Annotated in this window: 51 protein-coding genes and 1 riboswitch (1 of these 52 cut by a window edge); of the genes, 37 read left to right on the top strand and 14 right to left on the bottom strand. The window is 55.3% G+C overall.

Annotated elements, in window-relative coordinates; translation table 11 throughout:
* The 4 genes from HRQ60_RS09495 to mqnC form a co-directional block, all read left to right on the top strand.
* Positions 1-750 carry the 3' portion of a PLP-dependent transferase gene (locus tag HRQ60_RS09495; protein ID WP_172195567.1) on the top strand. The gene continues 435 nt to the left of window position 1, outside the view, so 750 of the gene's 1,185 nt are visible here — the last part of the coding sequence; its start codon lies beyond the left edge, outside the window; the stop codon is at positions 748-750.
* Position 751: 1 nt separating this feature from the next.
* A complete protein-coding gene (locus HRQ60_RS09490; protein ID WP_246281246.1) occupies positions 752-2,044 on the top strand; it encodes a trans-sulfuration enzyme family protein in 1,293 nt (430 codons plus the stop codon).
* 84 nt (positions 2,045-2,128) lie between these two features.
* The gene (locus tag HRQ60_RS09485) at positions 2,129-2,491 is read left to right on the top strand and encodes a DUF1304 domain-containing protein (RefSeq protein WP_172195566.1); all 363 of its coding nucleotides are present in this window, start codon (positions 2,129-2,131) and stop codon (positions 2,489-2,491) included.
* A 234-nt stretch (positions 2,492-2,725) separates the two neighbouring features.
* On the top strand, positions 2,726-3,862 hold the full coding sequence (mqnC, locus tag HRQ60_RS09480; protein WP_172195565.1) for a cyclic dehypoxanthinyl futalosine synthase: 1,137 nt from the start codon (positions 2,726-2,728) through the stop codon (positions 3,860-3,862).
* Between the two features lie 104 nt (positions 3,863-3,966).
* Here mqnC and HRQ60_RS09475 read toward each other — a convergent pair whose 3' ends face one another.
* From HRQ60_RS09475 to HRQ60_RS09460, 4 genes are all read right to left on the bottom strand, one after another.
* Positions 3,967-4,992 (bottom strand): FecCD family ABC transporter permease, encoded by a 1,026-nt coding sequence (locus tag HRQ60_RS09475; RefSeq protein WP_172195564.1) that lies wholly within the window; start codon positions 4,990-4,992, stop codon positions 3,967-3,969.
* Positions 4,989-5,996 (bottom strand): FecCD family ABC transporter permease, encoded by a 1,008-nt coding sequence (locus HRQ60_RS09470; RefSeq protein WP_172195563.1) that lies wholly within the window; start codon positions 5,994-5,996, stop codon positions 4,989-4,991. Before HRQ60_RS09470 ends, HRQ60_RS09475 begins: the two co-directional genes overlap by 4 nt.
* Before the next feature lie 9 nt (positions 5,997-6,005).
* Positions 6,006-6,950, bottom strand: coding sequence for an iron-hydroxamate ABC transporter substrate-binding protein (locus tag HRQ60_RS09465; protein ID WP_172195562.1), 945 nt, complete (start codon positions 6,948-6,950; stop codon positions 6,006-6,008).
* 264 nt (positions 6,951-7,214) lie between these two features.
* A complete protein-coding gene (locus HRQ60_RS09460) occupies positions 7,215-9,032 on the bottom strand; it encodes a S9 family peptidase (RefSeq protein ID WP_172195561.1) in 1,818 nt (605 codons plus the stop codon).
* 235 nt (positions 9,033-9,267) lie between these two features.
* On the opposite strand from HRQ60_RS09460, the gene HRQ60_RS09455 reads away from it, so the two are divergent.
* From HRQ60_RS09455 to HRQ60_RS09405, 11 genes are all read left to right on the top strand, one after another.
* Complete coding sequence (locus HRQ60_RS09455; protein WP_172195560.1) at positions 9,268-9,966, top strand: HAD family hydrolase; 699 nt, start codon at positions 9,268-9,270, stop codon at positions 9,964-9,966.
* 467 nt (positions 9,967-10,433) lie between these two features.
* Positions 10,434-12,371, top strand: coding sequence for a threonine--tRNA ligase (gene thrS, locus HRQ60_RS09450; RefSeq protein ID WP_172195559.1), 1,938 nt, complete (start codon positions 10,434-10,436; stop codon positions 12,369-12,371).
* Positions 12,372-12,605: 234 nt separating this feature from the next.
* Positions 12,606-12,824, top strand: coding sequence for a hypothetical protein (locus HRQ60_RS09445; RefSeq protein ID WP_172195558.1), 219 nt, complete (start codon positions 12,606-12,608; stop codon positions 12,822-12,824).
* Positions 12,825-12,997: 173 nt separating this feature from the next.
* On the top strand, positions 12,998-14,266 hold the full coding sequence (gene liaF / locus HRQ60_RS09440; RefSeq protein WP_246281245.1) for a cell wall-active antibiotics response protein LiaF: 1,269 nt from the start codon (positions 12,998-13,000) through the stop codon (positions 14,264-14,266).
* A 30-nt stretch (positions 14,267-14,296) separates the two neighbouring features.
* Positions 14,297-15,421 (top strand): sensor histidine kinase, encoded by a 1,125-nt coding sequence (locus tag HRQ60_RS09435; RefSeq protein WP_172195557.1) that lies wholly within the window; start codon positions 14,297-14,299, stop codon positions 15,419-15,421.
* Positions 15,333-15,992 (top strand): response regulator, encoded by a 660-nt coding sequence (locus HRQ60_RS09430; RefSeq protein WP_172195556.1) that lies wholly within the window; start codon positions 15,333-15,335, stop codon positions 15,990-15,992. Before HRQ60_RS09435 ends, HRQ60_RS09430 begins: the two co-directional genes overlap by 89 nt.
* Positions 15,989-16,693 carry a class I SAM-dependent methyltransferase gene (locus tag HRQ60_RS09425; RefSeq protein ID WP_172195555.1) on the top strand — a complete coding sequence of 235 codons (705 nt, stop codon included), beginning with the start codon at positions 15,989-15,991 and terminating at the stop codon, positions 16,691-16,693. The genes HRQ60_RS09430 and HRQ60_RS09425 overlap by 4 nt, the downstream gene beginning before the upstream one ends.
* A 257-nt stretch (positions 16,694-16,950) precedes the next feature.
* Positions 16,951-18,600 (top strand): S1C family serine protease, encoded by a 1,650-nt coding sequence (locus tag HRQ60_RS09420; protein WP_172195554.1) that lies wholly within the window; start codon positions 16,951-16,953, stop codon positions 18,598-18,600.
* Between the two features lie 170 nt (positions 18,601-18,770).
* Positions 18,771-19,463, top strand: a complete 693-nt coding sequence (locus HRQ60_RS09415; RefSeq protein ID WP_172195553.1) for a response regulator transcription factor — start codon at positions 18,771-18,773, stop codon at positions 19,461-19,463.
* Positions 19,464-19,482: 19 nt separating this feature from the next.
* On the top strand, positions 19,483-21,009 hold the full coding sequence (locus HRQ60_RS09410) for a sensor histidine kinase (protein WP_172195552.1): 1,527 nt from the start codon (positions 19,483-19,485) through the stop codon (positions 21,007-21,009).
* A gap of 146 nt (positions 21,010-21,155) precedes the next feature.
* Positions 21,156-22,118, top strand: a complete 963-nt coding sequence (locus HRQ60_RS09405) for a 4-hydroxy-3-methylbut-2-enyl diphosphate reductase (protein ID WP_172195551.1) — start codon at positions 21,156-21,158, stop codon at positions 22,116-22,118.
* A gap of 97 nt (positions 22,119-22,215) precedes the next feature.
* On the opposite strand, the gene HRQ60_RS09400 is transcribed toward HRQ60_RS09405, so the two are convergent.
* Genes HRQ60_RS09400 through HRQ60_RS09390 form a run of 3 tightly spaced genes read right to left on the bottom strand, consistent with a single transcriptional unit; the run spans position 22,216 to position 25,066 of the window.
* Entirely contained in the window at positions 22,216-22,899 is a 684-nt protein-coding gene (locus HRQ60_RS09400) for a LutC/YkgG family protein (protein ID WP_172195550.1), read from the bottom strand.
* Positions 22,896-24,323 carry a LutB/LldF family L-lactate oxidation iron-sulfur protein gene (locus HRQ60_RS09395; protein WP_172195549.1) on the bottom strand — a complete coding sequence of 476 codons (1,428 nt, stop codon included), beginning with the start codon at positions 24,321-24,323 and terminating at the stop codon, positions 22,896-22,898. Before HRQ60_RS09395 ends, HRQ60_RS09400 begins: the two co-directional genes overlap by 4 nt.
* Entirely contained in the window at positions 24,320-25,066 is a 747-nt protein-coding gene (locus HRQ60_RS09390; RefSeq protein WP_172195548.1) for a (Fe-S)-binding protein, read from the bottom strand. The genes HRQ60_RS09395 and HRQ60_RS09390 overlap by 4 nt, the downstream gene beginning before the upstream one ends.
* 208 nt (positions 25,067-25,274) lie before the next feature.
* On the opposite strand from HRQ60_RS09390, the gene aldA reads away from it, so the two are divergent.
* The 8 genes from aldA to HRQ60_RS09350 all read left to right on the top strand — a co-directional run bounded on the left by aldA (position 25,275) and on the right by HRQ60_RS09350 (position 33,717).
* Complete coding sequence (aldA, locus tag HRQ60_RS09385) at positions 25,275-26,705, top strand: aldehyde dehydrogenase (RefSeq protein WP_172195595.1); 1,431 nt, start codon at positions 25,275-25,277, stop codon at positions 26,703-26,705.
* Positions 26,706-26,927: 222 nt separating this feature from the next.
* On the top strand, positions 26,928-27,251 hold the full coding sequence (locus HRQ60_RS09380) for a PadR family transcriptional regulator (RefSeq protein WP_172195547.1): 324 nt from the start codon (positions 26,928-26,930) through the stop codon (positions 27,249-27,251).
* An 8-nt stretch (positions 27,252-27,259) separates the two neighbouring features.
* On the top strand, positions 27,260-28,234 hold the full coding sequence (locus HRQ60_RS09375; RefSeq protein ID WP_172195546.1) for a permease prefix domain 1-containing protein: 975 nt from the start codon (positions 27,260-27,262) through the stop codon (positions 28,232-28,234).
* A gap of 221 nt (positions 28,235-28,455) precedes the next feature.
* Positions 28,456-29,520 carry a 3-deoxy-7-phosphoheptulonate synthase gene (aroF, locus tag HRQ60_RS09370; protein WP_172195545.1) on the top strand — a complete coding sequence of 355 codons (1,065 nt, stop codon included), beginning with the start codon at positions 28,456-28,458 and terminating at the stop codon, positions 29,518-29,520.
* 281 nt (positions 29,521-29,801) lie between these two features.
* On the top strand, positions 29,802-31,226 hold the full coding sequence (gene glnA / locus HRQ60_RS09365) for a type I glutamate--ammonia ligase (RefSeq protein WP_172195544.1): 1,425 nt from the start codon (positions 29,802-29,804) through the stop codon (positions 31,224-31,226).
* 255 nt (positions 31,227-31,481) lie between these two features.
* Complete coding sequence (gene serC / locus HRQ60_RS09360; protein WP_172195543.1) at positions 31,482-32,570, top strand: 3-phosphoserine/phosphohydroxythreonine transaminase; 1,089 nt, start codon at positions 31,482-31,484, stop codon at positions 32,568-32,570.
* Positions 32,571-32,794: 224 nt separating this feature from the next.
* Complete coding sequence (trmL, locus tag HRQ60_RS09355; RefSeq protein ID WP_172195542.1) at positions 32,795-33,262, top strand: tRNA (uridine(34)/cytosine(34)/5-carboxymethylaminomethyluridine(34)-2'-O)-methyltransferase TrmL; 468 nt, start codon at positions 32,795-32,797, stop codon at positions 33,260-33,262.
* Positions 33,263-33,462: 200 nt separating this feature from the next.
* On the top strand, positions 33,463-33,717 hold the full coding sequence (locus HRQ60_RS09350) for an AbrB/MazE/SpoVT family DNA-binding domain-containing protein (protein ID WP_172195541.1): 255 nt from the start codon (positions 33,463-33,465) through the stop codon (positions 33,715-33,717).
* An 83-nt stretch (positions 33,718-33,800) separates the two neighbouring features.
* On the opposite strand, the gene HRQ60_RS09345 is transcribed toward HRQ60_RS09350, so the two are convergent.
* The 3 genes from HRQ60_RS09345 to HRQ60_RS09335 form a co-directional block, all read right to left on the bottom strand.
* A complete protein-coding gene (locus tag HRQ60_RS09345; RefSeq protein WP_172195540.1) occupies positions 33,801-34,865 on the bottom strand; it encodes a phosphodiester glycosidase family protein in 1,065 nt (354 codons plus the stop codon).
* Complete coding sequence (locus HRQ60_RS09340; RefSeq protein ID WP_172195539.1) at positions 34,862-35,266, bottom strand: hypothetical protein; 405 nt, start codon at positions 35,264-35,266, stop codon at positions 34,862-34,864. Before HRQ60_RS09340 ends, HRQ60_RS09345 begins: the two co-directional genes overlap by 4 nt.
* Before the next feature lie 137 nt (positions 35,267-35,403).
* The gene (locus tag HRQ60_RS09335) at positions 35,404-36,123 is read right to left on the bottom strand and encodes a DUF2161 domain-containing phosphodiesterase (protein ID WP_172195538.1); all 720 of its coding nucleotides are present in this window, start codon (positions 36,121-36,123) and stop codon (positions 35,404-35,406) included.
* Between the two features lie 182 nt (positions 36,124-36,305).
* Between HRQ60_RS09335 and HRQ60_RS09330 the strand changes: the two genes are divergently transcribed.
* The 5 genes from HRQ60_RS09330 to HRQ60_RS09310 all read left to right on the top strand — a co-directional run bounded on the left by HRQ60_RS09330 (position 36,306) and on the right by HRQ60_RS09310 (position 43,483).
* Entirely contained in the window at positions 36,306-37,319 is a 1,014-nt protein-coding gene (locus HRQ60_RS09330; protein WP_172195537.1) for a LacI family DNA-binding transcriptional regulator, read from the top strand.
* Positions 37,320-37,565: 246 nt separating this feature from the next.
* Positions 37,566-40,112, top strand: coding sequence for a beta-mannosidase (locus HRQ60_RS09325; RefSeq protein WP_172195536.1), 2,547 nt, complete (start codon positions 37,566-37,568; stop codon positions 40,110-40,112).
* A 216-nt stretch (positions 40,113-40,328) separates the two neighbouring features.
* The gene (locus HRQ60_RS09320) at positions 40,329-40,853 is read left to right on the top strand and encodes an acyl-CoA thioesterase (RefSeq protein ID WP_172195535.1); all 525 of its coding nucleotides are present in this window, start codon (positions 40,329-40,331) and stop codon (positions 40,851-40,853) included.
* 244 nt (positions 40,854-41,097) lie between these two features.
* Positions 41,098-41,254, top strand: a riboswitch (FMN riboswitch).
* 185 nt (positions 41,255-41,439) lie between these two features.
* Entirely contained in the window at positions 41,440-42,444 is a 1,005-nt protein-coding gene (locus HRQ60_RS09315) for a DMT family transporter (protein WP_172195534.1), read from the top strand.
* A 199-nt stretch (positions 42,445-42,643) separates the two neighbouring features.
* Positions 42,644-43,483: an alpha/beta hydrolase gene (locus tag HRQ60_RS09310; protein ID WP_172195533.1), complete on the top strand. Its 840-nt coding sequence runs from the start codon at positions 42,644-42,646 to the stop codon at positions 43,481-43,483.
* Positions 43,484-43,610: 127 nt separating this feature from the next.
* Here the strand turns inward: HRQ60_RS09310 and HRQ60_RS09305 are convergent, their stop codons facing one another.
* Positions 43,611-45,119, bottom strand: a complete 1,509-nt coding sequence (locus tag HRQ60_RS09305; RefSeq protein ID WP_425501644.1) for a phospholipase D family protein — start codon at positions 45,117-45,119, stop codon at positions 43,611-43,613.
* 252 nt (positions 45,120-45,371) lie between these two features.
* On the opposite strand from HRQ60_RS09305, the gene HRQ60_RS09300 reads away from it, so the two are divergent.
* Positions 45,372-47,282, top strand: a complete 1,911-nt coding sequence (locus tag HRQ60_RS09300; protein ID WP_172195531.1) for a PAS domain-containing protein — start codon at positions 45,372-45,374, stop codon at positions 47,280-47,282.
* A 112-nt stretch (positions 47,283-47,394) separates the two neighbouring features.
* On the opposite strand, the gene HRQ60_RS09295 is transcribed toward HRQ60_RS09300, so the two are convergent.
* Together HRQ60_RS09295 and HRQ60_RS09290 are read right to left on the bottom strand one after the other, a co-directional pair.
* Positions 47,395-48,243: a DegV family protein gene (locus HRQ60_RS09295; protein WP_172195530.1), complete on the bottom strand. Its 849-nt coding sequence runs from the start codon at positions 48,241-48,243 to the stop codon at positions 47,395-47,397.
* A 197-nt stretch (positions 48,244-48,440) separates the two neighbouring features.
* On the bottom strand, positions 48,441-49,022 hold the full coding sequence (locus tag HRQ60_RS09290) for a hypothetical protein (protein ID WP_172195529.1): 582 nt from the start codon (positions 49,020-49,022) through the stop codon (positions 48,441-48,443).
* Positions 49,023-49,308: 286 nt separating this feature from the next.
* Between HRQ60_RS09290 and HRQ60_RS09285 the strand changes: the two genes are divergently transcribed.
* Entirely contained in the window at positions 49,309-49,692 is a 384-nt protein-coding gene (locus HRQ60_RS09285; RefSeq protein ID WP_172195528.1) for a DUF423 domain-containing protein, read from the top strand.
* A gap of 172 nt (positions 49,693-49,864) precedes the next feature.
* On the opposite strand, the gene HRQ60_RS09280 is transcribed toward HRQ60_RS09285, so the two are convergent.
* The gene (locus HRQ60_RS09280) at positions 49,865-50,395 is read right to left on the bottom strand and encodes a hypothetical protein (RefSeq protein WP_172195527.1); all 531 of its coding nucleotides are present in this window, start codon (positions 50,393-50,395) and stop codon (positions 49,865-49,867) included.
* A gap of 365 nt (positions 50,396-50,760) precedes the next feature.
* Here HRQ60_RS09280 and HRQ60_RS09275 point away from each other — a divergent pair, with 365 nt between their 5' ends.
* From HRQ60_RS09275 to HRQ60_RS09245, 7 genes are all read left to right on the top strand, one after another.
* A complete protein-coding gene (locus HRQ60_RS09275) occupies positions 50,761-51,225 on the top strand; it encodes a Dps family protein (protein WP_172195526.1) in 465 nt (154 codons plus the stop codon).
* Positions 51,226-51,534: 309 nt separating this feature from the next.
* Positions 51,535-52,323, top strand: coding sequence for a Fe-S cluster assembly ATPase SufC (gene sufC, locus HRQ60_RS09270; RefSeq protein ID WP_172195525.1), 789 nt, complete (start codon positions 51,535-51,537; stop codon positions 52,321-52,323).
* Positions 52,324-52,355: 32 nt separating this feature from the next.
* The gene (gene sufD / locus HRQ60_RS09265; protein WP_172195524.1) at positions 52,356-53,657 is read left to right on the top strand and encodes a Fe-S cluster assembly protein SufD; all 1,302 of its coding nucleotides are present in this window, start codon (positions 52,356-52,358) and stop codon (positions 53,655-53,657) included.
* Entirely contained in the window at positions 53,657-54,877 is a 1,221-nt protein-coding gene (locus HRQ60_RS09260; RefSeq protein WP_172195523.1) for a cysteine desulfurase, read from the top strand. The genes sufD and HRQ60_RS09260 overlap by 1 nt, the downstream gene beginning before the upstream one ends.
* Entirely contained in the window at positions 54,867-55,292 is a 426-nt protein-coding gene (gene sufU / locus HRQ60_RS09255) for a Fe-S cluster assembly sulfur transfer protein SufU (protein ID WP_172195522.1), read from the top strand. The genes HRQ60_RS09260 and sufU overlap by 11 nt, the downstream gene beginning before the upstream one ends.
* 18 nt (positions 55,293-55,310) lie before the next feature.
* Positions 55,311-56,708 (top strand): Fe-S cluster assembly protein SufB, encoded by a 1,398-nt coding sequence (gene sufB, locus HRQ60_RS09250; protein WP_172195521.1) that lies wholly within the window; start codon positions 55,311-55,313, stop codon positions 56,706-56,708.
* A 358-nt stretch (positions 56,709-57,066) separates the two neighbouring features.
* Entirely contained in the window at positions 57,067-57,636 is a 570-nt protein-coding gene (locus HRQ60_RS09245) for a hypothetical protein (RefSeq protein WP_172195520.1), read from the top strand.
* Positions 57,637-57,671 lie beyond the last annotated feature (35 nt).

Here is a 57,671-nt window from a genome sequence, read left to right as displayed (position 1 = left end):
ATCGAGACCCCGACCAACCCGCTGATGATGGTTACCGATATCCAAGCGGTCACCGGCTGGGCGAAACCGCACGGGATTCTGACGATTGTCGACAACACGCTGCTGACTCCGTTTTTCCAGCGTCCGATCGAACTCGGTGCCGATATTGTCGTGCACAGCGCGACCAAATATCTGGGCGGACACAATGATGTACTCGCCGGCTTGATCGTCACGAAGGGCCAAGAGCTGTCCGAAGAAATGTTTTTCCTGCACAACTCGATCGGAGCGGTGCTGAGTCCTTCCGATTCCTATCAATTGATGCGCGGAATGAAGACGCTGGCGCTGCGGATGGAGCGGCATGAGAGCAATGCGCTGACGCTGGCGCGCTTCCTGCAGCAGCATCCGCAGATCGAAGCCGTCTATCATCCGGGCCTGCCGGAGCATCCGGGACACGATGTGCAGAACCGGCAGTCGAGCGGCAATACGGGGATCTTCTCGTTCAAAGTCAAAGACGCCCGCTGGATCGATCCGATTCTGCGCCATATCCGGCTGATCGCGTTCGCGGAAAGCCTGGGCGGCGTCGAGTCGCTGATGACGTATCCGGCGATTCAGACGCATGCGGACATTCCGCAGGAGATTCGCGACGCGATCGGCGTCGACGACAAACTGCTGCGCTTCTCGGTCGGCATCGAGCATATCGACGACCTGATCGCGGACCTCGGCGGAGCCCTGCAGGCGGCATTCAGCGAGACGGAAGGAGCGGAAGCTTAATATGACGAACGCCCATAACGAAAATAACGAGCACGGCGGCGGCGACACTCTGGAGACCGGTACGGAAAAAACGGCCCAACCGCAGGGACGCGCGCCGGAGCAGACAGCGCCCCGGCAGCTGCAGACTCCCGAAGAAGCGGCCCAAGCGCTCAAGAATCGCCATTTCGATACCAAGCTGATCCATTTCGGCGCGGAGATCGATCCGGCGACCGGCGCATCAAGCGTACCGATCTACCAGGCGTCGACCTTCCACCATTTCGATATTTACAACCCGCCGCAGTACGATTACAGCCGTTCCGGCAGTCCGACCCGGCAGGCGCTTGAAGATTACATCTCGCTGCTCGAAGGCGGAGCCGGCGGTTATGCGTTCGCATCCGGTATGGCGGCGATCTCGGCGGCGCTGATGATGTTCTCGGCCGGCGATCACCTGATCGTCACGGAAGACGTCTACGGCGGAACCTACCGGCTGCTGACGACGATCTTGAGCCGGATGAACATCGAGACGACGTTCGTCGATATGACCGATCTCGCGCAGATCAAAGCGGCGCTGCGTCCGAATACCAAAGGCGTCTATATGGAGACGCCGTCTAATCCGACCCTCAAGATTACCGATATGGGCGCGGTAGCGGAGTGGGCGCAAGCGCACAATCTGCTGACGCTGGTCGACAATACATTCATGACGCCGTATTATCAGCGCCCGATCGAGCAGGGAGTCGATATCGTGCTGCACAGCGCAACCAAGTTCCTCGGCGGGCACAGCGACGTGCTGGCGGGGCTTGCGGTAGCGCGCACGCCGGAGCTGGCCGCAGAGCTCAAGAAGCTGCAAAACGGGCTTGGCACCGTGCTTGGCCCGCAGGACAGCTGGCTGCTGATCCGCGGCATGAAGACGCTTGGAGCGCGTATGGAGCGCAGCGAAACGAGTGCCCGCAGATTGGCGCAGTGGCTGTCGGAACGCGAAGACATCGCGGCTGTGTATTATCCGGGGCTGCCCGAGCATCCGGGACGCGAAATCCAGGAAAAGCAGTCTACGGGCTACGGCGCGGTGGTCTCGTTTGATGCCGGTTCCGAAGAGCGGGCCAAACGTCTGCTGAGCCGGGTAAAGCTGCCGCTTGTGGCGGTCAGCCTGGGAGCGGTGGAGAGCATCTTGTCGTATCCGCCGATGATGTCGCATGCGGCGATGCCGCGCGAAGTTCGGCTGGAACGGGGAATTGCCGACGGTCTGCTGCGCTTCTCGGTGGGTCTCGAGAATATCGACGACCTGATCGCCGATCTGCAGCAGGCTTTGGCCGATTAACTTTCTTCCGGTAAAGGGAGCACTCTCTTTTTTCTGATACAATGGGATGGCAGGTACATGCCTTGAAGGAAAAGGGGAAACAAGATGGAATGGGTGGCCAATATTCTGGTAGCACTGATCGCGCTGCTGCATGTGTACATTCTGGTACTGGAAATGTTCATGTGGAACAAACCGAGAGGAATGAAAGCCTTCGGTTTGGAGCAGAAGTTCGCCGACGCGACGGTGTCGCTGGCGGGCAATCAAGGATTGTATAACGGATTTCTGGCGGCGGGTCTGGTCTTCGGCCTTCTCTATCCGAACGCCGAAGCGGCTGCGCATATCCAGATCTTCTTCTTGGTCTGTGTGATGATCGCCGGTATTTACGGAGCGGCGACAGCCAAGTTCAAGATTCTGTTTATCCAGACGATTCCGGCTTTGATCGCGTTGATTGCCGTACTGATCGCCTGACCGATACCCAGATGCGGTGCCAGAAGACCGATTCGCTTTGGCGGATCGGTTTTTTTGCGGTTTGAAGGCGGCAGTTCGCGACAAACATTTTCTTCTCATTTAAAATATGATAGGATAAACTGTATTGCAGTGCTTGTTACAATTTTAAATTTTAAAAATAGAGATTTAAAGCCGAAACCGACCGGGTACGACTATCTTCATTTGAACCTATTTTCACAAAGGAGGCTGCATGAAATGAGTGCGGTTGACAAAATACTGGATAAAGCTTTAAACGGAGGACGTCTCGATGTCGAAGACACGATCGCCCTATACGAGTCGAACGAAATCGAGAAAATGGGTCACGCCGCCAACGAGCTGATGATTCGCAAAAATCCCGATCCGATCACGACGTTCGTGATTGGGCGCAACGTAAACTATACGAACGTGTGCGACGTTTTTTGCCGTTTCTGCGCGTTCTACCGCCGTCCGGGTTCGCCCGAAGGTTACGTGCTTCCCGATGAAGTGATCCTGCAAAAAATTCAGGAAACCGAAGATGTGGGCGGTACGGAAATCTTGATGCAGGGCGGGGTCAACCCGGATCTGCCGTTCGAATATTATCTGAACATCCTGCGCAAGATCAAGGAGCATTTCCCGAATGTGACGATGCACTCGTTCTCTCCCGCAGAGATCATGAAGATGCAGAAACTGTCGGGGATGTCGATGGAAGACACGATCCGCGCCATCCACGAAGCGGGACTCGACTCCCTGCCGGGCGGAGGCGGCGAGATTCTCGATGACCGGACCCGACGCAAGATCAGCCGTCTCAAAGGCTCGTGGCGCGACTGGATGGATGTCATGCAGACGGCGCACAAAGTCGGCATGAACACGACCGCGACGATGGTAATCGGTTTCGGCGAATCGTACGAAGAACGCGCCCTGCATATGATGAGAGTCCGTGAAGCCCAGGACGAGTGCGTGCGCAACGGATACGATTCCGAAGGATTCCTGGCCTATATCTCGTGGACGTTCCAGCCGGACAACACGAACATGAAAGTCGAGAAGCAGACGCCGGAGCAGTATCTGCAGAACGTGGCGATCAGCCGCATCGTACTCGACAACATCAAACATTTCCAATCGTCGTGGGTTACCATGGGACCGGAAGTGGGCAAGATGTCGCTGAGTTACGGCTGTGACGACTTCGGCAGTACCATGATGGAAGAAAACGTGGTATCGGCTGCGGGCACGACCCACAAAGTCAATATCGAACAGACTCTGGATATTATCCGCGCCGCGGGCAAGATTCCGGCCCAGCGCGATACCAAATATAATCTGCTCAAAGTGTTCGACGACGAAAGCTACAAGATCCAGCGCGACTTTATCATGCAGAACTAAACGTCCGGCGAGATTCCGGCTTGAGCGCTTCAAATCAAACGCCCCTCCGTTCGACGGCTCCCCGAAAAGGGACCGAAGAATAGAGGGGCGTTTTTGCCGTTTTTTTAATTCGTTTTTTTGAGCAGCAGATACAGAAAGTAAGGGGCACCGATAAACGCGACCACGATACCGGCCGCAATCCCGTTCGGATCGTTCAGATTACGGCCGATCGTATCGGCGAGCAGCAGCAGCCAGGCTCCGATCAGTACGGAGACCGGGACGAAGCGCTGATGGGCCGATCCGACCAGCGCACGTGCGATATGCGGTGCCATCAGCCCGATAAAAGAAATGCCTCCCGTGACGGATACGGCCGAAGCGGCCAAAGCGACAGCGGCCAGCAGCAGCAGAACGCGGTCTTTCTGCACCGGTACCCCGGCTCCGACAGCCGAAGCTTCGCCCAGGGACATCAGATTGAGGGTGCGGGTCTTGATCAGTGCGAAAGGGATCAGGAGAAGCAGCCAGGGCAGCAGCGCCAGAACGAACGGCCAGTCGGTTCCCCAGATATTGCCTGCCAGCCATTTGGAGATAAAGTCGACTTTGACCCGATCGACGGAAGAGATCAGCACGATCATCATGCCCGAGAGGGCAGTCGAGAAGCCGACCCCGATCAGAATCAGCCGGATCGGCTGAACGCCTTCTCCCGGGCTGTACGCCAGCAGATAGATCAGCGCCGCGGTCAGCAGGGCCCCTCCAAAAGCAGCGGCAGGCAGCAGGTAAGCGAACGAACCTACTTCGATCGGTGCGAACAGGAAGAAGACCGTGACGCCCAATCCGGCACCGGCATTGATTCCGATGATACCCGGATCGGCCAATTCGTTGCGGGTAATCCCCTGCAGGATCGCTCCGGAGAGAGCAAGCGCCATACCGGCCAGCAGCGTAATCAAAATACGCGGCAGCCGGATCGAAAACAGTACGAACTCGTCTTTGAACGCGCCTTGTCCGAGCAGAGTCGGCAGGACCCGGTCAAAAGAAACCGAAGACGAACCCAAGCCCAGACTGACAAAAAAGGTTGCGACAATCAGCAGCAACAGCAGAGTAAACGCCAATTGAGGCCGGTGCGGCAGACGCAAACGCCGTAAGATCCGGTTCATGAGAGGGATCGGCCTCCTTTGCGTACGATGAACAAGAAGAAAGGCAGACCCAGCACCGCGACGATCGCCACGATCGGGGTTTCCATCGGAGCGTTCAACATCCGTCCGAGCGTATCGGCCAGCACCATAAAGATGGCTCCGCAGATAGCGGACAAGGGAAGGATCGCCCGATAATCGGTACCGGCAAAGATCCGAACGACATGCGGAATCATCAATCCGACAAAAGCGAGGTTGCCGACCAGGGAAACGGCCGCGCCCGCAAGCAGCGTAATGACGATGTAGAGCGCCAGCTTGACCCAGCGGGTGTTCAAACCGAGGCCGACGGCAGTCGACTCGTTGAGGCTGAGCAGAGTCAGCTGCCGCGACAGCAGCAGGGACACGGCAATACCGATCGCAATCACCGGTGAAATCGCCAGCAGTTGGCTCCAGCTCGTCCCGATCAGACCGCCGGAAGTCCACATGGAGACGCTTTTGGAAATTTTGAATTCCAGACTGATCGCTTCCGCGGCGGCCGATAGCAGCGCGGATACCGCCGCGCCGGCCAGCACCATACGCATGGGAGAAATACTTTTGCCGCGCAGGGCCAGAACGCCGAAGACGAACAGGACGCCAACGGCCGCACCGGCGAAGCAGGCCAGCATTACACCGAAATAGCCGGCTGCCGGAGTAAAAGCAAACACGACAGCCAAAGCCGCATTGGCGCCGGCCGTGACGCCGAGCAGTCCGGGATCGGCCAACGGATTGCGGGTCAGCCCCTGCATGATGGCTCCGGATACGGCCAGCGCGGAACCGACCAGCACGCCGCCGAGTTCCCGGGGCAGCCGCAGTTCGCGGATGATGGAAATATCGGCGTTCGAGCGGCCGGGATCGGTCAGCGCGATCCAGATGTCCGGCAGCGAGACGTTTTTGGCACCGACAAGAATCGCTCCGACAACGACCAGCAGCAGAAGACACAGACTCAGCAGCAGCTTAAACGCAAGAGAGCGCGCAGCGGTCTTTTTCATCGGGAAAATTTACTCGCCCAGGAACGATTTTTTGAAGAAATCGAGCTGGTAGTCAAGCGAATAGGCGTCGTTGAAGTAGAAACCCGTCGCATCGACTTCGTAGACATGGCCGTTTTGGACAGCCGGAATATTGCGGTACGTATCGGTTTCCTGGAACGAGTTGTCTCCGGTCATCGTCTTGCTGAAGATCACGTAATCTCCCAGGTATTCGGGCAGCACCTCGAGCGAGAGATCGTAGTACCCCTGTTTCGACGTCATTTCTTTGACTTTCTCCGGCATCTTCAGCCCCATGGCCTGATACAGGATCTCCGTTCCGCGTCCCCAGGCATCGCCGAAGACGTACATCGCTTTGGCATCGCCTTCCATAACGGTTACGGTTTTGTCGGCGCCGATCTTCGCTTTGATTTCTTCGCCGGCTTTTTGCGCGCGGGTCTTGAAGTCCGCGATCCAGGCGGCGCCTTCTTTGCCTTTGTTGACCGCTTTGGCGACTTCTTCGATCTGGGTGAGATAGTCGACTTTGTTGTATGTATACGTGACGAGCGGGGCGATCTGCTTGAGTTTGTCTGCGTTCTTCACGTCGCTTGAAGCGATGATCAGATCGGGCTGCAGCTCGATAATCTTCTCCACATCGTCGGCGGAGACTTCGGCCACGTCGGCCAGCTGTTCCTTGAAGTTCGGATTGTTCTTGGTCCAGGTATCGACACCGACAACCGGCACGCCGAACTGGATCAGTGTGCCCGTATAGCTGGACAGGTCAACGACACGCTGCGGATTGGCCGGCAGTTTGATAGGGCCGTTCTCGGACTCGTACGTCACCGTTCCGGTCTCGGCCGGTGCGGCTTCGGCCGCGGCGGTTCCGCCTGTGTCGGGATTTGCGGCGGTCGGGGCAGTGCTGCCGCAGGCGCTAAGCGCCAAGACGAGAAGCAGCAGCAGAGGTAACAAAGATCTCTTCATGATTGGATAATCTCCCTTTTGAATAAGATTGCCTAATGAAAACGATAATCGTTATCACTGGACGCAGTATCCACACATTAAAGCCGACGCGAAAGTTTGTCAATACCGACGAGAAGGTTAATGTTGAAGATTTTTGCGTACCTATGTCCGTGTCAGGGAGACGTCCTGCAGTCGGGCCGGGCCAAAAAGACCCGGACGGAGGCGAATGAACTCGCCCCGATCCGGGTCTTGATTGGAAGTAAGGTATATCGAAAAAAAGAAGAATCAGCCTTTTACAGAGGCCGGCTGCTCTTTGATGGCTTTTTCCAGGAATTCCAGTACGGCGCGGTATACCCGCATTTCATTTTCTTTTTTCGAGAAACCGTGACCTTCGTCTTCCAGCACGATATATTCCACATTCGCGCCTTTTTCCTGAAGAGCCCGCACGATCTGGTCGGACTCGGCCTGCACGACGCGAGGATCGTTGGCACCCTGGATCACCAGCATTGGCTTGGTCATCCCGTCCAGATACGTGATCGGCGAATAAGCGATCAGCTTTTCTTTGTCCGCGACCGGATCGCCGACCCATTTGTTCATGATCGGCTTCCAGTGTTCGGGAACCGATTCGATAAACGAGAACAGGTCGCTCGGACCGAAGATATCGACGACGGCTTTGAAATAATCGGCGTGTCGTCCGTGCAGGAGCAGCGCCATATAACCGCCAAAGCTTCCGCCCATCAACAGCAGCTTGTCCCGATCGGCGTAGCCGTTCTCCACGATCCAGTCCAGCCCGGCAATGTTGTCCAGTCTTGGTCCGTCTCCCCAATCGCCTTCGACGAGCTTGCAGAAGGACAGGCCGTAGCCGGTGGAACCTCGGAAGTTCGGAGCGAAGATGTTGAAGCCCCGGCTGACGAGGAACTGGAACAGCGAGCGGAAAGCGAGCCGTTCCGATGCCTGCGGTCCGCCGTGCGGCCACAAGATCGTATGTCCGTTGGCAGATTCCGCCGAAGCCCGGAAGAAGAGGGATTCGATCTTCAGTCCGTCGAACGACGGATAAGTGAGAACTTCCGGACGCACGAGCTGTTCTTCGGAGATGCCGGGTACGCCGTAATTCGTGCAGCGTGTCCACTCTTCGGACAAACGTTCTTTTTTGAAAATATTCGTCGGACTGACGGCGCTGCGGCCGAGCACATACAGATTGCCGCTGTCGGACACTTTGACCGAAGAGATGGCGTCCACCGGAAGCGGAACGCCGCCGAGAGCCCCGCTTTCGAGATCGTAGGTGTACAAATAGTCGGATACGCCTTTGCTTGCGGTCAGATAAAGCTGTCCGCGTTCTTTATCGTGGATAACGGAAGTGAAATCGACACCTTCGAGTTCAAGCAGCTTGGTCTTCGTCTCGCTTTCGACATCGTACCGGGCCAAATAAGAAAAATCGCCGCCCGCATTCGTCAGGAAATGCAGTTCGTGCTTGCCCGTAAATACGGAATCGGACACCGTATACTCGCCTTCGGCTTCCGGATCAAGCGAGACATGCTTATCGCCGAAGCAGAGGAAAGCGGGCGCATACGTATTGGCAAAATGTTTGACGTAAACGAGATATTCTTCTTTGGGACTGACGTCGATCAGGAAGATCGAGGCATCGCCGGAACCTTGAAGCACCGAAACTTCCTGGCCTGTCTTCAGGTCGCAGCACAAGGCGCTGAGATAGGTCGGATCTTCTTTGGTCGACGTATAATAGAGGCGTTTGCCGTCCTCCGAGAGGATCGGATTCATATGCCGGTGGCCTTCTTTGACGCACAGCGGAAGAAGTTCGCCTCCGTGCGGCTGCAGAGCGTAAAGCTGCGAATTTTCGTCGCCGTCATGATCGAATCCGGCAACGAGGAAGCGTCCGCGTTTGTCATATTGGATAGAATCGCAGCTCTGTCCGTTAAAAGTAAGCGGATACGGAAAAGTATTCGGAAGATCCATTGCCCAGAGATCGAACTTGCCGCTGAGATTGGTGCTGAACACAACCTGTCCTTCATCCGGACTGACCGCGAAATCCTGAATCGCGAACGTACGGAAGAACTGCTCGACATCGGGTTTTTTGAACGTTAGCATGGAATCCTCCTTGTGTCGGCTTGCAGCCGGTTAGTGGGATGGTGCAGGACGTACACTACATAAGATTCGCCGCAGCCAATGAAACTCCTGCCCAAATCGTATGAAAAACCGCCAATTCCAAATTGAGGAAACGGTCGATCCCGACCGAGAAGGAAGAGAAATGCGCGGAATGGGGTAATAAGAAATCATGGACATAACAAAATGAACATAATCCTATAGAGAAGGAGAGAACCCCATGAACCCATCCCCTACTTTTAACGCCGCCGGCATTGAGGTGATCGCCTTCGATCTGGACGGGACGCTGATCGACACGTCGGAAGCGATGTACGACGTCAACCACCGGGTATTCGAAGAGGCGATCCGAAACGGGGACGCCGCACACCAACCTTCCAAAGAAACGATTCGCTCGGCATTTGGCATGACGGGCCCAGAAGCATGGAAAGTGGTAGCAGCCGAGATGGACGAAGAGAAACAGGACCGTTACAAACAGCGTCACGACGAGCGGCTCGGAGAAGCCATGCGGGAGCGTTCCTACGCGCTTGACGGAGTTCCGCAGCTGCTTCGGCGGCTGTCGGGGAAGTATGAACTGGCAACAGCCAGCAACTGCGGCCAAGACTATCTGGACCGCGTATTGGACATCGACGATCTGGCCGGGCTAATTCGCTATCCGCTGTGTGCGGGAAACGTAGGAGCCAAGCGAAAAAGCGAGGTGCTGCAGGAACTGCTCCGGCGCAGCGGACGGGGAGCGGACCGCGTGCTGATGGTAGGGGACCGCAAATCCGATATCGAAGCGGCCAAAGAAGCGGGTGTAGCGGTGATCGGCGTTCGCTCGGAATTTGCCGAAGCCGGGGAACTCGACGGGGCGGACGCGGTGATCGACAGCATCGGTGAATTGGAGTCTCTGCTCCAAAGCTCCGCCGACCGTTCGGCCTGACCGCACAGCCGGCGAGAGACCGTATCCGTGCGGGAAGACGCGCCGGGCCAAGCCTTGACGCTTGCTGCGGTACCGCTTATAATGAACAGCAGCAAAAGCAACGACGAAGACAACAATGCCAGGTGCCCGGTACCGTCCCAGAGAGAGGAAACGATGGCTGAAATTTCCTCCGGATCGACCTGCATTTACCCCTTCCGAGCTGCGTTTTCGAACCCCTGACGTACGGCCGGCGGAGTCCTCCGCAAGCTTGAAGCATACGGGCAGTAGAGAACGCCGGACCGCACTTCCGTTATTGATGTGCTCAATGAGGGCTTATCGCCTGCCTTCGGTCCGAGAAGACCGGGTGGCGGACCTACGGCCGAATCAGGGTGGAACCACGGGTATAACGCTCGTCCCTTCGCGGGACGGGCGTTTTTTGCGCGCGTTTCGCGGCCCATTTTCCCAAATTTGAAGGAGGAATTTTAATCATGGCCATCTCTATCAGCCTGCCGGACGGCTCTGTCCGAGAATACGCGGACGGCAGCACCATCGAAGACGTCGCCGCGTCGATCAGCAGCAGCCTGCGCAAAAATGCGCTCGCCGGCAAACAAAACGGAATCGTGGTCGATCTCAGCACCAAGCTCGAGAACGGCGCGCAGATCGAAATCGTGATGCCCGGTTCGCCGGAAGGGCTTGAAGTGGTTCGCCACAGTACGGCCCACCTGACGGCCCAAGCGGTCCGCCGCTTGTTCGGTACGAAAGAAGTAAAACTCGGTATCGGTCCCGTGATCGAAGAAGGGTTCTACTATGATATGGATCTCGAGCACGGTCTGAATCCGGAAGATCTCCAGAAGATCGAAAAGGAAATGGAGCGGATCGTCGGCGAGAACCTGCCGATTACCCGCCGCGAAGTCAGCCGCGAAGAAGCATTGAAAATCTTCGGCGAGCTGGGTGACCCGTACAAGATCGAACTGATCGAAGCGCTGCCGGAAGAAGCTGCGATCACGATCTACGATCAAGGCGAATTCTTCGATCTGTGCCGCGGACCGCACGTACCGTCGACCGGCAAGCTCAAAATCTTCAAGCTGCTCAGCGTAGCCGGCGCTTACTGGCGCGGCGACAGCAAGAACAAGATGCTGCAGCGGATCTACGGCACGGCTTTCTTCAAAAAGGCCGAACTGGACGAGCATCTGCACTTCCTCGAAGAAGCCAAAAAGCGCGACCACCGGAAACTGGGCAAAGACCTCAAGATGTTCACGTTCAGCAATCTGGTCGGACAGGGTCTGCCGATCTGGCTGCCAAACGGTGCCAAGCTGCGCCGGACGCTGGAGCGCTATATCGTCGATCTGGAAGAAAGCCTCGGCTACCAGCACGTGTATACGCCGGTTATGGGCAACGTGGAACTGTACAAAACATCCGGTCACTGGGAACATTACCAGGAAGACATGTTCCCGCCGATGGAGCTCGACAACGAATCGCTCGTCCTGCGTCCGATGAACTGTCCGCACCATATGATGGTCTACAAAAACGATATGCACAGCTACCGCGAACTGCCGATCCGGATCGCCGAACTCGGTCTGATGCACCGGTACGAAATGTCCGGCGCGCTGACCGGCTTCCACCGCGTGCGCGCGATGACGCTGAACGACGCGCATATCTTCTGCCGTCCGGACCAGATCAAGGAAGAGTTCGGCCGCGTCGTGAAGCTGATCGCCAAAGTGTACGAAGATTTCGGCATCGACAGCTACCGTTTCCGTCTGTCTTACCGCGATCCGCAGGATACCGAGAAGTATTTCCAGAACGACGAGATGTGGGAAATGTCCCAGCGCATGCTGCGCGAAGTCGTCGAAGAACTCGACCTGCCGTTCTACGAAGCGGAAGGCGAAGCGGCGTTCTACGGACCGAAGCTCGACGTACAGATCAAAACGGCGCTCGGCAAAGAAGAGACGCTGTCGACCGCACAGCTCGACTTCCTGCTGCCTGAACGTTTCGAACTCGAATACGTAGGCGATGACGGCCAGAAGCATCGTCCGGTCGTTATCCACCGCGGCATCATCAGCACCATGGAACGCTTCACGGCATTCCTGCTGGAGAACTTCGCCGGCAATCTGCCGCTGTGGCTGTCGCCGATGCAGGCGAAGATCATTCCGGTATCGGGCAACTACAGCGAGTACGCCGAGCAGGTAGCGGAGAAACTTAGAGAATCCGGCATTCGCGTCGAGACGGATGTGCGCAACGAGAAGCTCGGCTACAAGATCCGCGAAGCCCAGCTGGAAAAAGCGCCGTACATGTTCGTCGTCGGCGAGAACGAGAAAGAAGCGGGCGGCGTGTCCGTACGCAAACGCGGCGAGGGCGACCTGGGCGCCAAGCCGCTGGACGAAGTGATTGCCATGCTGCAGGAAGAGATCCGTACCCGCAAAATTTAACGGTCGACGCGAGTTCTTCTTGGGTTTCGAGGTTGGGCCGCTCCTTTCGGGGAGCGGCTTTTTGCTGTGCCTGCGGCTGCGCAGCCGGAACGTGCTCCGCCTTGCGACCGGGACAGCTCAGACTGCAGGCGGCCGTAAAGTTCACTCTCCGGCCGGATCGGAAGATCGTTCGCGCGCCGCTTCGTACCGCCGCCTTTTGGCCGCATACTGAAAAAAACGAAGGAGGCGCGGACAATGGGAACCTATGCACGCAGAAGAACGAGAAGAAACAAGCTGCTGAGCCAAGCTTACGGCTGGCTGTTCGGAAAGCGGGAGAATCGGGAGAACAGCGGTATGCGTACGGCGGAGGGTACTGCTTTTGATACGGGTGAGAGCACTCTGAGACGGGTGTTCGACTATACGCGGGAATTGAACCGGGAATTGACGATCGGCCTGCTGCGCAGCCGGTTCTGACCCGAACCTCGCTTACGGCCCGACTGCAGCGTCTCGGTCTTGAGACCGAGGCGACTTTCATTCCCGCGCCGCTTCCGCAAGAAGAAGCATTCCGGTAAAGTAAAAGCATAACCACGAAGTTCCCGGAACATGAACGAATGTTTCCGGCCCTTATACAAGAGGAGGAGAATATAATGAAGAAGAGCGGAGCGTTGTGGCTGATCGCAATCGGCGGTATTTTCCTGGCGTACCAGCTCGGATATATCAGTTTCAGTATCGGGGATTTGATTCGGACCTTCTGGCCGATGATTCTGATCCTGGTCGGACTGCAGCACTTGATCAGCAAAAAGAAGCACAGTTCGAGCCGGGCAGGCAATGTGATCCTGATTGCGATCGGCGGGTATTTCCAGGCCCGCAATCTGGAACTTACCGTACTCAGCCCGGGCGAATTTTTCAAATTCCTGATTCCGGCAGCGCTGATTGCAACCGGCATTTATGTCCTGTTGAAACCGAAAAGCTCGCCGGAATATCCGGTTCATCACTCCAACCAAGAAGAATTTCACGGCGGTATGCCGGGTACGCCGCCTGTCCCTCCAATGCCAATCGAGCCGCTCGAATCGCCGCTTGACCGCATGTTCGTGAATTTGGACAAAGAGGACCATGCTCCCGGCAGCGAATCTCGCAAACGGTACGACTGGCAGCCCGAAGAGGAAGAACACCGGGACTTCGGCGAACAAAGCCGCGAACGCTCCGGCAGTGCCGGAGAATTCCACAAAATCGGCGATATGGCCCGCGATTTGGGCAAACAGACCGCCGAGCAGATGCGCAGAATCGACTTTTCGCGTATCGCGGACGAAGTGAAGCAGGAAGTGGACAGCGCGATGAAAGATTTGAAAAAATCGATGCACAAGGATGGCGGCAAAAAAACGCATGCCGGCATCTCACTCGAAAAAGAGCCGTTCCCGGATTATTTCTCGGAAGACGACCGGTTCTACGACGACTGCCGGGAAGACGGCAGAGGCCGGGAGTACGATCGCTCGCAGATGAAGCAGGCACGCGAGAAAGCGGATAAAGGCAAAAAAGAGAAAATGGTGAACGAGTCGAGCTTCGTCGGCGATTACTATATCGGCAAAGATTATTTCCGGCTCAAACCGCTGAATATCTCCCACTTTATCGGCGACACGGTGATCGATCTGACCAAAGCGCAGATCCCTTACGGCACGACGAAGATCAATATCTCCTGCTTTATCGGCGATGTGGTCGTCTATGTCCCGAACGATCCCGAACTCGGCGTCCGCGCCAACAGCAGTTCTTTCCTGGGCGACCATAACGTACTGGGAAGCACAAGATCGGGGATTGTTAGCGGCGTGGACGAGACCCAGAATTACGACGAATGCGCCAAACGGATCAAAATTTCGGTAAGCTCTTTTATAGGGGATGTGCATGTGACAAGGGTCGGTTAATTCGATCAAGACGAGGTGAAGGGTGTCCTTATGGGGAACTTATTGAAAAACACCAAATGGGAACTGATTTTGTACTTCCTGCTCAGCGGCGGAATTCTCGCCGCTTTGTTGTATTGGTTCAGCCTGTACGGATTCGTACAGGTTTTTCCGCGAAAAATCTGGGTCTTTTATCTGCTGGCCGCCGTGCTTGTCGCGGTCATTACCGGTTATGTGGCGGGGCAGCGTATTCAGCGCCGGATCGATGTGCTGCATTACAGTATGCTTCAGGTGTCGCAGGGCAATCTGGGTCTGCGTCTGGGCGATACGGAAGACCAGTCGTTCACGCGCGTATACCGCGAATTTAATGCCATGATGAATTCGATCGAGACCAAGACCAAACTGCTGCAAAAGCTTGGGGAAAGCGACGCTGTCGGCAAAGAACAGCTGGTCGAGAGCGCCGTGCGCGAAGAACGCCGCCGGATGGCACGCGATCTGCACGACTCGGTCAGCCAGCAGATTTTTGCGATTCATATGTCTGCCGCTTCGCTGCCCAAAGTGCTGGAGCGAAATCCGGATGCGGCGGATGCGGTCATGCGGCAGCTGATCCAGATGTCCAATCTGGCCCAGCGGCAGATGCGTGCGCTTATTGCGCAGCTGCGGCCGGTCGAGCTGGAAGGGATCGCGCTGCCGGCGGCACTCGATCGCTGGTTCCCCGATTACTGTATCCAGAACGGGCTGAAAGGGGTCAAAGACGTCGAGCTCTGCAACGAGCTGTCCGAGGCGATCGAGCAGCAGCTGTTTCTGATCGTGCAGGAAGCGATGGCCAACATCGTCAAGCATGCCCAGGCCAATATCGTCAGCTTGTCGCTGCGCGAAAACGAGCGGCAGGTGCTGCTGTCGATCAGCGATGACGGACGGGGCTTCTCGGGCGGCGCCGCGCAGAAGCAGGGTTCCTACGGCCTGCTGACGATGCGGGAACGAGCAGAGAAGTTGGGCGGACGCGCAGAAATTTTGTCAAAACCGGGGGCGGGAACGACCATTCGGGTACATATTCCAAAATTCACAGAAGGAAAGGCAGTGGAGGAGCATGGAGAAGATCAAGATCCTGCTGGCGGACGATCACGACATGGTAAGAATGGGACTGAAGACTTACCTGATGCTGGAGCCGGGGTTTGAAGTTATCGGAGAAGCGGCAAACGGACGCGAAGTACTGGAACAGCTGCGGGCCTTATCCGCCGAGCAGGGCGTAATGCCCGATATGGTCCTGATGGATCTGATGATGCCGGAGATGAACGGTACCGAAGCGACCCGCCTGGTCGTGTCCGAATTTCCGTCTGTGCGCGTCGTGATGCTGACCAGTTTTCTCGAAGACAAGCTGGTGATGGAAGCGATCGAAGCGGGGGCGGTCAGCTATGTGCTGAAGACCGTTACGGCGGAAGAATTGATCTATGCGCTCAAAGGCGCTTATCGCGGTATGCCGGTGATGACGGGTGACGTCTCCCAGGCGCTTACGCGGGGGATTCGTCAGCGGACCGTGGAAGCCGATTCGTCGCCGCTGACCGAACGGGAAAAAGAAGTGCTGCTGCTGATCGCCGAAGGCATGGGCAACAAAGAGATCGGCGAAGAACTGCATATCAGTATCAAAACGGTCAAAACCCATGTCAGCAATCTGCTGATGAAGTGCGAACTGGAAGACCGGACACAGCTGGCGATCTATGCGCACCGTCAGGGGATGGTCCGGTTATGAGTCTAATGAAGGAAGCTTCTTCGGAAATCCAGAGGTTCCCGGAAGCGAACGGCGCGGTCGGCGACAACGGCAAATACCGCAAAATGTACGATCGTATCGCCCCTTTTTACAATGTATCGAACAAACTCTATTTCCGGTTGAAGTTCGGCGGAGAAGCGGCTTACCGGCGGCAGTTTCTGGATGAACTTGAGATCCCGCCCGGAGGACGCGTGCTTGAAGTTTCGTGCGGAACGGGAGACAACTTTCCTTACTTGCCCGAAAATATCGATCTGCACGGCCTGGATCTGTCGCTGGGGATGCTGAACGTCTGCCGCCGGCATCTGCGCAGGTGGAAACGATCCGCCTCGCTTTATCAGGCTTTGGCCGAATCGCTGCCGTTTGAAGACGATTCTTTCGATACGGTGTGCCATGTCGGAGGAATCAACTTTTTCAACGACGGGGCGCAGGAGGTCCGCGAAATGGTGCGTGTCGCCAAGCCGGGAACCAAGATCGTGATCGTCGACGAAACCGAACGGCTGGCTTCCGGAACCTACGAGAAGATTCCGTTTGTGGGCAGCCATTTCAAGAACCGGGCCGATATCCGAATTCCTCTCGAACTCGTTCCCGAAGGCATGCTTGAGGTGCAGGTACGTGAAATTTCCGGCGGATTGATGTACTGCCTGACTTTTCGACTGCCCGGCACAGCACCCCAATACGTTTAAAAAAAGACTTTCATGCAGCTTCTGTTCCTTTCGATTCGGGAGGGAAGAGGCTTTTTTGAATTATTTTGCGATTTACCGGCTTTCTTATCTATCTTTATACCTCTTTTAATGTGCAATTAAGGTTGTTGGGAGAAAATAAGGACAGAAGCAAACAGCGGCGCCGAACTTTTCGAAAACCGCTTCCTTACCCGGCTATCCCAAAAGCAGTTCACATTTACGTTATTCGGCATAGGCCGATACGCGAGGAGGAAATAGAGATGGACGAAAAGAAATACGGAAATTCTTTTGAAGACAACAATGCGGAAGGCCGTGCCCAGAGCGGCGGTCACAGCGAGAATCCCGGCAGAGGTTCCTCCGAGCAGAAAGGCACCAACCCGGATGGATCTTCTTATTACTATTCTTACGGGCCATTCCAGTCGGTCGGTTCCTCCGATCCGGAAGCGCCCAAAGTCCAGGAGGTCGAAGTGACGCCTCCGAGCGCCGTACGGGGATACGATTCCTACGGAACGCCAACCGGTTCGAACGGTTCCGCTCCGGGCGGAAAATCGGGCGGCAACTGGAATTACAATCAGAAGCCGAAGTCTTCGTTCAGAAATGCCCTGACTTCGTTCGCGGCGGGAGCGCTCGGCGCTATCGTCATTACCGGATCGGTCTTCACGGCGGGACACGCCGGCTGGTTCTCGGGCGAAGAAGCGGCGGCTACTCCGGCTGCAGCTGCGGCGACCGCACCGGCGAATCCGAGCGGCGTGTCCACCGCAGCCTATACGATCGCTTCGTCCAAGGATATCTCGGACGTCGTGAATCAGGCCAGCCCTTCGGTCGTCAAGATCGAAACGCTGTCGAAAGGCGGATCTTCAAGCACGCAGGGCAACTATAACGATCCGTTCTTCCGGTACTTCTACGGCGATTCCCAAGGCAGCGAAAATAACGGCGGCTCCGGCACAAACTCCGAGTCTTCGCCGGATCAGCTGACTCCGCTGGGACTCGGAACAGGTTTCATTTTCGATAAAGAAGGCTATATCCTGACGAACAATCACGTGGTTGAAGGCGGAGACGTGATCCAGGTTACGCTGGACGGTACGACCAAGCCTTACGAAGCGAAATTGCTCGGTCATAGCGCCGATCTTGACCTGGCGGTTCTGAAAATCACCAGCACCGACGGCAGCGACTTCCCGTATATCTCGCTGGGCGATTCCGATGCCACGGCAATCGGCAACTGGGTAGTGGCGATCGGCAATCCGGAAGGTTTCGAACATACGGTAACGGCCGGTGTCCTGAGCGCCAAAGAACGTCAAATTTCCATTGCCGACGAAACGACAGGCAAAGCGACCGAATACAAGCATCTGCTGCAGACCGACGCGTCGATCAATCCGGGCAACTCCGGCGGTCCGCTGCTTAATCTGAACGGCGAAGTGATCGGCATGAACACGGCCGTCAGCACCGAAGCGCAGGGAATCGGTTTCGCGATTTCTTCCAACACGATCAAGGGTGTCGTCGAACAGCTCAAGAACAACGAAGAAATTCCGAAAGAAGCCGTTCCGTTCATCGGTGCGAGCCTGACCACCATGTCCGACAGTATCGCGAAGCAGATGGGCGTCGCTACCAAGGAAGGTTCGCTGGTCAGCCAAGTGCTGTACGGATCTCCGGCTTACAAAGCCGATCTGCGCAGCTACGATATCATCACGGGTGTGAACGGTACGCCGTATGCGACCAGCCAGGATCTGATTACGGCGATCCAGAAGCTCAAAGTCGGAACGGAAGTTACGCTGAACGTCGTACGCAACGACAAAAAGGTGGATCTGAAAGTGACGGTAGGCGATCGGAACCAATACGACGAATCGGCTGCGGCCCAACAGAACAACAACAGCCAAAGCGACAACGGATTAACCAATCCGTTCGGCAGATAATCGTTTTGTCCGCTGCTGCGGCAGGACGCTCAATACGGCGGGAGGGGGATACCCCTCCCGCTTTTGATGCACGCTTTTGATGCCGGTTTTCGCGCCAAATCCGAAACGGGGTGCGCAAGTGCAGGAACGTTGTTACAATAATAGAAAAGAACGTAGAGGGGAACAAAAATATGCGATCCAATATTCTCGTTGTCGACGACGACGAAAAAATCATTTCCATGCTTCGAAGAGGGTTGGCTTTTGAAGGCTATGAAGTTCATACGGCACCCAATGGGGCGGAAGGTCTCAAAATGATGCGGACGACCGAACCCGACCTGCTTGTGCTTGACGTGATGATGCCGGAGGTGGACGGCTTCGAGGTGGTGCGCAGGCTGCGGGAAGCGGGCAGTGCCGTACCGGTGCTGATGCTGACGGCCAAAGACGAACTGGAGAACCGGGTCAAAGGGCTCGATCTGGGAGCCGACGATTATCTGGTCAAGCCGTTTGCGCTCGAAGAACTGTTGGCACGGGTTCGTGCGCTGCTGCGCCGCAAGACCGATACGGTGCGCGAAGACGACGGGGAACGTTTGAGTTTCGAAGATCTGGTCATGAATGTGGACTCGCGCGAAGTGACCCGGGGAGAGCGCAAAGTCGAACTCACCGCCAAAGAATTCGAGCTGCTTCACCTGTTCATGCTTAACCCGAGACGGGTTCTGTCGCGCGATTTGATCATGGACAAGATTTGGGGCTACGATTACAGCGGCGAATCCAACGTGCTTGAAGTCTATATCGCGATGCTGCGCCAGAAGACCGAAGATTCAAGCTCCAAGCGCCTGATCCAGACGATCCGGGGCGCCGGTTACATCTTAAGAAGCGATTCCTAAAAGGGGGCAGCCCTCTGTCATGTCTATCCGTTTACGTCTGACGGCTTGGTATTCGGGCATTCTCGCGCTGACGCTGTTGATGTTCAGTGCGATCATTTATACTTTCGTTTATTACAACACCTATCAAAATACGTACGATACTTGGCAGAGCCGTATTCGGGAACAGATTCGGCAGAGCATTGTCACCGATAATCAGGGCGTGGTCACTTCCGGGATCAATATCGACAATATTCTCAAAACGATCGACAGCCGTCTGTACGTGCAAATCTATTATTACAACGACGGCCTTCTGCAGCAGTCGGACAATATGACGTTTGGCAGCGGCGCTTTCAAGTTCGAGGTACCGCCGCTTGATGCCGTCAAGCAGGACTTCAGCCGGATCCGTTCCGAAGGACGGCCCTACCTGATGTACCAGCAGCTGCTGTTTCCCGCCAACGGTATCAAAACGCCGGTTCTGCTTCAGATTGCGGCCAGCACCGAAGAAGCGGAGAATATGCTGTCCGACCTGCGCTTCATTCTGCTGCTCGGTTCGGTATCCACGCTGATCCTCGCGGCCACACTCGGCATGTTCATGGCCCGCAAATCGATGGCACCGATCGGCAAAGTGATCGAAGCGGCGAACGCGGTCCAGACCAGCAGCGATCTGAGCGTCCGGATCGATTACGCCGGTCCGCAGGATGAAGTCGGTCAGCTCATCAGCACCGTCAACCGGATGCTGGCGCGTACCGAATTGTTCTACAAAGATCTGGAGGAATCCTACCGGGCCCAGCGCCGATTCGTTTCGGATGCTTCCCATGAGCTTCGTACGCCGCTGACCACGGTTCGGGGAAATACGGATCTGCTCAAAAAAATCTGGACGCTCGACAGCATGCCTTCCAATCTGAGCGAAGAAGATCTGCGCCAGATGTCGGTCGAAGCGATCGGCGATATCGCCGACGAATCCGAGCGAATGAGCCGGCTGATCGGGGATATGCTGTCGCTTGCCCGGGCGGACGCCGGACAAACGATGCAAAAAGAACTGCTGAAGCTGGGGCCTCTTGTTGAAGATGTGGTGCGCAGGGCGCAGTTCCTCCCTCACCGGGCAGAATGGGCTCCCGGCGATTTGAGCGCGCTGGACGGCATCGCGGTGATCGGCAACAAAGACTATCTACAGCAGATGCTGTTCATTTTTATCGAGAACGCGTTCAAATACACGGAGGAAGGCCAAGTGCTGCTGGATGTCGTCGTCTATCGGCAGCAGGTCGGCATCCGGGTCAAAGATACCGGTATGGGCATGGACAAAGATGAAGTTCCGCATATTTTCGAGCGCTTCTACCGGGCCGACGAATCCCGGGGCAAGACGCCGGGAACGGGTCTCGGGCTCTCCATCGCCAAATGGATCATCGACGAACATCAGGGCTCGGTCGAAGTGGTTACGGTCAAAGGGGAAGGAACGACCTTCATCATCTGGCTGCCGGCGCTGTTCCCCGAAATCCAGGCTGCGGCGGAAGTTGTCGAGGTAGAGAATCTCGAGGATGTGCAGATCGAAGAGGAAGACGGCAAATAGCTGGAAGCGGCGGAAGCACGGGGCGGTTTGCGCACAGCCGAGAGCTGCGCCGTGAACCGCCTTTCTTCGCGTCGTTCGATGCGGTATAATCGGGATATGCGCGAAGCTGCGCTTAAGCCATGAATCCGAAAGCAGGTGCAAAATAGATGGAAGTTCTACGTATTGCCCCGCGGGGCTATTGCTACGGCGTAGTCGACGCAATGGTACTCGCCAGACAAGCGGCCAAAAACCTCGATCTGCCCCGACCGATTTATATACTCGGGATGATCGTGCACAATGCGCATGTGACCCAGTCGTTCGAGGATGAAGGAATCGTGACGCTCGACGGACCGAACCGCCTCGAGATTCTGGAGAAGGTGGACAAAGGGACCGTTATTTTCACTGCGCACGGCGTTTCGCCGGAAGTGCGCAAGCGTGCCCGCGAACGCGGCCTGACGACGGTCGATGCGACCTGTCCGGACGTGACGAAGACACATGACCTGATCCGCGAGAAAGCGGGCGAAGGATACGAGATTATTTATATCGGCAAAAAGAACCACCCGGAACCGGAAGGCGCGATCGGCGTAGCTCCGGACCAGGTGCATCTGATCGAGAAGGAAGAAGAAATCGAAGCGCTGAACATTCCGCCGGGCAAAATCATCATCACGAATCAGACGACGATGAGCCAATGGGATATCAAGGCGATCATGAAAAAGCTGCTGGAGCGCTATCCGGGAGCCGAGGTGCACAACGAGATCTGCCTGGCGACCCAGGTACGTCAGGAAGCCGTAGCCGAGCAGGCCGGACAGGCAGACCTGGTTATCGTGGTCGGCGATCCGCGCAGCAACAACTCCAATCGTCTGGCGCAGGTATCCGAAGAAATCGCGGGCACGACCGCTTACCGGGTGTCCGACGTGAGCGAGATCAAACAGGAATGGCTGATGGGCATTTCCAAAGTAGCGGTGACCGCGGGAGCTTCGACGCCGACGCCAATCACCAAAGAAGTAATTCTATACCTGGAGCAGTTTGAAGAAAGCGATCCGTCCACTTGGGAGATCAAGCGTACGGTCGATATGAAAAAGCTGCTGCCGCCGGTGCGCGAGAAAACCAAAGCCAAAGCGGCCGAATAAAGCAGGGCAAGCTCTGCTTTTTGCAAAGCGGAGAAAAACGTAAGCCGGTTCTCGGAAGAGAACCGGCTTTTTGGTCTGCCAATGGATAGACAACGGGTCAGATCAGCACATACGTTGCTCTCAGCGGACCGTGCACGCCGACAACGAGCTGCATCTCGATATCGGCGGAGTTCGAGGGGCCGGAGATCAGATTGATGCAGGAGCCCAGAGAGCCGCCGGCTTCGTGGCGGCGGTTCATCTCTGCCATCGCCTGCGTCGAACGCGGAACAATCCGCTCCCATTCGATCACGGCGATATAATGCGAAGGCAGGAAATGCAGGGCGCGCCCCTGATCGGGCCGGCTTTCGAGCACAACCGTTCCGGATTCCGCCAGCGCGTAATCGGCGAATACCAATGCGATATTGGCGGCTTCCGCAAGCCGGATATTTTCTGCGCGGCCGGCCTGCGCCGACCAGACGGAATCGCCCAGGAAAGAGAGTCCGTACCGCATAAAGCGGGGATCGCCGGAGCGTATAACCGGGCCTCCGCCATAGCCGGCAATCAGATCGTCGAGCGTCCGCTGCAGCAGATCCGGCGTCGATTCGATCACCTGGGTATGGATGAAAAAACATTGTTCTTTCAAAATCTCGACCAGCTGCTCCGGTGTCCGGTCGGCCAACTGTTCCAGATGGACATTGTGCTTCCAGGCGGGACGCTGTACACCGTCCGTCCGCCGGGGACGTCCCAGGCTGTCGGCGACGCGGTCTAGAAACGCGCTTCGGTTCGAAGGTTGAGCATTCATGAATGGCCGCCTCCTTCGCGATGAGGATACCAGTCCCGGAAGCCGTCCCGCTTCTTCACCGGCTGCGGCAGATCGCGGCTGCCGATCCAGCCGGAGAGCGGCGCGGGACCGCGTACGATCCGGCCGTGCTTGCTCAGCAGCGTGCTCATCGGATTCGCAAGCCGCAGCGTTCCGGCGAACAAGGCGGGCGAAGACAGCACTTTTCCGACCGCTTTCATCTGAATCCGATCGACGCTTCCTGTCCTTCCCTGGGAGACGATATTCTGTCTGTGCAGGACCAACTGCTGATGCAGCGGGATCTTCACGGGACAGACATCCGTGCAGGCGCCGCACAGACTTGAAGCGTACGGCAGTTCCTTGTAGTCGTCGTAACCGCCAAGCAGGGGAGTGATGACCGCGCCGATCGGGCCCGGATAGATCGAACCGTAGGCATGGCCGCCGATATGCCGGTAGACCGGGCAGACGTTCAGACAGGCGCCGCAGCGGATACACTGCAGCGCTTCATGGAATTCGCTCGCCAGAATGTCCGAGCGTCCGTTGTCGACGATCACCAGATGGAACTCTTCGGGACCGTCGGTATCCCCTTCTTCACGGGGGCCCATAACGGTGATGTAGCTGGTCAGCTTCTGCCCTACCGCGCTGCGGCAGAGCAGGTTGTCGAGCACTTCCATCTCTTCGAGTGTCGGCACGATCCGCTCCATGCCCATGACCGCGATATGCGTCGGCGGCAGGGCGGCGGTCAGATCTCCGTTGCCTTCGTTGGTCACGAGATTGATCGCGCCCAGATTGGCGACCGCAAAGTTGCAGCCGGTAATGCCGATCTCGGCTTCGAGAAATTTCTCGCGCAGCACGGTCCGGGCGAACCGGGCCAGGTGCTCGGGGGTTTCGTCGCCTTCATAGTTCAGTTTGGCGGCGAACACGTCGCGAATCTGTTCCCGATTCTTGTGCAGGGCGGGTGCCACGATATGCGAAGGCGGATCCCAATCGTCTTCCTGCAAAATATACTCGCCGAGATCGCTCTCGATCACTTCGCATCCGGCTTCCAGCAGAACGCGGTTCATCTCGATTTCTTCGGTGACCATCGATTTGGATTTGACGATTTTGCGCGCTTGTTTGCTTTTCACTACACCGAGAATATATCCGCTCGCTTCTTCTTTTGTCCGTGCAAAAAAGACATGCCCGCCCCGGCGTTCCACGTTGTCCGCCATCTGCTCCAGATAATAGTCGAGGTTCGCAAGCGTATGCTGGCGAATCTGTTGGCCAAGCTCCCGCCAGGCTTCCCAGTCGCCGAGCGCCGTGGCTGCCGTCAGTCTGCGCGTCTTGAGACTGTCCTGCGCCGAACCGACCGCCCCGCGCATAAAGGCATCGCCGATTCCGTCTGCGGTGCGAGCGCCGAATGCCCTGTTGTCCGTTTTCAGACTCATGATGTTGTGCCTCCTTTGACCGGGTCCGCCGCGCAGTTCAGCACTTCGGCGATATGCATGACTTTGATCTCCTGCCTCGTTCTCGACAAACGGCCGCCGATATTCATCAAGCATCCCATGTCCGCGCTGATGAGATAGTCGGCGCCGGTATCGACGACGCACGCGCTTTTCTCGTCGGCCATCTGCTGCGAAATGTCGGGCATTTTGACGGAAAAGGTTCCGCCGAATCCGCAGCAGTTGTCGGCGTTTGCGAGCGGCGCCAGCTCCAGCCCGTCGACGCGATCAAGCAGCAGAAAAGGCGTTTCCGTTTCCCCGAGCAGCCGGCTCATATGACAGGAGCGATGATAGGCGGCACGTCCCTGCAGGCGTGCGCCGACATCGGTAATGCCGAGTACGCGTACGATGAACTGGGTAAATTCGAACGATTTGTTTTTGAGTGCAATCGCTTTCAACTCCCAGGTGGGATCGCCTTTGAAAATATGGGGAGACTCGTGGAACATGGCGACGCAGGAGCCCGAAGGGCCTACGACATAGTCGGACTGTTCGAAAGCGACCATCATATTGATCATGGCCTGCTTCGATTCTTCGAGATAACCGCTGTTGTAGGTCGGCTGTCCGCAGCAGACTTGAGAAGCGGGGAAATCCGTTTCGCAGCCCAGACGTTCAAGGACTTCGACCATCGATCTGCCGACGCCGGGGAACATGAGATCGACCAAGCAGGTCGAGAAGATGCTGACTTTCATTCGCAATCCCTCCTTTTCCCTTCTATTGTACTCCGACGGACATCGCTTGAAAACCACAAGTAGACAAAAATAAAATAAAAAACATCACAAAACCACATTAAAATGCGTAAAAATGTTGACAATAAAAATTGATAACGTTTACAATACAATAGAAGAAACAGATTTTAATCCCATTTCTGAGGAGGCAGTACCGGTGCAAAAACATCAAATGTATATCGACGGGCAGTTTACGGATGCGGAAAACGGAGAGTGGATGGATGTAACCAACCCGGCGACGGACGAGACGGTCTCGCAGGTGCCCAAAGCGACCCGGGCCGATGTAGCTCGGGCGATCGACGCGGCGGAAGCGGCACAGACGGCCTGGGAAGAAACGCCGGCCGTGGAACGCGGAGTCTATCTGCACCGGATCGCGGCCGGCATTCGCGAGCAGGCGGAAGAAATTGCACGGCTGATTTCCGAAGAAGTGGGCAAGACGCTCGAGCTGTCGACGGTGGAGGTCAACTTCACGGCGGACTATATGGATTATATGGCGGAATGGGCGCGGCGTTACGAAGGCGAGATCGTTCAGAGCGACCGCGACAACGAGCATATTTTCGTATTCAAACGAGCGATCGGGGTCACGACCGGCATTCTGCCGTGGAACTTCCCGTTTTTCCTCATTGCCCGCAAGATGGCACCGGCTCTGATCACTGGCAATACGATTGTGGTCAAACCCAGCGTCGAGTCTCCGAACAATGCGATCGCTTTTGCGAAAATCGCGGATCAAGCCGGTCTTCCAAAAGGCGTATTCAATCTGGTGACGGGAAGAGGCGGAGAAGTCGGCAGCGAACTTGCCAGCAACCCGAAGGTAGGCATGGTCAGTCTGACGGGCAGCGTGCCTGCCGGACAGAAAGTCATGGAAGCTGCCGCCGAGAATATTATCAAAGTCAGCCTGGAGCTTGGCGGCAAAGCGCCGGCAATCGTGCACAAAGACGCGGATCTCGATCTTGCGGTCAAAGCCGTCGTCGATTCACGGGTCATCAATACCGGTCAGGTATGCAACTGCGCCGAACGTGTCTATGTGCACGAGGAGATCAAGGAAGAGTTTACAAGCCGGCTTGTCGAAGCGATGAAGGCGGTCAAATACGGCGATCCTTTGCAGAATACCGATATCCAGATGGGCCCTCTGATCAACAAGGAAGCGCAGAATTCGGTTCAGGCCAAAGTCGATCGGGCGGTCGAACAAGGCGCAAAGCTGCTGCTCGGCGGCAAAAAAGTCGAAGGCAAAGGCAGCTTCTACGAGCCGACCGTGATCGGAGATGCGACCAACGGCATGGAGATTATTCAGGAAGAGATTTTCGGACCGGTCATCCCGATCGTATCGTTCAAGACCCTCGACGAAGCGATTGCGCTTGCCAACGACAGCGAATTCGGCCTGACCTCTTCGCTGTATACGCAGAATCTCAATGTGGCGATGAAAGTGGTCAAACGTCTGAAATACGGAGAGACCTACATCAACCGCGAAAATTTCGAAGCGATGCAGGGGTTCCATGCCGGCTGGCGAAAATCGGGGATCGGCGGAGCGGACGGCAAGCACGGACTGAACGAATATCTGCAGACCCAGGTCGTCTATCTGCAGTACGACAAAGATATTCAATAAGAACCGGGTCACCGGCTCGGACATCGGATGCGGAGAACCGCCTACAGGCGCGTTCTTCGCTTTTTTTGCGTAGTGATAGAGTTCAGAATATTTCTCTTGAGGATAAGTCCGGCTTTTTCGCAATAAACTACTTTACCTGTCGTAGTAATCGTGATACATTGAAACCAATCCAATACTACGACAGATGCAGTAAAAACAATGAACAAAAAAGGAGGGAAACCGTTGATTAGCAGCGACGTCATCCGGGGATACAACGATACGATGATTTTGTATATGCTGCTGGAGAGAGAATCGTACGGCTACGAAATCTCGAAAAATATCCGCAGATTGTCGCAAGAAAAGTATGTGATGAAAGAGACGACTCTTTATTCGGCTTTTACGCGTCTGGAGAAAAACGGCTGTATCTCTTCTTTTCACAAGGACGGAGAAGCGGGCAAGCGGCGTACCTATTACCGGATTACGGACGAAGGTCAGGCTTATTATCGGGAAAAATGCATCGAGTGGCAGCTCACGCAGGAAGTCGTCAATACATTCATAAAGGAGTAGTGAAGACGATGGACGTATTAAAAGCCTATCTGGACAGTTTATTTGCCGCATGGCCGCGCAGCGATCAAGTACTGGCTTTGAAACGCGAGATGCTCGATACGATGGAGGACAAATACGAAGAGTTGAAGCAGGATGGCAAATCGGAGCATGAAGCGATCGGGATCGTCATCTCGGAATTTGGCAGCGTCGACGAACTGATGGACGAGTTGGGGATTATACCTTCCGCTGCAAGCGGGGACACCCCTGTGTTGACAGAAGAAACGGTACAGGGCTATGAAACGGTCGTCAGACGTTCTTCGCGGTTTCAGGCACTGGGCTGGCTGCTCGTTTTGTTTGGCGTCGCTGCCATGGTTCTGATTGCGGCATGGAACGAAAACGGCGTATTGGGCGGGATATCGGAAAATACGGGCTATCTGTTGGCAGTGATCGCGGCATTTGTGCTGGGGGTGCCCGCGATTGGACTGTTTATCGCAAGCGGAAGCGGCAAAGAAAAGTACCGGGTGCTGGGCGAAGACTTTGAGCTTTCCCCCGGAACCCGGGCAGATGTCGAACGGCGCAAGGAGACATTTCGCCCGGTACGCGTCCGTTCGATTGTGACGGCCGCTTGTCTGGGAACAGTGTCGCCGGCGGCTGTATTGGTCGCGGCCATGCGCGGAGAAAGCCAGACCCCGTACGGGGCGGCGGTCATGCTGGCGCTGCTCGGCATCGTTATCTTCCTGTTCATGTATTCCGGCGGTATTGAGGAAGGGTACCAGAAGCTGCTGCAACTTGGCGAATATACACCCGAGAAAAAGGAAGAGAACCGGGTGATCGGCCGGATTGCCACTGTTATATGGCCGCTCGCGCTGATCGTCTTCCTGGTCAGCGGATTCGGGTATGAACGCTGGGATGTGAACTGGTTGGTATTTCCCGTTACGGCCGTTTTGTTCGGAGCGATCGGCGGCGTGTACGGCATGCGGCATAAACCGAAACAAAAAGCCTAGCCGGAGCGGCGGCTGTGCGATCGGCAGTGGGGGGAGTACTCGGCATCTGAAAACCGAACTTGATTCTTTGCTCTTCGGGTTGACGAAGGGCTATTTTTTTGTTAAAATTACTTTAGTGGTTAAAAGCCTAAAAGCGTAGAAGCGTCTAAGCGCGGAAGAGAACATCGACTGAAGCCAAAAGGGACCCGGTTCCCATTCCCATATCGAAAGGAAGAGATCCCATGATCGCTATTTTATCGAACCAAGCTCCGGAGGAGCAGCTGCAGGAAGTCATTCGCGTTATCGAAAAAGAAGGCTTGACCGTTCACCTGTCGAGAGGAGCCGACCGTACCGTTGTAGGCCTGATCGGCAAAGCCGAGCCGAGACTGGCCGAGCATCTGCGTCAGATGAAAGGCGTGGAGGACGTCGTGAAGATTTCCAAGTCGTACAAGCTGGCCAGCCGCGATTTCCATCCGGAAGATACGGTCATCCAGATCGGCGACGTCAAGATCGGCGGCGGAGAACTGGTGGTCATGGGCGGACCGTGCGCGGTCGAATCGCCGGAGCAGATCGATGAGATTGCCCGCCTGGTCAAAGCCGCGGGCGGACAGGTGCTGCGAGGAGGCGCGTTCAAGCCGCGCACCGGCCCTTACAGTTTCCAGGGTGTCGGTGTGGAAGGTCTGATCATGATGGCCGAAGCGGGCAAGAAGCACGGTCTGCTGACCATTACGGAAGTCATGACGCCGGAGTATGTCGATATCTGCGCGGAATACGCGGATATTCTGCAGATCGGCACGCGGAATATGCAGAATTTCGATCTGCTGCGCAAGCTGGGAACCTGCGGACGGCCCGTCCTGCTCAAACGCGGTTTCAGCTCGACGTACGACGAACTGCTTAATGCGGCCGAATACATCCTCGCCGGCGGCAACCCCGACGTGATGCTGTGCGAGCGCGGAATCCGCACGTTCGAACCGTACACACGCAACACGCTTGATTTGGCGGCGATTCCTGCTCTGCAAAGCCTCAGCCATCTGCCGGTTATTTCCGATCCGAGCCACGGGACCGGACGCCGCGAGCTGGTCGAGCCGATGGCCAAAGCTTCCGTTGCCGCCGGTGCGGACGGCCTGATTATCGAAATGCATACCGATCCCGACAATTCCATGACGGGTGACGGCGTGCAGTCGCTGTTCCCGGATCAGTTCGCCGGACTGCTCAAAGATCTGGAGCAGCTTTCCCCGATTGTAGGCAAAAGTTTCGCTACGCCGAAGGCCGAAGCGGAGTCTTTTAAAAATTGGGCGATCGTCTAAATTTTGAACGCCGGCGTCCCTAAAATGCTGCCTGCTTTGCCATCTTGCATAATCGAACAAGCCCGCGTCGTGCCGCCGTTTGCGGCCGACGTCGGGCTTTGTTGATAAGCGGCTTTAAATTTCACGAAAGTGTGAGCATAACTCACATTATCGTAAAAAATACCTAACATGAGTCTTGACGGCTAAATTGCGTCGTTTTATAATGACGACAGCTAAAAAAGAGCATGAACGTTTCATAACGCATATCCGTTCAATGTTCGGAAATTTGGGGGGAAAGTGACATGTCGGTACAAAAAGTATTGAAGCTTATTCAAGAGAACAACATCGAGTGGGTTGATTTCCGTTTCGTGGATCTGTCGGGAAAAGCACATCACATCTCCGTTCCTGCAAGTGCGGTTGAAGAAGAAACGTTTGAAAACGGGGTAGCTTTCGACGGTTCGTCGATTCCGGGCTTCCGCGGTATTGAAGAATCGGATATGGTCATGATGCCGGATCCCGAATCGGTATACATCGACGCTTTCACCGCTCATCCGACATTGAACATCATGTGCAACATTCACACGCCGGACGGCGAACGTTACGACCGCGATCCGCGCAATATTGCCGAGAAAGCCGAAGCGTTCCTTCAAACGAGCGGCGTGGGTTCGGAAGCTTTCTTCGCACCGGAATCCGAATTCTTCATCTTCGACGACGTCCGCTATCACAGCGGCATGAACAGCTCTTCGTTCCATGTCGATTCGGAAGAAGCGGGCTGGAATACGAACCGTACGGAAGAAGGCGGCAACCTGGGCTTCAAAGTGCCGGTCAAAGGCGGTTACGTGCCGGTTGCTCCGGTCGACAGCCAGCAGGATATCCGCAGCGAAATGTGCCGTCTGCTTGAAGAAGCCGGCCTCGTGATCGAACGTCACCACCACGAAGTGGCGACGGCGGGACAAGCGGAGATCAACTTCCGTTTCGATACGCTCAAGAAAACGGCAGACAACCTGCTCAAATACAAATACATCGTGCACAACACGGCCCGCCAATACGGCAAAACGGCAACGTTTATGCCTAAACCGCTCTTCGGTGACAACGGCAGCGGCATGCACGTTCACCAATCGATCTTCAGAGACGGCAACCCGCTGTTCTATGAAAAAGGCGGCTACGCCAACCTGAGCGAAATGGCTCTGCACTACATCGGCGGCCTGCTCTACCATGCTCCTTCGCTGATCGCATTGACCAACCCGAGCACGAACTCGTTCAAACGTCTGGTTCCGGGTTACGAAGCACCGGTTAACCTGGTCTTCTCGAAAGGCAACCGTTCCGCGGCTGTGCGTATTCCGGTAGCTGCTGTAACGCCTAAAGGCTGTCGCGTCGAGTTCCGTACACCGGACTCCACGGCCAATCCGTACCTCGCATTCTCGGCGATGCTGATGGCCGGCCTGGACGGAATCAAGAAGAAGATCAACCCGATCGAGCTTGGTTACGGCCCAGCCGACAAAAACCTCTACGATCTGCCGGAAGAAGAAAAGTCGCAGATCCGCAGCGTTCCGGCTTCGCTGGAAGAAGCGCTTGATTCGCTCGAAGCGGACAGCTCGTTCCTGACCGAAGGCGGCGTCTTCTCGGAAGATTTCGTAGCGAACTACATCGCGTTCAAACGCGCCGAAGCCAAACAGGTTGCGGTTCGCGTTCACCCGCACGAATACAGCCTGTACTACGACTGCTAATCGCCTCTCGGGCGATCACGGAGTTACCTTTCGCTGTTCGACAACCGGCTTCCGCTTTGTATCAGAGCGGAAGCCGGTTTTTTATTTTTGCTGCGAATACAGCCAAATCCGAACATTGTTCGAAAAATGGCGAAAAACGTACAGAATGCGGAATATGGCTCATCACCGCTTTGTCGCGTCGAGGTTTTACTTGAAGTAATGTTAGATTGCTGTTATGATTAACCCTAAATTAGGGCTTGAGGGGGCAAACGATTCATGGGCAAACGGGCTTACAACTTTAATGCGGGACCGGCGGCGCTGCCGCTCGAAGTACTGGAACGTGCGCAGGCGGAATTCGTGGAATTTCAGGGAACGGGTATGTCGATCATGGAAATGTCTCACCGCGGAGCGGTCTACGAGAGCGTACATAACGAGGCACAGGAACGGCTGCTGAAGCTGCTGGGCAATCCGTCCGGTTACAAGACGCTCTTCCTGCAGGGCGGAGCCAGTACCCAGTTCGCCATGATCCCGATGAATCTGTTGACTCCGGGCAAACAAGCGGGTTACGTCATGAGCGGAAGCTGGGCTTCCAAAGCCGCCAAGGAAGCGAAGCTGATCGGCGAGGTTTATTCGGCCGCTTCGACGGAAGGCGACAAGTTTACCCGGATGCCTTCGCAAGACGAGATCGAAATTCGGGAAGATTCGGCTTATCTGCATATCACGTCCAACGAGACGATCGAAGGCGTGCAGTATGCCGAATATCCGGATACCGGCGGCGTGCCGTTGGTCGCGGATCTATCCAGCGATATTTTCTGCCGTCCACTCGATATCGAGAAGTTCGGTCTGATCTATGCCGGTGCCCAGAAGAACCTCGGTCCTTCCGGCGTAACCGTCGTGATCGCCAAGGAAGAGCTGCTGTCGGCCGAAGTGAAGAACATCCCGACCGTTTTCCGCTACAGCACGCATTTGTCGAACAATTCGCTGTACAATACGCCGCCTTCTTTCTCCATTTATATGGTCAATCAGACGCTGCGCTGGATCGAAGAGCAGGGCGGTCTGGAAGGCGTCGAAGCCAAGAACCGGGCCAAAGCGAATCTGCTGTACGACACGATCGATAACAGCGGCGGATTCTACAGCGGAGTTGCCCAAACCGGCAGCCGCTCGCTGATGAACGTCACGTTCCGACTCGGCTCCGAAGAACTGGAGAAAGCTTTTGCCAAAGAAAGCGAACAGCACGGGTTTGTGGGTCTGAAAGGACATCGCAGCGTCGGCGGTCTGCGCGCTTCGATCTACAATGCCGTTCCGCATGAAAGTGTCGCAGCGCTGGTCGACTTTATGGGAGACTTCGCCAAACGCAACGGTTGACCCCGGGAACGCCTGCAGGCGTTCCTCATGCCGTGCGTTTCCGGACCGCCTCCGGTTGTTCGGGAGCCGGGCGCCGTTCTTCCCTTAAGCCGGCAATTCGGGTACTATAGAATCAGAAGAGACGGAAAGAGCCGCCCGACTTCGGGCGGCTCTTCTGCGCGTGGAGGCCCGTTTGCACAGACCTCTCTCGCCTCATTTCCCAGAAACGGAGTGAATAAACCTTTATGGCACTGCATATCGTGCTGGTGGAACCCGAGATCCCGGCCAACACCGGCAATATTTCCAGAACCTGCGCGGCTACGGATACCCATCTGCATCTGGTTCGTCCCCTAGGCTTTCGAACGGATGATGCTTCGCTGAAGCGGGCCGGGCTCGACTACTGGCCGTCCGTTAAGCTGGAATATCACGACTCGTTTGCGGAACTTCGCGAGAAGTATCCGGAAGGCCGCTTTTTCTACGCGACAACCAAAGCAACCAAGCGCTACAGCGACGTTTCGTTCCGTGACGGAGATTTCCTCGTGTTCGGCAAAGAAACCAAAGGGCTTCCGCCCGAACTCATCGAAGCGAATCCCGAAACCTCGATTCGGCTGCCGATGAGAACCGAGCATGTCCGTTCGTTGAATTTGTCCAATTCGGTTGCGATCATGCTCTACGAAGCTCTGCGCCAGCTTGAATTTCCCGGTATGGAGTAGGAAGTTTATCAAGAGATTTCCTCTGAAATCAGCTGATTGCCTGATTAGACAAAAAAACGATAATTAACCAACGTTTCTTTTTTTATCCGTAAAGAAGGAATTCTTGATTGAATCTCGAATATGTAATCTTGGGTTTGCAGAATCATTTCTGCAGGTGGGGCAGAAACAGCAAACTAAAACTAAAAGAGGTGTTTTCAATTATGAAACCTGCTGGAGTTGTCCGGAAAGTCGACCAATTGGGAAGAATCGTACTCCCGAAATCGCTGAGAAAAAGATACCAAATGAACGAAGGCGATCCGGTTGAAATTTTGGTCCAGGGCGATCATATCATTTTGGAACGGTACCGTCCGAAATGCGTGTTCTGCGGTTCGATCGATGAAGTCAGCGAGTTTAAGGAACGGTACATCTGCGGAGCATGTGTCTCCGATATGATGCAGATTCCCAAGCACGGCTGAACGACGTCGCGAGGGTCCGCATTACGCAAAAAAAGAGCCCTAGGGCTCTTTTTTTCGTCGGTCTGCAAGCGGTTTGAAGAAACTTAATCGAAGAACAGGAAGCTTGTCGGAACAGGCCGCAGAATACCGTCCGAAGGATGATTGACGACGCGGCCGTTCATGACGAGCGAAGAAGAACCTCCGCCGTCGAGATTGTAGGCATTGACGACTCCGATCTTGTACAGCTGGCCCTGGATCTCTTCCAGCGTAGCGCCGGAACCGCCTGCTTCGTTATAACCGTCAATGACGAAAACGATCAGCTGATCGTCTTTGTAGCTGCCGATGATCGTGCGCGGCGCCCGCTTGGGGGCCGATTTCCATTTGGCGGGAATAGCCGTTTTGCGGCCGTCTTTGAGCAGGATCGGGACAAAAGAAGCGCCGAACTGCGGCTGAAGCCGATCAAGTTCATTCTGGCGGTTGAATTGGCCTCCGATCAGTTTGCCCGAATCGTTCAGGCCGACGAAATACAGATCTTTGAAGCTCGATTGGAATCCGGTCAGATATTCGCCGTCCATGACGGTCGTGCTCAGCGGATAACGTTTGCCGTCCTGATCGGCGAAGCCCCCGGCATTGATCCCGGCGACCGCACCGTGCCTCTGAACGGCTTTGAGCGTCGTCTCCGAGCTGCCGAGCGCTTCACCGGCGAGACTCATCCGCATAGCGGACGGATCTTTCAGTTTGACTTTCATGGCATAGCCTGTATAGGTTATGGCATTGACCCGGAACAGTTCGATGCGGATCTTCTCGCTGTCGACCGTCTCAACCGGACGTCCCAGCTTGGAACGGATCCGTTTGTCGTAAATGTTTTCCGGACGCTGGGCCTGGATCGAGGCTTTTTGTACGATCGAAGACATCGTTTGCGTCGTTTGGTTGTACAGATTCAGCGTTTTTTTCAGCGAGGCCGAAGTGGACTTGGCTTTTTTTTCCGCCGTGTCCAGATCCTGAAGCAGTCTGGCCGAAGACGGATCGAGTTTCTTGTCCGTTTTGTACAAGTCCGTATTCAAAAGCAGAGCAGGTTGGGGCGGAAACAGCAGCAGACAGAGCATCAGGCCGATGACCGGGGCAGCCAGCATCAGAAAGAAGCGGTTTACCCGCTGGACTCTTGTCATTTCAACAGGTCCATTTTCTTCTGAAGCTCGCCGAGCTGGGTCTTGACCTCGTTCAGCTGCGTATAAAGCTTGTTGCTGTTGTCCGTCTTGCTGTTCGCATTGTCTTTGGTAAACGTCAGCAGCTCGTTGAACGAGTCTACTTTGCCCTGGAGCGCCGTGACCTGTCCGTTAAGCTCGGTGAACTGCTTCTCGTAATCGGCGCGCAGATCGGCCATCTGGGCCTGCGTTTGGACTTGCAGGGCGCTCAGGGTTTGTGCCTGGAGCCGCTGGCTGTATTCATAGGCGGCATAGACAAACAGGCCGATCAGCACGATCCAGACCAGCAGAAACCATCTGACGGGAAGCCTGTCCTTTTTCGTGCTGCGGGACGTGCTGGAGGTAGATCCCGTTGAAGCCTTCATTACAATCACCTCATTGCAGATTTGGAAAAGGGCCTCCGGCCCGAATTTCAGCTTTCATTCTAACATGCGGGGTTTTATTTCGCAAAAGCCGTTTCGTACATTTTCAAGCAAAGTTTTCAATTTTCACGCCGAATTCTTCATGCTTTTTCGGGAAGTTCCGGCCAAGCGGAGATGACGGACGCATATTCGTTCAGAGCGGCGCTGCCGGCTTCGGTCAGTTTGTAGCGTCCGCGGGAGACCCGCTCGAACCAGCCGTAATGATTGTCGCGCAGCAGCAGGGCCGCTTTGCCGACTCCGCTTGCTTCTTTGAGCATCAGGGGAGAAGCTTCGCCGAACATCCACAGCTGGCGTGCGACTTTCAGCGCATTCTCCCGGTAGGCCGTCACCAGCTTGCGTTTGCTGGAACCGCCGATATTGTGGTCGCCGCTGCGTGCATCGAATTCCGCTTTCAGCCGCTTGGCGCGTGTGCCGGTTTTTCCGCTTTTGGATTCGCCCGCTTCGCACAGCACTTCAACAAAGGGAGCCTTGGTCTTGTAGAACGTCACGGTCAGCAGCCCGATGCCAAGTCTTGAACACAGCAGCGCAAGATCGCCGAAGCGCTGGTTGTGGGCTCCTTTTTTCGTTCGGTTGCGTTCGACTGCCAAATAGACGAGTCCGCCGGTACGCTGACGGTCGGCGCCCTGCAGCAGCAGCTCGAGGGTGAATGTTTTTTTCATCTCGACAATGAGCGGCCGTGCTTCGCCGTCGCGATAGCCCAGCAGGTCGCAGTGGCGTACCTCGCTCTTGACGGCATATCCCCGCTGCTCGAAAAAAGCCTTAAGCGGCGGATACAGCTCGGTTTCATATTTTACGGCCATGATGGAGACTCCTTTTGATTCGCAGATCGCGTAAATTCAATATCTTATCATACCCTTAAAAAAGCGGCCTGGCAAAAAAGCTTGTCGCGCAAACGACGCCTATATATAATAGAAGGAAAAAACATGGGTTTCCGGCCGGACAATCGCAAAATGCAGAATTCGGCCGGAAAGGAGGTAAAACGATGGCTTCGATCCACGACGTGGCCAAAGAAGCGGGTGTGTCGGTCGCAACCGTTTCCAAGGTCATCAACAATTATCCGGACGTCAGCGATAAAACGCGCAAAAAAGTAAGCCAAACGATCAAAAGGCTGAAATACCATCCGAACGTCGCCGCAAGAGGACTGGTCAAAGGTCGTTCCTGGACGGTTGGCGTGTTCGTCACGACGCCGTTTACGAATCCGTTCGTCACGGAACTGCTGGAAGGGATCAAGACGGCGCTGCAAAACAGCGGCTACGATCTGGTTCTGCTCTCGACGCGTTTCAACGACGACAACTATTCGTTCGTGGAACACTGCCTGAGCCGCAATGTCGACGGCGTGGTCGGCTTCGGTGTCGACCGGGACGATCCGCATCTGGAAGAGCTGCTGATTTCCGATATTCCGACGATGTTCGTCGATGCCGATATTCGCGGCCGCCGCGCCGGATACATCACGACGGAGAACAAGGCGGGAACGATGCAGGCCGTTGCGCATCTGGCGGAACTGGGACATTCGCGTATCGCGTTCATCTCGGGGGAGATGGACAACGCGGTAGGCGTGCTGAGGCATGAAGGCTATGTGGAAGGGATGGGATCCCGCAAGCTGCCGGTTCCGGATGCGTATGTCAAAGAAAGCGACTATTCGATGGAAGGCGGTTCGCGGGCCATGGCCGAACTGCTGGAACTGGCCGAGCGTCCGACCGCCGTCGTCTGTACGTCGGATATGATGGCGATAGGCGCGATCAATGTCATTCACCGCAGCGGCTTGTCCGTGCCCGAAGATATTTCCGTAGTCGGCTTCGACAATACGCATTATGCGGAAGTGTACAGCCCGGCGCTGACCACGATCAATCAGAATATCCGCTCGATCGGTTCGCACGCGATCGAGACGCTGATTACGATGATCGAGAACAGCGATTTCCTGCCGCCCGTTGTCACGGAGCCTTCGAATCTTGTGGTGCGATGCACGACGGCCGAAGTTCGCGCTGCTGCGCTGTAGGTTTCTATTCCATCGAGACAGTCGTACGTTTTGGGTTCAAGCCGATTTCCTGCCTGTTTACACGGCGGAGGTCGGCTTTTTTGTGTATAAAAACAAATACTAACAAAATAATTATATCTAAATTTGTTTTGCTAAAAAAATAAAAATTGAATAAAAAAACAGGAAATTATTGAATTTCGGCACGGAGAATGATACGGTGATGATGAGATTAAAAGCGGTTACACTTTGGTATTGGAGGAAGGCGACTTGAACGAAATCAAATGGGATTTGAATGAATGGACCTTTAGGGCCGTCGGGGAAAACGAATGGCTGCCTGCAGTCGTGCCGGGCTGCGTACACAGCGATTTGTACCGGAATGCCAAGATTCCGGATCCTTATTATGGAACGAACGAGCACGATCTGCAGTGGATCGACAAGCGCGATTGGGAATACGAAACGGTATTTACGGTTCCGGGCGATCTGCTTCGCCAGGATCATATCGGTCTGGTATTCGACGGATTGGATACCTACGCGGACGTCGAGCTGAACGGTCAGCGTATATTGTCGGCCGACAACATGTTCCGCACCTGGCAGGTGCCTGTAAAGACCCACTTGAAAAACGGAGAGAACCGTCTGCGCATCAAATTCCGTTCGCCGATCAACGAAGACCTGCCCAAGCTCGAGAAATTGGGCTACGCGCTTCCGGCAGCCAATGACCAATCGGAACTTGGCGGACTCGGCGACAAACGCGTCAGCGTGTTTGCGCGCAAAGCGCCTTACCATTACGGCTGGGATTGGGGCCCGCGCTTTGTGACAAGCGGGATCTGGCGCGCCGTACGGCTCGAAGCCTGGACGGGACTGCGGATCACGGATCTGTTTATCCGCCAGAACGAAGTCACGGCGTCTACAGCCAAACTGACGGCTGTGCTGACGATCGAATCGGACCGCGATTTCGAAGGGCGCGTGCGCATTTCCGCCGAAGGATTCGAAGCCGAGAGCACGGAAGCGATCCGTCTCGGCGACAATACCGTTCGCCTGGAGTTCCAACTGAACGATCCGAAGCTGTGGTGGTCGAGAGGCCTTGGCGAAGCGAATCTGTATACCTTTACCGCCGAGATCTTGGAAGGCGAATCGGTCAGCGCTTCCAAAAGCGTGCGTACCGGTCTGCGCAGCGTCAAGCTGAAGCGCGAGCCGGACGGCGCGGGCGCTTCGTTCTATATCGAACTGAACGGCGTGCCGGTATTCGCCAAAGGCGCCAACCATATTCCGAACGACAACTTCGAAACGGACGTGACGCGGGAACGCTACCGGTACGAGATCGTATCGGCGGCCGAAGCGAATATGAATATGCTGCGCGTATGGGGCGGAGGCATCTATGAAGAAGATGCTTTCTACGAACTCTGCGACGAGTACGGCATTATGGTCTGGCAGGATTTCATGTTTGCCTGCAGCATGTACCCGGGCGACGAAGACTTCCTCGAAAGCGTCCGTCACGAAGCCGAAGACAATCTTCGCCGTCTGCGTAGCCATGCCAGCATTGTACTGTGGTGCGGCAACAACGAGATCGACTCGGCATGGGCGCATTATCTTCCGGACGGCGGTTGGGGCTGGAAAAAAGACTATACCCAAGACCAGCAAAACAGCATTTGGGCGGATTACGAAGCGATCTTCCACCGTCTGCTGCCAAACGCGATCTCGAAGCTTGCACCGGGGGCCGAATACTGGCCGTCGTCGCCGCTTGTCTCGCTGACAGGCGATGAGAACCAGCATGCGCATCCGGGTACCTCGGAAGGCGATATTCATTACTGGGGCGTATGGCACAATTCCGAACCGTTCGAAAATTACAACAAGTATATCGGCCGTTTCATGAGCGAATACGGTTTCCAATCGTTCCCCGAACACAAATCGGTTCTGCAGTATGCGCCGGAAGATGCGCTGCAGCTTGATTCGAAGATTATGCTGGCGCATCAGAAAAACGGGCGCGGCAACTTCCTGATCAAAGAATATATGGACAAGTACCTGCCGGAGCCAAAAGACTTCGTCTCGTTCCTGTATATGAGCCAGGTGCTGCAGGCCGAAGCGATGAAGTCGGCGATCGAAGCGCACCGCCGCAGCATGCCGTACTGCATGGGGACCTTGTACTGGCAGATGAACGACAGCTGGCCGGTCGCTTCATGGTCGGGTATCGATTATTACGGCCGCTGGAAAGCCCTGCATTATTATGCACGCCGCAGTTTCCGCGACGTGTCCGTCTCGATCGACGGGACGAACGGCGAAGATGTGAATTTCCATATTCTCAACGACGGTCTGCAGGCCGAATCCGCGTCGCTGAAACTTCGCCTCATGAGCTTCGACGGCGATGTACGGCAGGAGCAGGTGGTGCCGGTGGAAGTATCCGCCAACAGCGCGACACTGATTTATTCGGTCAAAGCGGCCGATCTGCTCGGCGGTGAAGCGCCGGGACGTACGGTGCTTCTGGCCGAATTGGAGCAGGGAGGCCGTATCCTGGATCAGCGGACGCATTACTTCGTGTCGGCTAGGGAAATCGAACTGTCCGTTCCCCATATCCGTGCGGTTCGTACGGAAGACGGCGAAGGCCGCACTACGATCTCGCTTGAAACGGACGTATTGGCCAAGCAGGTCTGGCTCTCGGCCGAGCAGGAAGGCGTGTTCAGCGACAACTACTTCGATCTCGTTCCGGGCGAAACTACCATCGTCGAGTTCCGATCCCGCCGGGAAGACGGCACTTTGGAACACGGTGCGGCAGGAGAAGTCGAGATCAAGTCGATGGCCGATTTTATCAAACAGGGTTAACGTAAACGCAATAGAGCGAACCTACCGAGAATCGTCCGGAGATTCGCCCTGCACCTACACTCTATACCAAGAACCGCCGCCTCGCGCAGAGGCGGCGGTTTCTTTTGATCCCCCCCGAAAAGAAACTGCTTGGCCCGAAGCTTGTTCCTTCAGGTGGACCGGGCGTATAATGAACGCACGAGATTCTACAACGAGACAAAGGAAGTGCAGTGCCAAATGGAGCCTATCCCGATTCGAACCACACGCAGCTACAAAATGGCCCGTGTCTTCCCGACCGACGTCAACAGCTACCACACCCTGTTCGGCGGAAAACTGATGGCCTATATCGACGATATCGCCTCGATTGCCGCAGCCAAACTTTCACGCGCGAATACCATTACCGCTTCGACGGACTCCGTCGACTTTTTGTACCCGATCTATATGACCGATTCCGTCACGCTGGAATCGTTCGTGACCTGGACCGGCCGCAGCTCCATGGAGACGTTCGTCAAAGTGATCCGCGAAGATCTGAAAAGCGGGGAAAGACAAATTGCGGCTACGGCATTCCTGACTTTCGTAGCGATGGATGATCATGGACGCAAGATCGAGATCGCTCAGGTCTATCCGGAGACGGAAGAAGAGCGCAAACTGCACGAGAGTGCACCGGAGCGAGCGCAGATGCGCAAACAGCGCCGCGAAGCAAGCCGGGCGTTGGCGGAGTTCCTGACTTCCCGTTATCCGTGGGAACCGGAAACCGAGTAAGCAGAAGCTTTCACGAAGGTGTAATACAGAACTAACTTTATTTTATTCAGCAGCTTGTAAAAATGTGAATGATCGTTTATGATCATTTTAGAAATAAAAAAGCGATACTTGTGAAATTTCACGAAACGATATCGAGGATTCTGGCGATTTGCAGAAAATTCGGCAATGTCGAAATATTGTGACAAATTTCACGTGTATCGATGCGAAAATGGTTTAAAATAAGAATATAAAAAACAAATGAATAAAGGATCTTCGGGGTAGGGTGAAATTCCCGACCGGCGGTAATGTTCGCTTCTGCGAACCGAGCCCGCGACTCCGGCCGTGTCTTCTCGAAGACGCTGCCGGACTGATCTGGTGAAAATCCAGAGCCGACGGTACAGTCCGGATGGGAGAAGATCAAGCGCAGACATGCCGGTGCAAGCCGACTGCAGGTTTATTTATGGAACCTGCCGCAGGCTACCGCTTCGTATTTGGCCTGCCGCTCGACCCTTCGATTGACGTAAAAACCGCCCCGAACGCCGGAACTTCCGGCTTCGGGGCTTTTTGCGCACGGGATCCCCCTTATTCGGATGAGGAGACTAGGGAAATGAAAACCGCCAATCGTAACGACTTTACTCAAGCAAGCACAGGAGGAAACGGATCGTTCTTTTCCAGAGCCGGAAGCGGCTTCTGGCTGATCGTATTGGGAGCGGCGCTGTGGGGCGTCGATCCGCTGTTCCGGATTCTGCTGCTGGAATCGATGACCTCTTCGCAAATCGTACTGCTCGAACATGTGGTGATTGCACTGTTCGTGGCTCCGATTCTGTGGAAGAACCGTTCGGAATTGAAAGGTCTGGGTCTGCGGCATGTCGGTGCTCTGCTGTTTATCTCCTGGGGCGGTTCCGCCCTCGCGACGCTGATGTTTACGCTTGCGCTTCAATATGCCGGAGGCGCGTTTAATACGGTGCTGCTGCTGCAAAAACTCCAGCCGCTGTTCGCGATCATCCTGGCGCACTTTATGCTCAAAGAATCGCTGCCTCGCCGCTTCGGTCCGCTGTTCCTGGTCGCGCTGGCAGGAACTTATCTGCTGACTTTCGGCTTCACTTTCCCGGTCGGTCATGCCGGCGAATTTTTCCAGATGGGCAGCCTGCTCGCACTGGGCGCAGCTGCTCTCTGGGGCGGGTCGACGGTTATGGGCCGCTTCATGGTCGGCAAGCTGAAATATGAGACGGTAACCTCGCTGCGTTTCATTCTCGCGCTGCCGCTGCTGTTGGCGATTACGGCCGGTGAAGGCGCCGCTTGGGCGCTTCCCGCCGGCGGTATCGCGCTGACACTTGTCGGTGTAAACCTGCTGCTCCAAGCTTTGCTGCCGGGGCTGCTCAGCCTGCTGGCTTATTACAAAGGCCTCAAGACAACCAAAGCGTCGGTCGCCACGCTGGCTGAACTGAGCTTCCCGATGGTTGGGGTTCTGATCAACTGGCTGTACGGAGGCGAAGTCGTAACCGCCGCTCAAATCGTCGGATTTATCTTGATCTGGTCGGTCCTGTTCGTGATCTCCCGTCAGCAGACGAAAGAGATCGGACCGAGTCAGCTGTCTCAACAGGCGGCCTGAACAAGAAGAACCCGGTCCTTTGCCTCAAACCGATCCTGTTGCGCAGCGCCTCCCGATTCAAGCGGGAGGCGTTTTAATTTGGGTAAGCTTGCAGTCCGGCGTATGGAGCGTAGCGAATCGTTAGCCGTTTTATCTATGTGCCGAACGTATGTTATGATGAACATATTGAAAATTTTTCGCGGAAACGGAGAGAGTCCCCATGAATACACAAGAAACCTGGTCGGCGGTTCGCGCCGACCGTCCGTTTGTCCGGCTTGTTCCGGACGTGCAGTTCGCGCAGTTTGCGGGCGGCAAGTCGCTCAGCTTGAACCTGCTGCTGCCGGCTGCCGATCATCCTGTTCCCCTGATTGTATGGATCGTCGGAGGCGCCTGGGTAAGCTGCAATTCGGCCCGCAATCTGCCTCAGTTGGTCCGCTTTGCGGAGCAGGGCTACGCCGTCGCCGCGATCGAATACCGCCTGGCGCACGAAGCCCGTTTCCCGGCACAGATCGAAGATGCGAAGAGCGCTGTGCGTTTCCTGCGCGCCAATGCCGATAAATACGGAATCGATGCCGCTCGCTTCGGCGTATGGGGCCATTCCGCAGGCGGACAGCTGGCTGCGCTGCTCGGCGTAACGGGCGGTTCGCCGGAATTCGAGACGGCCGACCACCTGCAGCAGTCTACCCGTGTCCAGGCGGTGGTGGATTTCAGCGGGCCGATCGATATCGAGCTGGATTTCCAGAGCGAGTTCCATATGCCGGTCATGGCCATGATGCTCGGCGGCACAATTCGTATGAAGCCCGAACTTGCCCGCAGCACAAGCCCGGTCCCGTATCTCGACGGCCGTGAAGTACCGCCGTTTCTGATTATGCACGGAGACGCCGACACGACCGTCCCGCTGCGCCAGAGCCAAATGCTCCACGATGCGCTGACTGCTTCGGGCGCCGCTTCGGAGTTCTGTATTCTCGAAGGTACAGGTCATTCGACCGCCGAGATGCTGACCCGGAGCGATGTTCTGGACAAAGTCGGAAGTTTCTTCGATAAGCATCTCAAATCCTGATCTTGCGAAGACCGCAGAGAAGCATGGCGTTCCGTTTCGAATCCGCACCAAAAAGGCAGGGCGAAAATCTCGCCCTGCTTTTTTGGTGTCGACTTCTTGTTGTGCGGGATCGGATTCGGTTGGCGGATCAGAAGGTCGTAAAGCCCAATCTCATCTGAACGCGGTACACGATATCCTTGAGCCATGTCGTCGCTTCCAGGTGTTCTTCCAGATCAAGGGTGTAGGCGGCACCGTCATTGGTCCAGATCCGCTCGAAGTAATCTCGCACTTCGCCGATCATTTCGCTGTCCGCCGCGCCTTCGACGAACAGATCGTTCTCCAGATTGTAATCTTTGAGATTGCGCGGCGTGAAGTTGGTCGAACCGGCCAGCACGCTGCTGTCTCCGTTTTGCCGCTGCACGAAGACCATCTTCGTGTGGTACTGTTCTTTGGTCGTGTTGTACCAGCGAATTTCGATCTTGTCTGGCGCTTCGCCGTGGAGCTGCGCAGCAACCGGACGGTTCGGAATGCCGATTTTGTCGCGCCCGAACGCATTTTCGTTGGGATCGAGTACCAGCCGCACTTTGGCACCGCGATCAGCCGCGGCGCTCAATGCCTGGATCACTTTTTTGTCCGCGAGATAGAACATGCCCATCCAGACCGTATCGCCGGAAGAAGCGCTGCCGATCTCTTTGAGCAGACGGTCGTAGACTTTCCCTTCCGTCAGATACTGGATCGCATATTGTCCCTGCGTTTCTTTGGCTTCGTCCGCCGCCGGATAAGCCGGAAGCGTGCCGCCGCCCGACATATCGAGAACGGCCTGCTCCGCCTGCAGCATATCGCCGATGATCGGACCGCTGACTTCAAGCGCGATATTGGAGTGATAGGCGCTCGCATCGTGGATGTTGCCGCTCGAGACAATGGCTCCTTTTTCCGTGATAAAAGCTTTCCGGTGGTTGGCTTTCACGTTCAGCAGCTTCATGTAAGAACGCAGGGTGATATCCGGTCCGCCGCTCGCCATCAGATTGGGAATCCGTCCTTCGCCCGATTGGCCGAACCATTGGAAGAAGGTCCGCCATACTGCCGAATACAGGGGAGTCGAATCGCGCAGCGGATCCACATCGGTCATGACGACGCGGATACCGGCTTTTTTGAGACTTTCCAGCAGGGCATTCGGAGCCGAGCCGTAGTTGGTATTGACCTCATCCGTGATAAACACGATATCGAGGTCGGGAACCGCCTGTTTGCGCTCGATCAGCGTACGGGCCAGCTTGGCGCTGACTTTCGGGTACTGCTGATCTTTGTGGGTATAGTCGTTGAACAGGAACACATCGATGACGATAAAACGTTCCGCTTCGCCGATCATCTCGATCGTCCGATCGAAAATTTGTCTGTCCTGGGTGAATTCGCTTGTTTGCGCCGGATAAGTCAGATCGTACAGAAAGTCGACGCGGTCCGTTCGATAAACGGGACTCTCGTACGAAATGCCGGCCGGCAGCGGTTTGTTCATCTGATACAAGACGACGGCCAGCAGCCACACCACACACAAGGCAAGAAAGATCTTCAGGATCCTGCCCCGGGAAAAAGAAAAGCTGCGGCGGCTGCCGCTTCTTGGACGTTTGTTGGAGGGAGGTCTTCCCGATGAAGATCCCCGCATGATCGTACCGCTGCGGTGGGTCGTCCATGATTCTTCGTTGTTCATTGCCGTTCATCCTTCCTTTTGCCGACCGACCGCTTGCAAGGCCGCGCTATTTCTATATAACAACAAGCAAGCTAAAATGACGCATCCGGCCCGGAAGAGAGAAGAAAAGAAAGAAGCGGGGTTCTCGAACTCTGTATTTTGCAAGAAATTTAAGATAAAATACGGGTATACAGGTAGCGATAGAAGAGAAACGAAAGGGAGTCCGCCTTGAAAAACTCACTTGGTTTGTTTGGAGAAACGTTTGCGGAGAACGATATTTATCGTCCGCTGTTTGTCTATCATCCCGACGCCATCTATGTGATGAACATGGCGGGAGAATTAATCTATGCGAATCCGGCGACCGAACGCATGATTGGATATACGCTGGCTGAACTGCAATCGATGGATCTGCGTGATCTGTATCGGGAAGGGGAACATCAGCAGAGCGTATCGCGCCGGATGGAGATGAAGGAAGAAAGCCGGCAGGAATTCAGGCTGAAGCTGATCCGCAAGAACGGCAGCCCGCTGCTTCTGGCGGTGACTTATGTGCCGATCGAGCAGGACGGCTGCCGGGTCGGCATCTACGGCATCGCGAAAGATATCACGGAAGAAGAAGAGAAAAGCCGCAAATTGAGGGAGCAGGAAAGGTTGTACCGTTCGCTGTTCGAGTACAATCCGGCCGGGGTGCTGTCTTTTGATCCCGAAGGGCGCTGTCTGTCCGTCAATCCGAATCTGGAAGCCATGACGGGTTATGCGAATGTGGAGTTGTTCAGGCAATCGTACTCGCTTTTGTTTCCGGCCGAAACTGCAGGTCTGCTGCACGATCGGTTTGAACGCTCCCTGCAGGGCAGCTCCGGCAATTTCGAGACGCAGCTGCTGGGCAAAGACGGACAGCGAATCGATGTGAATCTGACCGTTCTTCCGATCGTAGTCGACGGCGAAGTGCTTGGCGTCTATATGATTGCACTCGATATTACGGAATGGAAAAGACAGATGCAGCGCAGCCGGGAACTGACCGAGCAGTATACGTCGATCTTGAACGCGGTCACGGAAGGCATTTACGAAATCAACCGGGAAGGCCGTTCGGTGTTCGTCAATCAGGCGGGAGCCCGAATGCTCGGATACGAAATCGAAGAGTTCCGCAATATGTACAATCACGATCTTATTCATCACAGCCGTTCGGATGGCAGTCCTTATCCCCTGGAAGAATGTCCGATTCACCGTTCCATGCGCGAAGGGGTGCCCTGTACGGTCGAAGGCGAAGTGTTCTGGCGCAAAGACGGGACGAGCTTCCTGGTCGAGTACCAAGTGAATCCGCTGTTCGAAAACGGGAGCTCCGCCGGAGCCGTCGTCGTGTTCCGGGACGTGACCAGCCGCGATGAAATCGTCCGCCAAAAAAACGAAACGCAGCGGGGTCTCGCCGAAAAAGCGAAATTCCTGAGTCTGATGAGCCACGAAATCCGGACCCCGCTTAACGGCGTGCTGGGCATGACGGAGCTGATGGACGGAACAGGAATGACGGAAGAACAGCAGGAGTATATGGAAGTGCTCCGGCTCAGCGCCCGCGGTCTGCAGGGAGTGGTCGACCGGATTCTCGACTTTAACGCGGCCGAGAACGGGGCGGCCCGTTTCTTGAAGCAGCCTTTTGACGTCCGTCTGCTGCTGGAAGAAGCGGTCGGGAATTTCTCCGTTCAGGCGGAAGCCTCCGGGGTGGAATTGGATCTTCGGATCGATGAGAAATTCCCGTCTGAACTTGTCGGCGATGCCGATAAACTTCGGCGGGTATTGATCGGTCTGATCGGCAATGCGGTCAAATTCACGCCGCGAGGTTCTGTAAGCGTCTTGGCGGAATGTCTGATTCGCCCCCGGACGGGTGTGGGCGAGCTGACCCGCTGTGTGCTCAAAGTCGAAGTGCGCGATACGGGAATCGGCATTCCGGCGGATAAAATGTCGCTTCTGTTCCAGCCTTTCTCGCAGATTCATTCCGCGCTGGACCGGAAGTATGAAGGAACGGGCCTGGGACTTGCGATCTGCAAACGCTGGATCGACCGTATGGGAGGAACCCTTTGGGCCGAGAGCCGGGAAGGGGCCGGATCGACTTTTGCGTTTACGCTGCCCATGCTCTGCGACGAAGATTGAAGAAGGTAGGGCAAGCTCGGAACAGGCGATAAGCCGAGGTGTGAAAAACCAAAAAGCGGCGCTTCGATCGTATAGATCGAAGCGCCGCTTTTTCCCGATTTGCAAGCCGGTATTATTGGGTTTTGGCGTACATCAAGCCGACCGTTCCCGGTCCGCAGTGAGTCGAAATGACACATCCGGCGGTGCAGAGCAGCACTTCTTGCGCGCCCGTTTCCCGAAGGATCGTATCGCGCAGACGAAGAGCGTCTTCTTCGGCGTCCGCATGCACAACGACGACGGGACCGTCCAGCTTTTCTTTGTGGGCCAGCAGATTTTGCAGCATTTTATCGAGCGCTTTTTCGCGCTTGCCGCGAACCTTGTAGGCGGGCGTCATCGTGCCGTCGATAACCTTGATAATCGGACGAATACTCAACAGGCTGCCGATCAGATTCTGCATCCCCGAACAGCGGCCGCCTTTGTGCAGGTATTCCAGCGTATCGATCGCAAATTCGGTCTCCATAAGCGGACGTTCGCGCTCCAGCATATGTACGATTTCCGGAACGTCCATCCCCGACTCGGCCGCGCGGGCCGCTCGCAGAACGAGCAGTCCGATCGCGGTGGAGAGATTGAGCGAATCGAAAACGGTAACGCGGCCGGGTTCGAAATCTTCGGAAGCGATAAGCGCATTTTGATAAGTGGACGACAGTTCGGACGAGAGGCCGATGTACAAAATACGCTCCCCGTTATCCAGATGGGGGGCGAAAGCCCGGCTGAAATCCGCCGGCGAAGGAGCCGCGGACTTGGGAAGCTTGCCCTGCCGGGCGACTTTATCGAACAGCCGGGCCGGTGTCAGATCGATGCCGTCCCGGTAGGTCTGATCTTCGAATACGACGTACAGCGGAACGATCTCGATACCGTACTGCTTCAGCAGCTCGGCGGGAAGGTCGCTTGTGCTATCGGAAAAAATTCGGATGTTGGACATATTCATCTCCTTGTAACCGCTCCCGAACGCTTTAAAAGCAGGCGGGCGAAATAAGCGAAAATAGGGCTTTTTCCAAATAGGAAGCCGCTCCGTTAACAGTATAGCACGATCTGCATCCATTCGGCAGGCAAAGGGCCGCCGCCTATATGGCGCCGGCCCTTTGTTCAAACAAAACGTCGGAAAAGCGGGAATCCTGCTTACAGCCCCGCTCCGCCCATCACCGTGGCAAATAGGATGAATCCGCCGCCGCCGAGCAGGCACAGTCCGTTCAGAATCGTGCCGATGACCGGGAATACTTTTTTGCGATCTTTGGATACCAGACCTACGATGCCGAGAATGACCCCGACCAGATTCAGTACAGCCGCGCCCAGGATGCTCAACAGCAGAACCAGGGCACCGACGCCGACTCCCATCAGCTGTTCTTCGGTCGCCGTGTAAGGATCGAGCGTCGTGCCCATTTCGCTGAATGAATAGGCGACGCCTATCGCAGCAACGAAAAACACGACGTACAAAGCGATCGAGACCAGAGACAAAATGAACGAAGCGATACCGACTCCCGAATGCTTCAACCGGCCCGGAAGACGGTCATCGCGCGGAAATTCGTCATAAGGACTGAACGGGGGATTGATCCGCTCGTCGTAGCTGCGTCCATCCGGGTCGCTGCGATAGGGATCTCCGGCATTGGGCTGTCCGAATTCATTGCGTTCGGGTTCTTTGCGAAGATCCGGACCACCCTGTCGGGAGTTCGGATCGTCCGAAGGTGGAAAACGATTGTCCATACGGCAACTCTCCTTTATTTGGAAGCTTTTACGTGATTACTCTTTCATATCCTGCTGCAAAAAGCAACCCTGAATCACAGGCTTTCCGTTATTACGGCTGCCTCGCCGAACGGTTTCATTTCTATTACCCGCCGCAAGCGGACCAAGAAGGCAAAAAAGTGAAGTTTGCGGCTTTTTCTGGTTTTTCGGAGAAGCAGCCTCTATAATGAAAGTCGATTTACAGCCGCGCGGGCTCGGGATTTCCGTACCGCCGTGTCTGTTCGATTTCAGGGAAAAGAGGGATTCCATGCAAAGGAAAATTGCGGTTATCGCTTGTGTCCTGGCGATGATCGGCGTTGGATTGGGGGCTTTCGGCAGCCATATGCTGGGCGATAAGATCGGCGCCGACGCGTTGGAGACTTTTCAAACCGGGATCCAATATCACTTCATCCATGCTTTGGCGATGCTGATCGTGGCCGTTGCGATGGGCGTATGGGGCGAATCGCGGCGTCTGGCCTGGGCGGCCTGGCTGTTCCTGGCCGGGATCGTGATGTTCTCCGGCAGTCTGTATCTGCTCAGCACGACCGGATTGCGGATCTTCGGTCCGATTACGCCGCTTGGCGGCGCAGCTTTTATTGCCGGCTGGATCGTGCTTGCTTTGGCCGTAGGCAAAAAAAACGCTTCGCACTGAAGTTTACGGCGAAAGGGTTCGGAAAAAGAAACAGCCCAAAAACCGGGTATCCGCTGCATGGCGGGTACCCGGTTTTTGATGAGAAAAAGCCGGAAGCAGGGCGCCTCCGGCGGCATATAGATAAAGCATCGATCCTGCGACCGGAGATCCGGCCCGGGGAGAAGAAACGGTCTTACTGTCCGCTCAACTCGTCGATTTCGTTAAGGGAGAAGCTGTAAACTTGCTTTTCGTCGACATGATAGACGCTGATCATCTGCGCGGGTTCGTCGAAATTGAGAATCCGGCAGGGAATACTGAGCCGATTGCCTCCCGGTTTGTTGACGACCACGCGAACCAGGCGGTTCTTGCTGATACTGTCCCGAATATCGTCGGGAGTCAAATGGGAAGAAGCTTGTGAGAGCGCTTTGGCAACGGTGGCCGCAGCCGCAGTTTGGGCAGCCGCAGCGGCTTTGGCCTGAAATCCTTTGGCTGCGGACAAATTGGCTTTGGACTTTTCCACGTAATTCGTTTTCATGCTGGCAAGCGCCGATTCGATGACTTTGCCAAGCTCGATTCCCGAGTTGATACGAAGGTCGACGACTTTGTCCGAAGTGTTCAAAAGTGTCAGGAGGGCCTGCAAAGTCTCCGCGTTGGTCGAGCCTTCGATCAGAATGTCCACGTTGAATAGAAAGCCGGAACGTTCTTGCGATGTCTTATTGTTCATAATTCCCCCGGTCTGAACCCGTTCAAATTTGGATAAGGATTTTGCCTGAAAATCGGAATCCCGTGTCTCATTATATTACCATGACTTTTGGCATAATCCTAGTCCCGTAGGACTTTCGGCCAATCGAAATATCCATTTTAATGGAGCGGATTCGAGCGGGTGTTCCGGAAAATATGTTCGCATACCTGCCTTTTGGGAGCCGGTTTCGGATGCTTTAAGCCGGCCTATTGTTTCGCCGCAATTTCGATCGGGTAAACTCTAACTAGAAGCGGCAGAGCAAAATGCTGCCGTGCCCGTTTGACAACTTGTCCGCTGCGCTCCATATTTCAAACGCGGATTACATTTTGAAGGAGAGAGGGATAATCATGGATAAAACAAAAACGGAAGCCCAAACCAAAACAATCGAGGAAATTCTGAACCGTCAGGTCGCGAACCTGAATGTTCTTTACGTTAAAATCCACAACTTCCACTGGTATGTAAAAGGCGAGAACTTCTATACGCTGCATGTGAAGTTCGAAGAACTCTACAACGAAGTAACCGTGAAGATGGATGAAGTGGCCGAGCGCATGCTGACCATCAAAGCAAGCCCTGCCGCTACCATGAAAGAATATCTGGAACTGTCCAGCATTCAAGAAGCAGCCGGCGGCGAAGATTACCGCACGATGGTCCAAACCATCATCGAAGACTTCGCAACGGTAGCCGAAGAGATGCAGGAAGGCCTGGAGCTTGCCGAAGAAGCACACGATCAAGCGACAAGCGACATGCTCATTTCCATGAAACAAGATCTCGAGAAGCATATGTGGATGCTGCGTTCGTTCCTCGGACACTAAGAGAACAACAGAACTTACGGAATCCGGCTGTGGCCGGTTATACAGAAAACCCGGTCTGAAAACGACCGGGCTTTTGCTTTTTGGACAGAAAAATCCGATACAAATAGTTGCACAAAATTCATTGATTACACGCTTAAATTTTTAAATGTATGGCGATTCGTTGAACTGAAAAATAAATTCGGGTAAAATAAATTGAGAATCAACGATAATCAGTTTATAATCATTACAAGGTTATAATTATTTTGGTTAGAGTGTTTGATCAAAAGGATATCACGGATTCACCATTATATTTCTGGAGGGACGCTGAACATGGCAACTAAATTCGTCATCGAAGGACTCAAAGCTCAGATCGAAGGCAAGGAAATTCTGAAAGGCATCAATCTGGAAATGAACGGCGGGGAAATCCATGCGATCATGGGACCGAACGGCACAGGCAAAAGTACGCTGGCTTCCGCGCTGATGGGACATCCGAAATATGAAGTGACCGAAGGTACGGTTACGCTGAACGGCGAAGACGTGCTGGATATGGGCGTGGACGAACGTGCGCTCGCCGGTATGTTTCTGGCTATGCAGTATCCGAGCGAAATTGCCGGCGTCACGAATTCCGACTTCCTGCGCAGTGCGATTAATGCACGCCGCGGCGAAGGCAACGAGATTTCGTTGATCAAATTCATCCGTCAAATGGAGAGCAGCATGAAAGGGCTCGAAATGAATCCGGAGTTCGCGCACCGCTACCTGAACGAAGGTTTCTCCGGCGGCGAGAAAAAGCGCAACGAAATTCTTCAAATGATGATGCTTGATCCGAAACTTGTCATTCTGGACGAAATCGACTCCGGTCTCGACATCGATGCCCTGCGGATCGTAGCGAACGGCGTGAACGAAATGAAACACGAAGACCGCGGTTTCCTGATCATTACCCACTATCAGCGTCTGCTGAATTACATTACGCCCGACTTCGTACACGTCATGATGCAGGGCCGTATCGTCAAATCCGGCGGACCGGAACTGGCAGCGCGTCTCGAGCAGGACGGTTACGACTGGATCAAGGAAGAACTGGGCATTACCGACGAGACCGTCGGACAAGAACAAGAAGCCTAATCCTATAACGAACGGAAGGAGGAACACCGATTATGACTTTACAAACCATTCTTCCGGTTCAGGCCGCGCAGATCAACGAATGGGCACAGGCCCGCGGCGAAGCCGCATGGCTGACCGAACGCCGTCTGCAGGCGCTCGAACTGGCCGCTTCGCTGGAACTGCCCAAACCGGAGAAAACCAAACTTGACCGCTGGAATCTCAGCGATTACGGCACGTTCAAAGCGGCCGTACCCGTATCTTCCCAAAGCGCCCTCCCGGCCGCAGCGCAGGATCTGATCGAAGAAGGCACGCAGAACCTGATCGTCCAGCATAACTCCGGCGTCGTGTTCACTTCGCTGTCAGAAGAGCTGAGCGCCAAAGGCGTTATTTTCACCGATCTTGAAACGGCTGCCCGCGAACACGAAGTGCTGGTCAAGAAATACCTGGGCACGGCTGTCAAGCCAAGCGAACACCAGGTATCGGCCCTGCATCATGCGGCATGGAACGGCGGCATCTTCTTGTACGTACCGAAGAATGTCGAGCTTGAAGTTCCGCTGCAGGCCGTATTCCTGAGCGACGACGCTTCGGCTTCGTTTGCTCCGCATATTCTGGTCGTGGCCGACACGAACAGCCGCGTGACTTACGTGGACAACTATGTATCCGCCGGTCTGAACGGAAATGTGCTGCATAACGGCGCCGTGGAAGTCATCGCGCTGGACGGAGCCAAAGTCCAATACGCGACGGTTCACCAATTCGGCAAAGAAGTGACCGACGTTTCCTACCGCCGGGCCCTTCTGTCGAACGATGCCGATATCGAATGGATCGTCGGCGAGATGAACGACGGCGACACGGTAGCCGATACGGCGACGACGCTGAACGGACGCGGTACGCATTCCGATGCCAAGATCATCGCGATCGGTTCGGGCGCCCAGAAGCTCAACTTCACGACCCGTGCTGTCCACTTCGGCAAATCGTCGGAAAGCGACATGTTCACCCGTGCGGTTATGAGAGAAGAAGCGCAGGCGATCATCAACGGCATTACGAAGATCGAGCACGGCGCGACCAAGTCGAACGGGCAGCAGACGGAAAAAGTGCTGATGCTGAGCCCGAATGCACGCGGCGACGCGAACCCGATCCTGCTGATTGACGAAGACGACGTTATGGCCGGACACGCGGCTTCCGTCGGCAAAGTCAATCCGGATCAGGTCTACTACCTGATGTCGCGCGGCATCTCCAAAACGAATGCCGAGCGCCTGATCATCTACGGCTTCCTGGCGCCGATTATCGCGGAGATCCCGCTGGAACTGCTGCGTACGCGCCTGCAGCGTATCGTTGAGAGAAAGCTGGGGCAGTAATGAACGCCTCGGTTCGGGAGCAATTCCCGATTCTCAGCCAGGAAGTGAACGGACATCCGCTGGTCTATCTCGACAGCGCGGCGACTTCACAGAAGCCGCGGGCCGTATTGGACGCGGTGCGCCGTTATTACGAACAAGACAACTCGAATGTGCACCGCGGCGTCCATACGCTGGGCAGTCGGGCGACCGACGCCTATGAAGGAGCCCGGGAGAAAGTCGCGAAGTTTATCGGCGCGGCCCGTCCCGAGGAGATCATCTTCACCCGCGGAACGACAACGGCTTTGAACCTTGTGGCCGACTCCTACGGCGGCGCGCATGTCAAAGAAGGCGACGAGATTGTCATTACGCCGATCGAACATCACAGCAACCTGATCCCTTGGCAGCAGCTTGCCAAGAGAACGGGTGCGACATTGAAATATATCGAACCGAATCCCGACGGCACGATCGATATCGAAGCCGCCGGCAAGGTCATCACCGACCGAACCAAGATCGTCGCCATGGCTTACGTTTCGAACGTCATGGGCGTGGTCCATCCGGTCAAAGAGATCGGAGCCCTCGCCCATAAGCACGGAGCGGTCATGGTCGTGGACGGCGCGCAGAGCACGCCGCACATGAAGGTCGACATGCAGGATCTGGACTGCGACTTCTATGCCCTTTCCGGGCATAAAATGTGCGCACCGACCGGTATCGGCGCTCTGTACGGCAAAAAAGCCCTGCTTGAAAAAATGGAACCTACCGAGTTTGGCGGAGAAATGATCGATGAAGTCGGCCTCTACGAATCGACGTGGAAAGACCTTCCTTATCGATTCGAAGGCGGAACCCCGATCATCGCGGGAGCCGTGGGGCTTGGCGCCGCCATCGATTTTTTGAGCGAGCTTGGCATGGACAATATCGCCGAACACGAGCACAAACTTGCAATGTACGCGATGCGCCGAATCAACGAGATCGACGGTCTGCGGGTCTTCGGTCCGCAGGAGCGCAAAGTCGGTATCGTGACGTTCAATCTGGACGAGGTGCATCCGCATGATGTAGCAACGGTGCTCGATTCCTACGGCGTCGCGATCCGTGCCGGTCACCACTGCTGTCAGCCGCTTATGCGGTGGCTGAATGTCAGCTCGACGGCACGCGCCAGTGTTTACCTGTACAATAACGAACAAGACATCGACCGAATGATCGACGCCTTGATCCGGACAAAGGAGTATTTTGGCGATGCAACTTGACGATCTGTACCGACGCGTCATCATGGATCATTACAAAAATCCGCGGAACAAAGGCAAGTTCGAAGCAGAGGGCATGACGATCGACCTCAACAATCCGACATGCGGCGACAAGATTTCGCTGCAGCTTCAGTTGGAAGACGGAGTCGTGAAAAATGCCCGCTATACCGGCGACGGCTGCTCCATCAGCATGTCTTCCGCATCGATGATGACGGAAGCCGTAAAAGGCAGAACGCTGCCGGAAGCCCTTGAACTGGCCGAACGTTTCTCTTCTCTCATGAAAGGCGAGAACGTGGAGTTTGAAGAATACGAAGACATCGAAGCCCTGTCGGGCGTCAATAAATTTCCGGCACGCATCAAATGCGCAACCCTGGCCTGGAATGCCCTGCGAAAAGGGATCGAACGGGAAACCCATTAACGAAAGGGAGGCATTAACATGGCTAAAGAAGCACCGATCAGCGAAGAGTATCAATATGGCTTCCGCGACGAGCACGAGTCTATTTACAAGAGCGGTAAAGGCTTGACCAAAGAAATCGTCATTTCCATTTCGAAGATGAAAAACGAACCCGAATGGATGCTCGATTTCCGCCTGAAAGCTTTCGAACAGTTCCAAAAGATGCCGATGCCAACATGGGGCGGCGATCTGAGCGAATTGAACTTTGACGAGATCCAATACTATGTCAAAGCATCCGAAGGACAAAGCAAAACGTGGGAAGAAGTACCAAGCGAAATCAAGGAAACCTTCGATAAGCTCGGTATTCCGGAAGCGGAACAAAAGTTCCTCGCCGGCGTTTCGGCGCAGTATGAATCCGAAGTCGTCTATCACAACATTCAAAAAGAACTCGAAGACCAAGGCGTTATCTTTATGGATACCGATACGGCGCTCAGAGAGCACCCGGAAATTCTGAGAGAACATTTCGCCAAAGTCATTCCGCCGACCGACAACAAGTTTGCGGCATTGAACAGCGCGGTATGGTCCGGCGGCAGCTTCATTTACGTCCCTAAAGGCGTCAAGTGCGAAGTTCCGCTGCAGGCTTACTTCCGGATCAACTCGGAAAACATGGGTCAATTCGAACGCACGCTGATCATCGCGGACGAAGGCAGCTTCGTGCATTACGTGGAAGGATGTACCGCTCCGGTCTACGGAACGAACTCCCTGCACAGCGCAGTCGTTGAGATCATCGTCAAAAAGGACGCCCGCGTTCGTTATACGACGATCCAGAACTGGTCTTCCAACATCTACAACCTCGTGACCAAACGTGCGGTTGCGGAAGAGAATGCCAATATGGAATGGGTCGACGGCAACATCGGCTCCAAGCTGACCATGAAATATCCAGCTGTCGTTCTCAAAGGACGCGGTGCCAAAGGTTCCGTTCTGTCGATCGCGGTTGCCGGTAAAAACCAGCATCAGCACGCAGGCGCGAAAATGATTCACCTGGCTCCGGATACGACATCGACCATCATTTCCAAGTCGATCAGTAAACACGGCGGCAAAGTGACGTATCAAGGTCTGGCATCTTTCGGCCGCAAGGCGCAGGGCGCCAAGTCGAACATCAAGTGCGATACGTTGATTATGGATAATCAGTCCACGTCCGATACAATCCCGTACAACGAGATTCTGACCGACGACGTTATGCTGGAGCACGAAGCAACGGTATCGAAGGTATCCGAAGATCAACTCTTCTACCTGATGAGCCGCGGTCTCAGCGAGAACGAAGCGACGCAGATGATCGTCATGGGCTTCATCGAGCCGTTCACCAAAGAACTGCCGATGGAATATGCGGTCGAAATGAACCGTCTCATCAAGTTCGAAATGGAAGGCTCGATCGGTTAATTCCAAGCGAGTCTGCCAGGCGCAGCGTAAAAGGCGAACCTTCGGGTTCGTCTTTTTTGAATTTCCCCCTGTTTTTCTATTAAAACGCCAATCGTTTTGTTTTGCGGCTCGCCGGAGGTGCGGTTCGTCTGGTATACTGAAAAAGCTGACGTTTTATTTGAAATTTGCGGAGATGGCAGGAATCGCTTGGCTGGCCCTCGAATTAGTTGGCTTACGGCGTGTACGCAAATGGAGCATGGAAAGCCGATCGAGTTTCCGCCCGGCGGGAGCCGAGCCGCAGCGGTCGCCGCCGCTTCGGGATGCAGGAGTTCATGAGCCGTTTGCGTGTACGCTTTTAAAGAAGGAGGAAGATAAGAAAATGAGCTTCATTTCCGTAATCGCAAAAGAGCAATTTATAACCGTGATGAGCGACAGTGGCGCCGCCGGTTCGGAACATACGCCTCAGCCCGAACAGCATGTGGTCAAAGTGGGGGAAAAAGAATTCGTGGCTACGGCCGGCGGAGACCGCGAAGCGCGCGAGGTCATTGCCAAGCACGTATCCGATCTTCTCGAAGAAGGAACGCCGTACGACCGGATTCTGGTTATTTTGCAGATGACCCTGTCCGCGTTCTCCGAGAAAGGCAAGTCCGTCATGACCGCTTTTGGCGGCGTGAACCGCGAAGGGGATATCGAAGTGTGCACGTACGATCCAAACAGCCATGCGGAACGCCATTTGAAGCCGCGCGGTACCGAGATCGCTTATTTCTTCCTGGCGGAAGGCGCCGGCAAATACGGCAACTTGTACGAGCTGCTGCAAAGCTATTGGAAAGAAACCGGAACGGAATCGCCGAGTGCCATGATCCAGTCCCAGAAGCTTCTCAACCGCTATGTCGCTTCCAAAGACTCGGACGTCAATCTGTCTACGGCCAAACTGGTCCTGAAGAAGTAAACGCAAAAAAACACGTATCCGCTTTTGGCGGCACG

Origin of the sequence: Saccharibacillus qingshengii, assembly GCF_013185195.1 — a bacterium.
Classification (GTDB): Bacteria; Bacillota; Bacilli; order Paenibacillales; family Paenibacillaceae; genus Saccharibacillus; species Saccharibacillus qingshengii.
This window is presented reverse-complemented; position numbering and strand designations above follow the sequence as displayed.

Excerpts from the sequence above, each read along its gene's own strand:
- HRQ60_RS09490 (WP_246281246.1), top strand. The coding sequence starts at position 752 with ATGACGAACGCCCATAACGAAAATAACGAGCACGGCGGCGGCGACACT.
- HRQ60_RS09485 (WP_172195566.1), top strand. The coding sequence starts at position 2,129 with ATGGAATGGGTGGCCAATATTCTGGTAGCACTGATCGCGCTGCTGCAT.
- mqnC (WP_172195565.1), top strand. The coding sequence starts at position 2,726 with ATGAGTGCGGTTGACAAAATACTGGATAAAGCTTTAAACGGAGGACGT.
- HRQ60_RS09475 (WP_172195564.1), bottom strand. The coding sequence starts at position 4,992 with ATGAACCGGATCTTACGGCGTTTGCGTCTGCCGCACCGGCCTCAATTG.
- HRQ60_RS09470 (WP_172195563.1), bottom strand. The coding sequence starts at position 5,996 with ATGAAAAAGACCGCTGCGCGCTCTCTTGCGTTTAAGCTGCTGCTGAGT.
- HRQ60_RS09465 (WP_172195562.1), bottom strand. The coding sequence starts at position 6,950 with ATGAAGAGATCTTTGTTACCTCTGCTGCTGCTTCTCGTCTTGGCGCTT.
- HRQ60_RS09460 (WP_172195561.1), bottom strand. The coding sequence starts at position 9,032 with ATGCTAACGTTCAAAAAACCCGATGTCGAGCAGTTCTTCCGTACGTTC.
- HRQ60_RS09455 (WP_172195560.1), top strand. The coding sequence starts at position 9,268 with ATGAACCCATCCCCTACTTTTAACGCCGCCGGCATTGAGGTGATCGCC.
- thrS (WP_172195559.1), top strand. The coding sequence starts at position 10,434 with ATGGCCATCTCTATCAGCCTGCCGGACGGCTCTGTCCGAGAATACGCG.
- HRQ60_RS09445 (WP_172195558.1), top strand. The coding sequence starts at position 12,606 with ATGGGAACCTATGCACGCAGAAGAACGAGAAGAAACAAGCTGCTGAGC.
- liaF (WP_246281245.1), top strand. The coding sequence starts at position 12,998 with ATGAAGAAGAGCGGAGCGTTGTGGCTGATCGCAATCGGCGGTATTTTC.
- HRQ60_RS09435 (WP_172195557.1), top strand. The coding sequence starts at position 14,297 with ATGGGGAACTTATTGAAAAACACCAAATGGGAACTGATTTTGTACTTC.
- HRQ60_RS09430 (WP_172195556.1), top strand. The coding sequence starts at position 15,333 with ATGGAGAAGATCAAGATCCTGCTGGCGGACGATCACGACATGGTAAGA.
- HRQ60_RS09425 (WP_172195555.1), top strand. The coding sequence starts at position 15,989 with ATGAGTCTAATGAAGGAAGCTTCTTCGGAAATCCAGAGGTTCCCGGAA.
- HRQ60_RS09420 (WP_172195554.1), top strand. The coding sequence starts at position 16,951 with ATGGACGAAAAGAAATACGGAAATTCTTTTGAAGACAACAATGCGGAA.
- HRQ60_RS09415 (WP_172195553.1), top strand. The coding sequence starts at position 18,771 with ATGCGATCCAATATTCTCGTTGTCGACGACGACGAAAAAATCATTTCC.
- HRQ60_RS09410 (WP_172195552.1), top strand. The coding sequence starts at position 19,483 with ATGTCTATCCGTTTACGTCTGACGGCTTGGTATTCGGGCATTCTCGCG.
- HRQ60_RS09405 (WP_172195551.1), top strand. The coding sequence starts at position 21,156 with ATGGAAGTTCTACGTATTGCCCCGCGGGGCTATTGCTACGGCGTAGTC.
- HRQ60_RS09400 (WP_172195550.1), bottom strand. The coding sequence starts at position 22,899 with ATGAATGCTCAACCTTCGAACCGAAGCGCGTTTCTAGACCGCGTCGCC.
- HRQ60_RS09395 (WP_172195549.1), bottom strand. The coding sequence starts at position 24,323 with ATGAGTCTGAAAACGGACAACAGGGCATTCGGCGCTCGCACCGCAGAC.
- HRQ60_RS09390 (WP_172195548.1), bottom strand. The coding sequence starts at position 25,066 with ATGAAAGTCAGCATCTTCTCGACCTGCTTGGTCGATCTCATGTTCCCC.
- aldA (WP_172195595.1), top strand. The coding sequence starts at position 25,275 with ATGTATATCGACGGGCAGTTTACGGATGCGGAAAACGGAGAGTGGATG.
- HRQ60_RS09375 (WP_172195546.1), top strand. The coding sequence starts at position 27,260 with ATGGACGTATTAAAAGCCTATCTGGACAGTTTATTTGCCGCATGGCCG.
- aroF (WP_172195545.1), top strand. The coding sequence starts at position 28,456 with ATGATCGCTATTTTATCGAACCAAGCTCCGGAGGAGCAGCTGCAGGAA.
- glnA (WP_172195544.1), top strand. The coding sequence starts at position 29,802 with ATGTCGGTACAAAAAGTATTGAAGCTTATTCAAGAGAACAACATCGAG.
- serC (WP_172195543.1), top strand. The coding sequence starts at position 31,482 with ATGGGCAAACGGGCTTACAACTTTAATGCGGGACCGGCGGCGCTGCCG.
- trmL (WP_172195542.1), top strand. The coding sequence starts at position 32,795 with ATGGCACTGCATATCGTGCTGGTGGAACCCGAGATCCCGGCCAACACC.
- HRQ60_RS09350 (WP_172195541.1), top strand. The coding sequence starts at position 33,463 with ATGAAACCTGCTGGAGTTGTCCGGAAAGTCGACCAATTGGGAAGAATC.
- HRQ60_RS09345 (WP_172195540.1), bottom strand. The coding sequence starts at position 34,865 with ATGACAAGAGTCCAGCGGGTAAACCGCTTCTTTCTGATGCTGGCTGCC.
- HRQ60_RS09340 (WP_172195539.1), bottom strand. The coding sequence starts at position 35,266 with ATGAAGGCTTCAACGGGATCTACCTCCAGCACGTCCCGCAGCACGAAA.
- HRQ60_RS09335 (WP_172195538.1), bottom strand. The coding sequence starts at position 36,123 with ATGGCCGTAAAATATGAAACCGAGCTGTATCCGCCGCTTAAGGCTTTT.
- HRQ60_RS09330 (WP_172195537.1), top strand. The coding sequence starts at position 36,306 with ATGGCTTCGATCCACGACGTGGCCAAAGAAGCGGGTGTGTCGGTCGCA.
- HRQ60_RS09320 (WP_172195535.1), top strand. The coding sequence starts at position 40,329 with ATGGAGCCTATCCCGATTCGAACCACACGCAGCTACAAAATGGCCCGT.
- HRQ60_RS09315 (WP_172195534.1), top strand. The coding sequence starts at position 41,440 with ATGAAAACCGCCAATCGTAACGACTTTACTCAAGCAAGCACAGGAGGA.
- HRQ60_RS09310 (WP_172195533.1), top strand. The coding sequence starts at position 42,644 with ATGAATACACAAGAAACCTGGTCGGCGGTTCGCGCCGACCGTCCGTTT.
- HRQ60_RS09305 (WP_425501644.1), bottom strand. The coding sequence starts at position 45,119 with ATGCGGGGATCTTCATCGGGAAGACCTCCCTCCAACAAACGTCCAAGA.
- HRQ60_RS09295 (WP_172195530.1), bottom strand. The coding sequence starts at position 48,243 with ATGTCCAACATCCGAATTTTTTCCGATAGCACAAGCGACCTTCCCGCC.
- HRQ60_RS09290 (WP_172195529.1), bottom strand. The coding sequence starts at position 49,022 with ATGGACAATCGTTTTCCACCTTCGGACGATCCGAACTCCCGACAGGGT.
- HRQ60_RS09285 (WP_172195528.1), top strand. The coding sequence starts at position 49,309 with ATGCAAAGGAAAATTGCGGTTATCGCTTGTGTCCTGGCGATGATCGGC.
- HRQ60_RS09280 (WP_172195527.1), bottom strand. The coding sequence starts at position 50,395 with ATGAACAATAAGACATCGCAAGAACGTTCCGGCTTTCTATTCAACGTG.
- HRQ60_RS09275 (WP_172195526.1), top strand. The coding sequence starts at position 50,761 with ATGGATAAAACAAAAACGGAAGCCCAAACCAAAACAATCGAGGAAATT.
- sufC (WP_172195525.1), top strand. The coding sequence starts at position 51,535 with ATGGCAACTAAATTCGTCATCGAAGGACTCAAAGCTCAGATCGAAGGC.
- sufD (WP_172195524.1), top strand. The coding sequence starts at position 52,356 with ATGACTTTACAAACCATTCTTCCGGTTCAGGCCGCGCAGATCAACGAA.
- HRQ60_RS09260 (WP_172195523.1), top strand. The coding sequence starts at position 53,657 with ATGAACGCCTCGGTTCGGGAGCAATTCCCGATTCTCAGCCAGGAAGTG.
- sufU (WP_172195522.1), top strand. The coding sequence starts at position 54,867 with ATGCAACTTGACGATCTGTACCGACGCGTCATCATGGATCATTACAAA.
- sufB (WP_172195521.1), top strand. The coding sequence starts at position 55,311 with ATGGCTAAAGAAGCACCGATCAGCGAAGAGTATCAATATGGCTTCCGC.
- HRQ60_RS09245 (WP_172195520.1), top strand. The coding sequence starts at position 57,067 with ATGAGCTTCATTTCCGTAATCGCAAAAGAGCAATTTATAACCGTGATG.